Annotated in this window: 54 protein-coding genes, 1 pseudogene and 1 riboswitch (1 of these 56 only partly in view); of the genes and pseudogenes, 22 read left to right on the top strand and 33 right to left on the bottom strand. The window is 71.0% G+C overall.

What is annotated here, in order from left to right; translation table 11 throughout:
* Both ACZ7IB_RS01000 and ACZ7IB_RS00995 read left to right on the top strand, forming a co-directional pair.
* Positions 1-795, top strand: partial view of a DUF1254 domain-containing protein gene (locus ACZ7IB_RS01000; protein WP_470908109.1) — the 3' portion only. Its footprint begins 573 nt before the window's first position; the window shows 795 of its 1,368 coding nt (coding positions 574-1,368); the start codon falls outside the window, past its left edge; it ends in the stop codon at positions 793-795.
* A 132-nt stretch (positions 796-927) separates the two neighbouring features.
* Complete coding sequence (locus ACZ7IB_RS00995; protein ID WP_470908107.1) at positions 928-1,152, top strand: DUF2277 domain-containing protein; 225 nt, start codon at positions 928-930, stop codon at positions 1,150-1,152.
* On the opposite strand, the gene ACZ7IB_RS00990 is transcribed toward ACZ7IB_RS00995, so the two are convergent.
* From ACZ7IB_RS00990 to ACZ7IB_RS00975, 4 genes and pseudogenes are all read right to left on the bottom strand, one after another.
* Positions 1,139-1,819, bottom strand: coding sequence for a DedA family protein (locus tag ACZ7IB_RS00990; protein ID WP_470908105.1), 681 nt, complete (start codon positions 1,817-1,819; stop codon positions 1,139-1,141). The two genes, ACZ7IB_RS00995 and ACZ7IB_RS00990, sit on opposite strands and share 14 nt — an antisense overlap.
* 250 nt (positions 1,820-2,069) lie before the next feature.
* The gene (locus tag ACZ7IB_RS00985) at positions 2,070-2,528 is read right to left on the bottom strand and encodes a DoxX family protein (protein ID WP_470908104.1); all 459 of its coding nucleotides are present in this window, start codon (positions 2,526-2,528) and stop codon (positions 2,070-2,072) included.
* A gap of 90 nt (positions 2,529-2,618) precedes the next feature.
* Positions 2,619-3,509 (bottom strand): annotated as a pseudogene (locus ACZ7IB_RS00980) (alkaline phosphatase D family protein); the annotation flags it as partial.
* 110 nt (positions 3,510-3,619) lie between these two features.
* Entirely contained in the window at positions 3,620-4,264 is a 645-nt protein-coding gene (locus ACZ7IB_RS00975; RefSeq protein ID WP_470908102.1) for an HNH endonuclease family protein, read from the bottom strand.
* A gap of 267 nt (positions 4,265-4,531) precedes the next feature.
* Here ACZ7IB_RS00975 and ACZ7IB_RS00970 point away from each other — a divergent pair, with 267 nt between their 5' ends.
* Positions 4,532-5,266, top strand: a complete 735-nt coding sequence (locus tag ACZ7IB_RS00970; protein WP_470908100.1) for an ABC transporter permease — start codon at positions 4,532-4,534, stop codon at positions 5,264-5,266.
* Between the two features lie 48 nt (positions 5,267-5,314).
* Here ACZ7IB_RS00970 and ACZ7IB_RS00965 read toward each other — a convergent pair whose 3' ends face one another.
* From ACZ7IB_RS00965 to ACZ7IB_RS00945, 5 genes are all read right to left on the bottom strand, one after another.
* The gene (locus tag ACZ7IB_RS00965; RefSeq protein ID WP_383963638.1) at positions 5,315-5,983 is read right to left on the bottom strand and encodes an HAD-IA family hydrolase; all 669 of its coding nucleotides are present in this window, start codon (positions 5,981-5,983) and stop codon (positions 5,315-5,317) included.
* Positions 5,984-6,199: 216 nt separating this feature from the next.
* The gene (locus ACZ7IB_RS00960; RefSeq protein ID WP_470908097.1) at positions 6,200-6,397 is read right to left on the bottom strand and encodes a hypothetical protein; all 198 of its coding nucleotides are present in this window, start codon (positions 6,395-6,397) and stop codon (positions 6,200-6,202) included.
* 378 nt (positions 6,398-6,775) lie between these two features.
* Positions 6,776-6,928, bottom strand: a complete 153-nt coding sequence (locus ACZ7IB_RS00955; RefSeq protein WP_470908095.1) for a hypothetical protein — start codon at positions 6,926-6,928, stop codon at positions 6,776-6,778.
* On the bottom strand, positions 6,925-7,077 hold the full coding sequence (locus tag ACZ7IB_RS00950; protein ID WP_470908093.1) for a hypothetical protein: 153 nt from the start codon (positions 7,075-7,077) through the stop codon (positions 6,925-6,927). Before ACZ7IB_RS00950 ends, ACZ7IB_RS00955 begins: the two co-directional genes overlap by 4 nt.
* A 100-nt stretch (positions 7,078-7,177) precedes the next feature.
* Positions 7,178-8,353, bottom strand: a complete 1,176-nt coding sequence (locus ACZ7IB_RS00945) for a helix-turn-helix domain-containing protein (RefSeq protein ID WP_470908092.1) — start codon at positions 8,351-8,353, stop codon at positions 7,178-7,180.
* 426 nt (positions 8,354-8,779) lie between these two features.
* On the opposite strand from ACZ7IB_RS00945, the gene ACZ7IB_RS00940 reads away from it, so the two are divergent.
* On the top strand, positions 8,780-9,184 hold the full coding sequence (locus tag ACZ7IB_RS00940; protein ID WP_470908091.1) for a hypothetical protein: 405 nt from the start codon (positions 8,780-8,782) through the stop codon (positions 9,182-9,184).
* 126 nt (positions 9,185-9,310) lie between these two features.
* Here ACZ7IB_RS00940 and ACZ7IB_RS00935 read toward each other — a convergent pair whose 3' ends face one another.
* Complete coding sequence (locus ACZ7IB_RS00935; protein ID WP_470908739.1) at positions 9,311-9,562, bottom strand: hypothetical protein; 252 nt, start codon at positions 9,560-9,562, stop codon at positions 9,311-9,313.
* Positions 9,563-9,889: 327 nt separating this feature from the next.
* On the opposite strand from ACZ7IB_RS00935, the gene ACZ7IB_RS00930 reads away from it, so the two are divergent.
* On the top strand, positions 9,890-10,264 hold the full coding sequence (locus ACZ7IB_RS00930) for a hypothetical protein (protein WP_470908090.1): 375 nt from the start codon (positions 9,890-9,892) through the stop codon (positions 10,262-10,264).
* Between the two features lie 206 nt (positions 10,265-10,470).
* Here ACZ7IB_RS00930 and ACZ7IB_RS00925 read toward each other — a convergent pair whose 3' ends face one another.
* Positions 10,471-11,532: a peptidoglycan-binding domain-containing protein gene (locus ACZ7IB_RS00925; RefSeq protein ID WP_470908088.1), complete on the bottom strand. Its 1,062-nt coding sequence runs from the start codon at positions 11,530-11,532 to the stop codon at positions 10,471-10,473.
* Between the two features lie 207 nt (positions 11,533-11,739).
* Here ACZ7IB_RS00925 and ACZ7IB_RS00920 point away from each other — a divergent pair, with 207 nt between their 5' ends.
* Positions 11,740-13,791 carry an MFS transporter gene (locus ACZ7IB_RS00920; RefSeq protein ID WP_470908086.1) on the top strand — a complete coding sequence of 684 codons (2,052 nt, stop codon included), beginning with the start codon at positions 11,740-11,742 and terminating at the stop codon, positions 13,789-13,791.
* 49 nt (positions 13,792-13,840) lie between these two features.
* On the opposite strand, the gene ACZ7IB_RS00915 is transcribed toward ACZ7IB_RS00920, so the two are convergent.
* Positions 13,841-14,317, bottom strand: a complete 477-nt coding sequence (locus tag ACZ7IB_RS00915; protein WP_470908085.1) for a GNAT family N-acetyltransferase — start codon at positions 14,315-14,317, stop codon at positions 13,841-13,843.
* Positions 14,318-14,452: 135 nt separating this feature from the next.
* A complete protein-coding gene (locus ACZ7IB_RS00910) occupies positions 14,453-15,547 on the bottom strand; it encodes a DUF2330 domain-containing protein (protein ID WP_470908738.1) in 1,095 nt (364 codons plus the stop codon).
* A gap of 385 nt (positions 15,548-15,932) precedes the next feature.
* On the opposite strand from ACZ7IB_RS00910, the gene ACZ7IB_RS00905 reads away from it, so the two are divergent.
* The gene (locus ACZ7IB_RS00905) at positions 15,933-17,906 is read left to right on the top strand and encodes a bifunctional glycosyltransferase 87/phosphatase PAP2 family protein (protein ID WP_470908736.1); all 1,974 of its coding nucleotides are present in this window, start codon (positions 15,933-15,935) and stop codon (positions 17,904-17,906) included.
* A gap of 124 nt (positions 17,907-18,030) precedes the next feature.
* On the opposite strand, the gene ACZ7IB_RS00900 is transcribed toward ACZ7IB_RS00905, so the two are convergent.
* Both ACZ7IB_RS00900 and ACZ7IB_RS00895 read right to left on the bottom strand, forming a co-directional pair.
* Positions 18,031-19,113, bottom strand: coding sequence for an AEC family transporter (locus ACZ7IB_RS00900; RefSeq protein WP_470908083.1), 1,083 nt, complete (start codon positions 19,111-19,113; stop codon positions 18,031-18,033).
* A gap of 391 nt (positions 19,114-19,504) precedes the next feature.
* Positions 19,505-20,773 (bottom strand): cytochrome P450, encoded by a 1,269-nt coding sequence (locus ACZ7IB_RS00895; protein WP_470908081.1) that lies wholly within the window; start codon positions 20,771-20,773, stop codon positions 19,505-19,507.
* Positions 20,774-21,055: 282 nt separating this feature from the next.
* Between ACZ7IB_RS00895 and ACZ7IB_RS00890 the strand changes: the two genes are divergently transcribed.
* Positions 21,056-22,225, top strand: a complete 1,170-nt coding sequence (locus ACZ7IB_RS00890) for a steroid 3-ketoacyl-CoA thiolase (protein ID WP_114244313.1) — start codon at positions 21,056-21,058, stop codon at positions 22,223-22,225.
* A 308-nt stretch (positions 22,226-22,533) separates the two neighbouring features.
* On the top strand, positions 22,534-23,817 hold the full coding sequence (locus ACZ7IB_RS00885) for an alpha/beta fold hydrolase (protein ID WP_470908079.1): 1,284 nt from the start codon (positions 22,534-22,536) through the stop codon (positions 23,815-23,817).
* A 67-nt stretch (positions 23,818-23,884) separates the two neighbouring features.
* Here ACZ7IB_RS00885 and ACZ7IB_RS00880 read toward each other — a convergent pair whose 3' ends face one another.
* The 8 genes from ACZ7IB_RS00880 to ACZ7IB_RS00845 form a co-directional block, all read right to left on the bottom strand.
* A complete protein-coding gene (locus tag ACZ7IB_RS00880; protein WP_470908078.1) occupies positions 23,885-24,499 on the bottom strand; it encodes a hypothetical protein in 615 nt (204 codons plus the stop codon).
* A 259-nt stretch (positions 24,500-24,758) separates the two neighbouring features.
* Positions 24,759-25,199 (bottom strand): aggregation-promoting factor C-terminal-like domain-containing protein, encoded by a 441-nt coding sequence (locus ACZ7IB_RS00875; RefSeq protein ID WP_470908076.1) that lies wholly within the window; start codon positions 25,197-25,199, stop codon positions 24,759-24,761.
* 320 nt (positions 25,200-25,519) lie between these two features.
* The gene (locus ACZ7IB_RS00870; RefSeq protein WP_470908074.1) at positions 25,520-26,338 is read right to left on the bottom strand and encodes an ECF transporter S component; all 819 of its coding nucleotides are present in this window, start codon (positions 26,336-26,338) and stop codon (positions 25,520-25,522) included.
* The gene (locus tag ACZ7IB_RS00865) at positions 26,335-28,053 is read right to left on the bottom strand and encodes an ABC transporter ATP-binding protein (RefSeq protein ID WP_470908072.1); all 1,719 of its coding nucleotides are present in this window, start codon (positions 28,051-28,053) and stop codon (positions 26,335-26,337) included. Before ACZ7IB_RS00865 ends, ACZ7IB_RS00870 begins: the two co-directional genes overlap by 4 nt.
* Positions 28,050-29,204 (bottom strand): energy-coupling factor transporter transmembrane protein EcfT, encoded by a 1,155-nt coding sequence (locus tag ACZ7IB_RS00860; protein ID WP_470908070.1) that lies wholly within the window; start codon positions 29,202-29,204, stop codon positions 28,050-28,052. The genes ACZ7IB_RS00865 and ACZ7IB_RS00860 overlap by 4 nt, the downstream gene beginning before the upstream one ends.
* A complete protein-coding gene (locus ACZ7IB_RS00855) occupies positions 29,201-29,887 on the bottom strand; it encodes an SCO2322 family protein (RefSeq protein WP_470908069.1) in 687 nt (228 codons plus the stop codon). The genes ACZ7IB_RS00860 and ACZ7IB_RS00855 overlap by 4 nt, the downstream gene beginning before the upstream one ends.
* On the bottom strand, positions 29,884-31,158 hold the full coding sequence (locus ACZ7IB_RS00850; RefSeq protein ID WP_470908067.1) for a prenyltransferase/squalene oxidase repeat-containing protein: 1,275 nt from the start codon (positions 31,156-31,158) through the stop codon (positions 29,884-29,886). The genes ACZ7IB_RS00855 and ACZ7IB_RS00850 overlap by 4 nt, the downstream gene beginning before the upstream one ends.
* A gap of 130 nt (positions 31,159-31,288) precedes the next feature.
* Positions 31,289-31,362, bottom strand: a riboswitch (cobalamin riboswitch).
* 111 nt (positions 31,363-31,473) lie between these two features.
* A complete protein-coding gene (locus ACZ7IB_RS00845) occupies positions 31,474-32,553 on the bottom strand; it encodes an MBL fold metallo-hydrolase (RefSeq protein WP_470908066.1) in 1,080 nt (359 codons plus the stop codon).
* Positions 32,554-32,800: 247 nt separating this feature from the next.
* Here ACZ7IB_RS00845 and ACZ7IB_RS00840 point away from each other — a divergent pair, with 247 nt between their 5' ends.
* The 3 genes from ACZ7IB_RS00840 (at position 32,801) to ACZ7IB_RS00830 (ending at position 34,944) form a co-directional block, all read left to right on the top strand.
* The gene (locus ACZ7IB_RS00840) at positions 32,801-34,261 is read left to right on the top strand and encodes an aldehyde dehydrogenase (RefSeq protein WP_470908064.1); all 1,461 of its coding nucleotides are present in this window, start codon (positions 32,801-32,803) and stop codon (positions 34,259-34,261) included.
* Positions 34,261-34,494 carry a ferredoxin gene (locus ACZ7IB_RS00835; RefSeq protein ID WP_470908063.1) on the top strand — a complete coding sequence of 78 codons (234 nt, stop codon included), beginning with the start codon at positions 34,261-34,263 and terminating at the stop codon, positions 34,492-34,494. Before ACZ7IB_RS00840 ends, ACZ7IB_RS00835 begins: the two co-directional genes overlap by 1 nt.
* Before the next feature lie 96 nt (positions 34,495-34,590).
* Positions 34,591-34,944, top strand: coding sequence for an aldo/keto reductase (locus ACZ7IB_RS00830; RefSeq protein WP_470908062.1), 354 nt, complete (start codon positions 34,591-34,593; stop codon positions 34,942-34,944).
* Here the strand turns inward: ACZ7IB_RS00830 and ACZ7IB_RS00825 are convergent.
* On the bottom strand, positions 34,917-35,369 hold the full coding sequence (locus tag ACZ7IB_RS00825; RefSeq protein WP_470908060.1) for a WapI family immunity protein: 453 nt from the start codon (positions 35,367-35,369) through the stop codon (positions 34,917-34,919). The genes ACZ7IB_RS00830 and ACZ7IB_RS00825 overlap by 28 nt on opposite strands.
* Before the next feature lie 183 nt (positions 35,370-35,552).
* On the opposite strand from ACZ7IB_RS00825, the gene ACZ7IB_RS00820 reads away from it, so the two are divergent.
* The 3 genes from ACZ7IB_RS00820 (at position 35,553) to ACZ7IB_RS00810 (ending at position 40,231) form a co-directional block, all read left to right on the top strand.
* Positions 35,553-37,094, top strand: coding sequence for a PH domain-containing protein (locus ACZ7IB_RS00820; protein WP_470908058.1), 1,542 nt, complete (start codon positions 35,553-35,555; stop codon positions 37,092-37,094).
* Positions 37,095-37,381: 287 nt separating this feature from the next.
* On the top strand, positions 37,382-38,224 hold the full coding sequence (locus ACZ7IB_RS00815) for a 3-hydroxybutyrate dehydrogenase (RefSeq protein ID WP_470908056.1): 843 nt from the start codon (positions 37,382-37,384) through the stop codon (positions 38,222-38,224).
* A 30-nt stretch (positions 38,225-38,254) separates the two neighbouring features.
* Positions 38,255-40,231: a helix-turn-helix domain-containing protein gene (locus ACZ7IB_RS00810; RefSeq protein ID WP_470908054.1), complete on the top strand. Its 1,977-nt coding sequence runs from the start codon at positions 38,255-38,257 to the stop codon at positions 40,229-40,231.
* A gap of 42 nt (positions 40,232-40,273) precedes the next feature.
* On the opposite strand, the gene ACZ7IB_RS00805 is transcribed toward ACZ7IB_RS00810, so the two are convergent.
* The 8 genes from ACZ7IB_RS00805 to ACZ7IB_RS00770 form a co-directional block, all read right to left on the bottom strand.
* Positions 40,274-41,176 carry an alpha/beta hydrolase gene (locus ACZ7IB_RS00805; protein WP_470908052.1) on the bottom strand — a complete coding sequence of 301 codons (903 nt, stop codon included), beginning with the start codon at positions 41,174-41,176 and terminating at the stop codon, positions 40,274-40,276.
* The gene (locus tag ACZ7IB_RS00800; RefSeq protein ID WP_470908050.1) at positions 41,173-42,327 is read right to left on the bottom strand and encodes a branched-chain amino acid ABC transporter permease; all 1,155 of its coding nucleotides are present in this window, start codon (positions 42,325-42,327) and stop codon (positions 41,173-41,175) included. The genes ACZ7IB_RS00805 and ACZ7IB_RS00800 overlap by 4 nt, the downstream gene beginning before the upstream one ends.
* A complete protein-coding gene (locus tag ACZ7IB_RS00795; RefSeq protein ID WP_470908049.1) occupies positions 42,324-43,211 on the bottom strand; it encodes a branched-chain amino acid ABC transporter permease in 888 nt (295 codons plus the stop codon). The genes ACZ7IB_RS00800 and ACZ7IB_RS00795 overlap by 4 nt, the downstream gene beginning before the upstream one ends.
* Positions 43,211-43,957: an ABC transporter ATP-binding protein gene (locus ACZ7IB_RS00790; protein WP_470908048.1), complete on the bottom strand. Its 747-nt coding sequence runs from the start codon at positions 43,955-43,957 to the stop codon at positions 43,211-43,213. The genes ACZ7IB_RS00795 and ACZ7IB_RS00790 overlap by 1 nt, the downstream gene beginning before the upstream one ends.
* Positions 43,954-44,745: an ABC transporter ATP-binding protein gene (locus ACZ7IB_RS00785; protein WP_470908046.1), complete on the bottom strand. Its 792-nt coding sequence runs from the start codon at positions 44,743-44,745 to the stop codon at positions 43,954-43,956. The genes ACZ7IB_RS00790 and ACZ7IB_RS00785 overlap by 4 nt, the downstream gene beginning before the upstream one ends.
* Before the next feature lie 3 nt (positions 44,746-44,748).
* On the bottom strand, positions 44,749-45,990 hold the full coding sequence (locus ACZ7IB_RS00780) for a substrate-binding domain-containing protein (protein ID WP_470908045.1): 1,242 nt from the start codon (positions 45,988-45,990) through the stop codon (positions 44,749-44,751).
* A 203-nt stretch (positions 45,991-46,193) separates the two neighbouring features.
* On the bottom strand, positions 46,194-46,544 hold the full coding sequence (locus tag ACZ7IB_RS00775; RefSeq protein ID WP_470908043.1) for a DUF4190 domain-containing protein: 351 nt from the start codon (positions 46,542-46,544) through the stop codon (positions 46,194-46,196).
* A 120-nt stretch (positions 46,545-46,664) separates the two neighbouring features.
* The gene (locus ACZ7IB_RS00770) at positions 46,665-47,276 is read right to left on the bottom strand and encodes a TetR family transcriptional regulator (protein WP_470908041.1); all 612 of its coding nucleotides are present in this window, start codon (positions 47,274-47,276) and stop codon (positions 46,665-46,667) included.
* 230 nt (positions 47,277-47,506) lie between these two features.
* On the opposite strand from ACZ7IB_RS00770, the gene ACZ7IB_RS00765 reads away from it, so the two are divergent.
* The 7 genes from ACZ7IB_RS00765 (at position 47,507) to ACZ7IB_RS00735 (ending at position 54,158) form a co-directional block, all read left to right on the top strand.
* Entirely contained in the window at positions 47,507-48,838 is a 1,332-nt protein-coding gene (locus tag ACZ7IB_RS00765) for a glycosyltransferase family 4 protein (protein WP_470908040.1), read from the top strand.
* Between the two features lie 63 nt (positions 48,839-48,901).
* Positions 48,902-49,669 carry a class I SAM-dependent methyltransferase gene (locus ACZ7IB_RS00760; protein WP_470908038.1) on the top strand — a complete coding sequence of 256 codons (768 nt, stop codon included), beginning with the start codon at positions 48,902-48,904 and terminating at the stop codon, positions 49,667-49,669.
* Positions 49,666-50,739 carry a prenyltransferase/squalene oxidase repeat-containing protein gene (locus ACZ7IB_RS00755; protein ID WP_470908036.1) on the top strand — a complete coding sequence of 358 codons (1,074 nt, stop codon included), beginning with the start codon at positions 49,666-49,668 and terminating at the stop codon, positions 50,737-50,739. Before ACZ7IB_RS00760 ends, ACZ7IB_RS00755 begins: the two co-directional genes overlap by 4 nt.
* A 273-nt stretch (positions 50,740-51,012) precedes the next feature.
* Positions 51,013-51,567 carry a hypothetical protein gene (locus tag ACZ7IB_RS00750; protein ID WP_470908735.1) on the top strand — a complete coding sequence of 185 codons (555 nt, stop codon included), beginning with the start codon at positions 51,013-51,015 and terminating at the stop codon, positions 51,565-51,567.
* A 41-nt stretch (positions 51,568-51,608) separates the two neighbouring features.
* Complete coding sequence (locus ACZ7IB_RS00745; protein WP_470908034.1) at positions 51,609-52,385, top strand: maleylpyruvate isomerase family mycothiol-dependent enzyme; 777 nt, start codon at positions 51,609-51,611, stop codon at positions 52,383-52,385.
* Between the two features lie 116 nt (positions 52,386-52,501).
* Positions 52,502-53,581: a PHP domain-containing protein gene (locus ACZ7IB_RS00740; protein ID WP_470908032.1), complete on the top strand. Its 1,080-nt coding sequence runs from the start codon at positions 52,502-52,504 to the stop codon at positions 53,579-53,581.
* 4 nt (positions 53,582-53,585) lie between these two features.
* Positions 53,586-54,158, top strand: a complete 573-nt coding sequence (locus ACZ7IB_RS00735) for a VOC family protein (RefSeq protein ID WP_470908031.1) — start codon at positions 53,586-53,588, stop codon at positions 54,156-54,158.
* Here ACZ7IB_RS00735 and ACZ7IB_RS00730 read toward each other — a convergent pair.
* Complete coding sequence (locus tag ACZ7IB_RS00730) at positions 54,151-55,158, bottom strand: LLM class F420-dependent oxidoreductase (RefSeq protein ID WP_470908030.1); 1,008 nt, start codon at positions 55,156-55,158, stop codon at positions 54,151-54,153. The genes ACZ7IB_RS00735 and ACZ7IB_RS00730 overlap by 8 nt on opposite strands.
* Between the last annotated feature and the right edge of the window lie 158 nt (positions 55,159-55,316).

Below are 55,316 nucleotides of genomic sequence, written 5' to 3'. Positions count from 1 at the left end.
CTGCCCGCGCCCGACCCCGACGTACCGGAGCCGCTGAGGTTCTTCGAGCAGCTCAGGGTCTGGATGGCAGACTTTCCGCCGTCCGCGGCCGACCAGGCGTACCAGGACCGGTTCCAGCCGCTGGAGCTGCTGGAGGAGGGGCCCTCGCCGTACGTGTCCGCCGACCCGGCCCTCGTACACGCGCTGGCCGAGGGCCTCGCGCGGGGCAGGGCGCGGGTGGAGGAGGCGAGCCGGCCCGCGGCGGCGCGCGAGGGCTGGGAGATGGATCCGCATCTCTTCGACTACAACCTCGACTGGCACGGCGTCGGGGCCATCGACTCCCCGGAGTGGCGGATCACGGACCGCGAGGCCTCCTATCCGGCCAGAGCGGTGGCGGCACGGACCGCGCTGTGGGGTAGCCACGGGTACGAGGCGGTGTACGCCCACACCTTCCGCGACGCCGACGGCGAGCAGCTGAACGGTGCTCACTCCTATGTGCTGCGCTTCGAGCGGCAGCCGCCGGTCGAAGCGTTCTGGTCCGTGACCATGTACGGGCTGTCGGACCACCGCCTCGTCGAGAACCCGGCCGCGCGGTACTCGATCGGTGACCGTACGCCTGGTCTCGTATACGGCGAGGACGGTTCGCTCACGATCCGCATCCAGAGGGAGCGTCCGGCCGACCCGGATGCGGCGGCGAACTGGCTCCCCGCGCCCGACGGGGACTTCCGGCCCGTGCTCGGGCTCTATGTGCCGGGGCCGGAGATCCTCGACGGTACATACGAGATCCCCGCCGTCGAACGGAGCGGTGAGCGGTGAGGTGAGCGGGACCGGGAGTGGCGAAGCGATGCGTGGCTGATGCCGTCGGCAGATGCTCGCCCCTGCCCGCCCGTTGTCGCAGACGCTCGCCCCCGCCCGCCCGTTGTCAGTGGCTCGGGTCACACTGGACACATGTGCCGCAGTATCAAGACCCTTCGCCCGCCCGCCCTCCCCGAAGAGGCCACCGAGGAGGAGATCCGGGCCGCCGCCCTGCAGTTCGTACGCAAGGTGTCCGGCTTCCGGGCTCCGGCCGCGCACAATCAGGAGGTGTTCGACCGGGCCGTCGACGAGATCGCCCGGGCGACCGCCAGGCTCATGGACGGTCTGGAGATACGGGGCGCCGTCAGGACGTCGTAGTGGCCGTCGCGGTCGATGCCTGGGCGGCCGCTTCCGCTGCAGGGCGACGCATGACGTACGCGGCCAGGGCGCCAGCCACGAACAGGGCGAGGACCGAAACGGCTGTGCCCACCCAGGTCGCGCCGAGCCACTGGGCGCCGAAGTAGCCGAGACTCACGCTGTAACCGGCCCAGGCCACGCCCGCCAGCGCCGACCAGGGCAGGAATTCCTTCACCTTGCGATGTGCGGCGCCCGCACCCAGGGAGACGACCGAGCGGCCGGCCGGGGCGAAGCGGGCAATGACGACGAGGATGCCGCCGCCCCGGGCCAGGGCGGCGCCGAGGCGTTCCTGCGCGGAGGTGAGGCGGCGGGAGCGGGCGATGGCCCGGTCCAGGCGCTCGCCACCGCGCCAGGCCAGCCGGTACGCGACGAGGTCGCCGAGCACCGAGGCGGTGGCTGCGCACAGGATCAGGGCGAGGAGGGAGGGGGCCTCGGGCACCTGCTCGGCGGCGTGCGTCGCGGAGGCCGCGCCTGCGACGGTCGTCGAACCGGCGGTGGCTGCCGTGGCAGCGGCGATGACCAGGACTCCGCTGGGCAGCACGGGCAGAAAGACGTCCAGGAGCACTGAGACGGCGACCACGGCGTAGATCCATGGGCTGCCGGTCAGCGCACCCACACTCTCAAGCACCTACTACTCCCCGATCCGGAACAACGCCGCGACGTCGCAGGGGAGCGGCAGGAGCGGCAGGGCCAGCTGTACAGCGTACGCCTGACGCTCATCCGGTGATCTACAAATACGGACGATGTTGGAAAGCTCACGCACACCCAGAAATGGGAAGCCCATTCCGGGTGTACGTGAGGAACGGCCCGCGAGCGGAAGGGGCGGCCCCGTACGGATCGGGCCGTGACGGCCGTCAGCAGGGCCGCCACTGTGGCCGTCAGACCGTTACGGCCGGTACCTGCTCGCGTGCACGGTCCTGGCCGTCGCTCTCCGCGCCGCCCCGACTGAACAGCCGGTCCAGGGCCAGCGCGCCGGGGCCGGTGAAGACCAGCAGGAGGAACACCCAGCAGAAGACGGCCGAGGGCTCGCCGCCGTTCTGCAGCGGGAAGAGCGCCTCGGGCTGGTGGACCTTGAAGTACGCGTACGCCATGGAGCCGGAGGAGATCAGGGCGGCGATGCGGGTGCCCAGGCCGAGCGCCACCAGGCTGCCGCCGACGAGCTGGATGACCGCCGCGTACCAGCCGGGCCAGGTTCCGGCCGGTATGGAACCGCCGCCCGTCGCGCCGCCGAGGACGCCGAAGAGTGAGGCGGCGCCGTGGCAGGCGAAGAGCAGGCCTACAACGATCCGGAACAGGCCGAGGGCGTAGGGCTGAGCCTGGTTCAGACGTGTGTGCATGGAGGGAAGGGCTCCTTCGGTCTGGTGGGGACGTGAACCGATTGAGTGCCCAAGATTAGGGAAACCTCACCAATGCTTGCAAGTTCAACATTAAGTTGAGTGGCTGAAAGTCGTCCCATAGTTGTCGGTCAGGGGGCGGTCCAGCACCGTCTCCAGCTGCGCACCTTTCTTCGTTGCCTTGGCCTGAACCAATGTCGGCGCAGCTTTCCGGCCATGCAGGGTGAGTGTCATGAGCTGATTGCCGAACCGCGGTCCGCCGGTCTTGCGCCGGTGGACCGGAGGTGTGCCCGTCCGCCCGTGCCGCGCCGGCAGCCGGCCGGGCCGCCTCCCCGCCCGGCTCCAGCCGAAGCGGAAGCCGGCCCTGAGTGGGCCGGGGATCGAGTTGTGCACAGGGGAGCAGGTCAGCTGAGGGATGCGTGCCTCGGGGGCGCCGCCGGGCATCCCGGCCGACGCGGGCTCCGCGATGTACGCGTGGTGCACATCGCCCGACAGCACGCATACCGACGCCGGGGCGTCCGGCCCCCGACCCGCCTGCCGGATCAGCTCGGTCAGCTTCCGGAAGGAGTCGGGGAAGGCCGCCCAATGTTCCAGGTCGGAGCGTTGGCGAAGCTTCTCGCCGAAGCGCGCCCAGTGCCCCTCGGGCCCGCCGCGCTCGCCACGGCACAGCGCGGCGTTCCACTGCCCCGCGTCGTGGACAAGTGGCGGCAGGAGCCACGGCAGCGAAGTGCCGATCAGGAGACGGTCGTACGAACCGGGGTCGGCAAGGGCTTCCTCGCGCACTCAGCGCGCCTCGTCGGTGTCGAGCATCGACCGCCGCTGCTCGTCGAGCTCGCGGGCCGCGCGGGTGTCCACCATCGGCAGCCGTACTCGGCCGAAAACATGCCGGTAGCTCCAGCGCGTACGGGTCGGTTCGGCGTCCGCCCCGGCGGCGAAGCGGTGTACGGGTACGGAGCCGTGCGGCGTGCACGGCTCCGTACGGTACGGAACAACGGGGGAGGGCGGGCCGGTTCCGCTCAGCGGCCCCCGGCTCCTCGGTGAGCGGTCGGACATGGTTGTCCGGCGCGGTCTTCGCCGTGTCGATCGGCAGCCGGTCAGCAGCCGTTCAGAACGGACTGCAGGGCGCTCTTCTCGGCCGAGTCGACGCTCAGGTTGTAGTAGTGCTTCACATGCACCCAGGCGCGCACGTACGTGCACCGGTACGCGGTGCGCGAGGGCAGCCAACTGGCCGGGTCCTGGTCACCCTTGGACTGGTTGACATTGTCGGTGACCGCGATCAGCTGCGGGCGCGTCAGGTCGTTGGCGTACGCCTGTCGTTGGGCGGTCGTCCAGCTGCTGGCGCCCGATCGCCAGGCCTCGGCGAGCGGGACCATGTGGTCGATGTCCAGATCGGATGCGGCGGTCCAGGTGGCGCCGTCGTACTCCGAGTACCAACTTCCGCTGACGGCAGCGCAGCTGGAGTCCTGCGTCACATTCGTGCCGTCCCGCTCGAGGACGACCTCACGGGTGTTGCAGGTGCCCGACTGGGTGATCCAGTGCGGGAACTTGTCACGGCTGTAGCCGGTCGACGAGCCCTCCGCGGAGACTGTCAGCTCGCTCAGATAGGTACGGGCGGTCGATGCCGAGACCGGGGTGGGCATGACCGCCTGGGCGGTGGGGGCGGTGAGCAGTCCGGTGGTTGCGGTGAGGGCGGCGGATGCGGCGACGACAGCGATGCGACGCGCGTAGACACCTGACATGCGAACTCCCTTGATGTGGGGGGACCTTGGACGGGCGACCCGTGGGGCCCGGCCATCGTGGCGGCGCCAGGTTTCCGTGGGGTGGGCGCCAGGTAACAGAGTGGCGACATGGGCACGTCACATCAAGAGTTCTGACGAACAGGGCCGGGGCATGGGGGCGTACGTCCGCATCTGCGCGGGCGCATGTACTGACGCACCGGCAACTCGGCGGTGCAGTGGGCCGATTCGCGCAGGTACTCCGAGCCTGGCCGGTCGTAGGGTTACGGCGTGCTGCTACAGGTCAACATCACGCTCGGGGTCGTCCTGGCCCTGCTGCTCGCGGCAGCGGCCTCCGTCGCGGCCCTGGCCTCGCTCGGCCGGTCGCGCGAGATCCTGCTGGCCGGGCTGCGGGCCGCGGTCCAACTCGCCGCGGTTTCCCTGCTCATCGGCTGGGTGGTCCATTCGCTGCCGCCGTTGCTCGCGTTCGTGGCGCTGATGTACGCCGTGGCGGTACGGACCGCGGGCCGCCGGATCACCCGCAATCGCACCTGGTGGTGGGCGGCTCTGCCGATCGGGGCGGGGGTCGCGCCGGTGGTCGCCCTGCTGCTGCTCACCGGACTCGTCCCGGTCCGGGGCATCGCGCTGATCCCGGTGACCGGCATCCTCATCGGTGGTGCGCTGACCGCGACCGTGCTCGGCGGGCGGCGGGCGCTGGACGAGTTGACGACCCGGCGCGGGGAGGTGGAGGCGGGTATGGCACTCGGGCTGCTCGACCGCGACGCGAGGCTGGAGATCGCCCGGCCCGCGGCGGCGGACGCGCTGCTGCCGGGGCTCGATCAGACGCGGACGGTGGGGCTCGTCACATTGCCGGGCGCCTTTGTGGGCATGCTGCTGGGCGGCGCCTCGCCGGTCCAGGCGGGGGCCGTACAGCTGTTCGTGCTGGTCGCGCTCATGGCCGTGCAGGCGGTGGCCGTCGCGACCGTGCTCGAACTGGTGGCACGGGGACGGCTGCACCGGGACTGAGGATCGTCGGAGGCCGGCTGTCGCGGACCGAGGCCCGCCGGGGGCCGGCTATCGGGCGCTGATGTGCAGCCGGATCGAACCGTCGGCCGCCGCTTCCACCCGGAGCTGAGTCAGGTCCTCGACGTGCGCGTCGGGCGAGAGCGCCGCGGCCCGCGGGCCGACGCCCACGACACGCATGCCCGCCGCCCGGCCGGCCGCGATGCCCGCCTCCGAGTCCTCGAACACGACACAGTCCGCCGGGGCGAAGCCCAGCTCGGCCGCTCCCTTGAGGAAGCCCTCGGGGTCCGGCTTGCTCGCGCCGACGCTCTCGGCGGTGACGCGGGTGACCGGCATCCGAAGGCCGGACGCGGTCATCCGGGTCCGGGCCAGCGCCTCGTCGGCCGAGGTGACCAGGGCGTGCGGCAGCCCGGCGATCGCGTCCATGAAGGCGGGCGCGCCGGCGATCGGGACGACACCGTCGGTGTCGGCGGTCTCCTCGGCGAGCATCACCCGGTTGTCCGCGTAGTTCTGCTCCATCGGACGGTCGGGGAGGAGCACCGCCATGGTGGCGTACCCCTGCCGCCCGTGAACCACCTTGAGCGCGGCCTCCGGGTCGAGCCCCTCCCGCAGTGCCCAGCGCCGCCAGCAGCGCTCCACGACGGCGTCGGAGTTCACGAGGGTGCCGTCCATGTCCAGGAGCAATGCCTTAAAAACACCAATGGTCTCTGACCTGGGCAAGGGGGCCATCCTCTACGTGCGGCGTATTTGTTTCACCACGATACAAAGAGGAGTGCTGCTCTGGCCAATCCAGAGACGTGCCGGAGTCCCGGCCGCACTCGCGGCCTGGACTCCGGTTGTCTTCATCGCTGACGCGATCGGCGTACCGCTCGCCGACCTCGTACAGGAATGAGCCCCGGCCGGCCGACGGGGGGCGGGGCGGTCATGAGTGCGCAGCTACTCGCGGTTGTCGTCGCGTCCCGTGGGCAGCGTCGTGTGGCCCTCGCTCCAGTGATTCACCCAGCCGCACAGCGGGCACGAGTAGCGGCCGTCGATGCCGTGCACCTCGTGGCCGCAGCGTCGACAGTTCGTGCGGGTAATCTCCATGCCCGTCGCGGCGGCGGTCTCAGGCGCAGGTTTGGGATGCCGGGTCATGTCCGGAGGCTACCCCCGACGGTGCTGGGGCAGGCGCCACACCGGACGACCAGCCACACTGATTCATGCAGTACCACCGACCGTCAGGCCCTTGCTGGGCACCTGCGCCACAGTTGGAGCAGTTCATGTGATCCTCCCGTCGTGTAGCCGCTGTTCCACCCGCAGTTTTGCGAGCAGAACCAGCGGCCGAGGTTGTCTTCGTACGTGAAGGCGCCGCAGTTGGGGCAGTTCACTTCTGGCCCTTCTTGGTCGGCGTCGCCACGGGTGGCACCTCTCCTTGTTCGGGGTCCGGCTTCCAAATCAAGGTGACCCCGTGCTCTTCACGGTGAGCCTCGGTGTCGTCCTCGATGGGAAAGGCGTGGCCTTTCGGGCAGCGGGTCATCGGCGGGCCTCTTGCCGCCAGGCGCGACCGAGCCGCACGGATGTCGGGCACGAGACTCCGGCCCGGCAGGTGGCGCAGACGACGGTGTGGCCAATCCAGGTGCGGTACGCGGCATCCGGCGCGGTGGCCGGCTTCGTGGGGGCGGTCATGCGCGGTTCTTCTTGCACTGGTCGCACTCACAGTCCGGGTACGCGGCGGACTGGTCCACGGTCTTGAGCGGAGTGACCTCGGCTTCCGGGCGGATGACGCGCGTTCTGCCGTACCGGTCGACCTCGTACACCTTGATCGTCATTGCCATGTCGGCTCCAGGCCGGTGGCTGGTGATGACATGGTGGGGGCACAGCAAGGCCCCGACTATCACGGCATGTTGATAGTCGGGGCCAAAGGCTGACTGTCGGTCAGGTGCCCAGCCAAGAGCCGTAAGACAGGAACGAATCGGGTAGTTGCCGCTTCGCGGCTTCCAGCCCGTCATACGTCTCGCGAACAGTCTGGTGATACCTCGCCTGCTGCGGCGCCGCCTTCCGCGCCTTCAGGAGATTCGCAAACCCGTTGTCCAGGTCGCCATCCCACATCTGCGCGCGGGCCAGCTCGGCGTAATGGTGACTGCGTCGCGAGGCCGGCCACTTCTTCGGCAAGGCCAAGGCGCGGCCGACCTGCGCGGCCTCGCCGTACTCGTCCAGCACCGACACCCGGTGTACGTCCACGTTCGTGGGGCCGAAGCTCAGCCAGTGAACCTCGGACGCGTCGCCAGTCCGGGCAGCGATTCGGCCAGCCTCGTTCAGGTGGCCGGTGGCCTCGTCCTTGCCCTGCGCGTGGGCGGCCATGACGGCCGCACCGAGATGGAGTTGCCCGGTGAGTACGTCGCGTTCGCGGCTGGGCTCGGCCTGGTCCAAGGTGTCGAGCCCCATGCGGATGAGCCGGTTTCCCGTGCGGTACTGCCCGGCCCGTAGATAGGTGAGCGCCCGCATGTACCGGTACATGCCGCCCACCACCGCATCAGAGCCGCGCTGCGCCGCCCACTCCATGCGGGACAGAGTGATCGTCGCCAGGTCGGGAAAGCCCAGCTTCGACGCGACGTCATACGCGGTGCGGTATCCGCTCGCGAGGAGCAGCCATGCTTCCGTGCTGTCTGCGGTGTGCGCTGCTGTGGTGACTTCCTGGATCAGGCCCGGCAGCCGGCTCGCTGTCTGCTTGATCTCTCCCGCCCGGACCGCAACGAGGAGCGCCTCCGCGTCGTCGCGTAGTAGCTGCTCTGGGCGGGGTGTGATGTCGGGGTCCGCGCCGAGGTCGTAGACGTCCAAGGCCTCGCGGATGGGCTGGATCAGCACATCGAGATCATCGGCGCGTAGCTCGGTGACGTACGGCTGACCGGTGATCGTGGCGACCTCGACACGCATGGCGCGGGCAAGACTTGCGATGACGTGAGGGGACGCCGGGATAACGCCCTGCTCTGTCTTCGTGAGAGCGGAGTACGGCACCTGCGACAGCTCCGACAGGGCCCTTTGGGTGAGGTGGCGCTCAAGGCGCAGCCGCTTAATGCGTGCGCCGGTGCGGTCATGCGGAAGAGAGTGCATACTCGCTCCCAGTTCTGACAAGACACCAGAACGGTACCCCTGGCTGAGGTCGCTGGTACCTCCGAAGGCCCCATCGACCCCGTGCTGATGGGGCTTTCGCGTATGCCTAACGCACGAAAGTGCCCCCTGCCCGGCCCGTAGGCCAGCCAGGGGGCGTGGTTCATGAGCGCCGACGATCCGGCGGGAGACCGAAGACGGCAGGGCTCGGCGTGGAATCCGGGTTGCTCGGTGCATTGCGGTAACAGACAAGTGCGTCCGTGGCATCCAGCGCCTGGAGGCTTTGTCCGTGACGCCAGCGCCGTTGATCATGAGATCAACCTAAAGTGCATCAAAGGCCGGATGTGGTGCATTCAAAAATAAAGAGGCCTAATCGGTCGCTAATCTCATGCCGTTCCGCTTGGAACACTTCTTTACGAGGAGGCGTGGATGTACGCGAAGAACAAGATGCGAGCCGTCGGGATCACGGTCGCCGGTCTGTGTGTGACTGGGCTCGCAGTGGCCAGCGGGATGGCGATCGCTGTCCCTGCGGCGACTAGCTCCCAGGCTCCGCACGTCCAGGCCGGAGCCCTGGTCAATGCCGACGGGACGATCGCGCATTCCAAGGGTGTCGCGCAGGTGACGCGTACAGCTCCTCATGCGTACTGCGTCGAGATCAGCAACGAGGACGTGGACCTGGCCAGGGCCATCGTGGAAGCTACGCCCCGTGACATCGCCGGTTCCACCATCCGTGCCGTCGCGGGCGGTTGCGCCGGCGGTAAGGGCGTGCTGGTCGGCACGTACGACGCGGCCGGGAGCGGCAAGCCCAACGCGTTTTACCTCGCGGTGCTGTGAGCTGAGTACACCTGACCCCGCTGGAGTTTGAACACGACCCCTGCTCCGGCGCGGTGCCCACTGCCCGACTTGGGGCGTCGAACGCACGAAACCGCCCCCTCCCGCATGGTGCCGGAGGGGGCGCGGTTACTTCTGCGAGAGCTGCCACAGGGTCAGGGCGAGACCGATCACGCCGACCAGTGCGGCAAGGGATGGGAGCGGCCACCGGGCCCGCTCCAGAGCATCAAGGTGCCCGGTGTCGCGCTTCTGTCGTTCCGTCTCGCCTCGTTCGAGCGCGTCGAGCCGCTGCTCGACGTCGACGAGTCGCCGGTCGGTCTGGTCGCCGCGCTGCGCGAGCAGAGCCAGCGAGCCGTTGACGGTGGCGAACCCTGCGGCCATGGTCCCTCGGATTTCGGCAAGGGCGACCGCTACGGCGGCCGTTTCGGTGGGCTCGGTCACTCGCGGCCCCCGGCGTCAGTGAGGCCGAGCCCAATGCGACCGCATCCGTACCCGCATTCCAGAGCCAGGGTTCGCCGACCGGAGGGGACGGCGAACCCTGGCTTGGTTACATCCGAGTGAGCACATGGAAGGAAGAGGAGATCTCGCCGGAGCTTCAACGCTCCGCGATCGAGGCATGGGCGGCCCGGACCGGCCGCCAAGGACCGGGCCCGTGCGGCTCGCGAGCGGGCCCGGCTGCAAGGGGAGCTAGTAAAGCTCCAGGACGGATTGGCGAGGCTTCAGGCCGACCGCGCCGTAAACCCAGACGACTACCCGACCGGCGTCTACGAAGCCGCCCGCGACCGCATCAAGACCCAGCGCGAGACGGCCGAGCAGCTACTCGCCAAGTCCGCCGTCATCGAGGCGACGCCCGACGTATCCGACTACGAGCCGCTGATCGTCGGGCTACTGGACGAGTGGGAGACCATCACCCCCAGCGAACGAAGCGCCATTCTCCGGCAGCTGCTCCGCCGCGTTGCCGTCTACCGGGTAGAACGCGAGGGATACGCGCGCGCAACGAGCCGGATCGAGTTTCACCCGGTGTGGGAGCCGGACCCATGGGCCGATCAATCCGCATCGCCTGAAAGTGCTACAGAGGATTAGCTGAGAAGGAGGGCGCGGGCTGTGAGGACGGTGGCCGGCATGGGCGGGCTCCAGGGCGCGGGGGAGGCAATGACGCAGGAAAGAGAACAAGCAGCCTCGCCCGCCGGTCAGGGAGTGGCGGGCGGAGGCTACTTTGTTCCATCAAGATACAAAAACCCGTCCGGGAAAGCCAATTCCGTCCCGGGCGGGGTCGTCGGGCCGGGGGGTCAGGAGCCTCCCCGGCCCGTCGTCTCCGCCTCCAGGGCGCGGCGCGTGTTGGGGCCGTACACCCCGGACGGGTCGCCCTCAATGGACTTGTACGACTGGTAGACGCTCACGGCGTGCTCGACCTGGCCCGTGAAGTCGCCGTCGTCCCGCCCGTGGAACAGCCAGATCTCCTCCAGCCGGCGTTGCAGCTCGGCCACCGCGGGCCCCTGGTCGCCGAGGCGCAGCGTGGGACCGGCCGGTGAAGCGGGCGGTGCGGACGACGCCGGACGGCTCGCGTGCGGCGTGGGCGCGGAGGGCGAGGCGGTGGCCGGCCGTGAGGCGGCGGATGCGGAGGGGGACGGCGAGGTGCTCGCCGAGGGGGACCTGGAGGCGGACGCGGACGGTGACGTGGAAGCCGGTCCGGAGGGCGCGGGCGATGCGGAGGCCGATGCGGAGGCTGATGCCGTCTCCTCCGCCGAGGCGCTCGCCACCGTGCTCGGCAGGGGCTGTTCCCCGTCGGCTTCCCCGTTGCCGTTTGGGTCGAACAGCCCGCTCGCGAACGCCGCCGTGCCCACCACCGCGGCCACGGCCGCTCCTACGGCGAGTGCCACGAAGGGCCGTCGGCGGCGCGGCTGAACGGGATCGTCGGCGGCGATGGCCGGTGCGAGGGTCGTGGCGCCGGGGGCTTCGGCCGGCTCGCCGGCGTCCGGCAGCGGACCTGCCGTCGTCGGGTCGGGAAAGAGCGGCATCGTCGTGGCCGCGTCCCCCGCCGGTCTGTGGTGCTGCTCGTCGTCTGCGGCCGGTATCTCGTCGCCCCCCAGCGTCACGTACGGCCGGATCCGCAGCGGATCGAAGTCCTCCGCCGCCGCGATCTCCGCCAAGTCGGCCGCCGACCGCGCGGCCCGTTGCTGCTCGGCGGCCCGGTGCTGTTCGGCGGCCCGCTGTGCTGCCCGCTCCCCGCACGCGCAACCGGGACCGGCCCCGGGTCTTCCGCCCGGCCCCCAGTCCGGTCTTCCACCAGGTCCCTGTCTCTCGTCCGGTCTGCTGTCCATACCGCACTCCGGGCACATATGTCCGGTCATTGTGGGCCCCTCCCCTTGAACTGCCTGCGATTATGCAACCCGCTGCCGGGATGCCCAATGCCGTACCGAAATGCGTACCCGGGATGAATCCCGCCGCGACACCCGCCCAGGGCCCGTCTCCGCAGGTCCCGGCCCGGTGCCGCTCGGCAGGCCATAACCGTGCGGAACGGCCAGGATGGGGATGTAGCGGATCCGAGGAGATGTTCCATGGCCCAGCAACTGAGCCCCCCGGCCCCGGCCCCCGGCGAGGACCGCTCCACGCGGTCGGTCATGGTGGCCATCGGTGCGCTTCTTCTCGGCATGCTTCTGGCCGCGCTCGACCAGACCATCGTCTCCACCGCGCTGCCGACCATCGTCAGCGACCTCGGCGGCCTGGAACATCTCTCCTGGGTTGTCACGGCCTATCTGCTGGCGTCGACCGCCGCGACGCCCCTCTGGGGCAAGCTCGGCGACCAGTACGGGCGCAAGAAGCTCTTCCAGACCGCCATCGTCATCTTCCTCATCGGTTCGGCGTTCTGCGGCGTCGCCCAGAACATGCCGCAGCTCATCGGCTTCCGGGCCCTTCAGGGCCTCGGCGGCGGCGGCCTCATCGTGCTCTCGATGGCGATCGTCGGGGATATCGTCGCGCCGCGCGAACGAGGCAAGTACCAGGGCCTGTTCGGAGCGGTCTTCGGCGCGACGAGCGTCCTCGGGCCGCTCCTCGGCGGCTTCTTCACCCAGCACCTCAGCTGGCGCTGGGTCTTCTACATCAACCTGCCGATCGGCGTCGTCGCGCTCCTCGTGATCGCCGCCGTGCTGCGCATCCCGGTCCGCCGTGCGCAGCACACCATCGACTACCTCGGCACCTTCCTCATCGCCTCGGTCGCGACCTGTCTGGTCCTCGTCGCCTCGCTCGGCGGCACCACCTGGGCCTGGGGCTCGGCGCAGATCATCGGTCTCGCCGTCCTGAGCGTGCTGCTGCTGATCGCCTTCGTGTACGTGGAGCGCCGCGCTGCGGAGCCCGTTATTCCGCTGAAGCTGTTCCGGATCAGGACCTTCACCCTCGTCGCCGTCATCAGCTTCGTCGTGGGCTTCGCGATGTTCGGCGCGATGACCTATCTGCCGACCTTCCTGCAGGTGGTGCACAACATCACGCCGACGATGTCCGGTGTGCACATGCTTCCGATGGTGCTCGGTCTGCTCCTCACCTCGACCGTGTCCGGGCAGATCGTCAGCCGCACCGGCCGCTGGAAGGTCTTCCCGATCGCGGGCACCGGCATCACCGCGATCGGACTGCAGCTCCTGCACCGGCTCACGGAGACCAGCAGCACCCTGGAGATGAGCATCTACTTCTTCGTCTTCGGTGCCGGGCTCGGCCTGGTGATGCAGGTCCTGGTGCTGGTTGTGCAGAACGCCGTCACGTACGAGGATCTCGGCGTCGCCACGTCCGGAGCCACCTTCTTCCGCTCCATCGGCGCCTCGTTCGGTGTCGCCGTCTTCGGCACGATCTTCACGAACCGGCTCACCGGCAAACTGGGCGCGGCGCTCGCCGGCCGCTCCCTGCCCCCGGGGGTCAGTGCCGACGGGCTGGCCGCCGACCCGCGCGCCATCGGCCTGCTGCCGCCCGGGCTACGGCCCTCGGTGCTCCACGCGTACTCGGCCTCGATCACCGATGTGTTCGTGTACGCGGCACCCGTCGTCCTGGTCGCCTTCGTCTTTGCGTGGTTCCTCAAGGAGGACAAGCTGCGCGGCTCGGTGACCGCGCCGGAGCCCACCGAGACCCTGGCGTCGAACCCGGTCGAGCGGTCCTCGTACGACGAATGCGCCCGGGCCCTCTCGGTGCTCGCCACCCGAGCGGGGCGCCGCAAGGTCTACGAGGAGATCACCAAGAGGGCGGGGTACGACCTGCTGCCCGCGGCGAGCTGGATGCTGCTGCGCATAGCCCGGCACGGCACGGTCGAACCGGCCATGCTCGCCGAGGTCGCCCCGGTGCCGCTACGGGTGGTCACCGAGGCGGCGCGTCAGCTGGAGGAGCGCGGACTGGTCCGGCGCGAAGGCGTACAGCTGGTGCTCACCGAGGCCGGCGCAGAAGTGGTGGTGAAGCTCGCGGAGGCCCGTGAGGAATCGATGGCCGAGTTGCTGGGTGACTGGTGGGGGCCGGAACGGCCGACTGACCTGGTCAAACTCGTGGCGGAGCTGACCGCCGAGATGAACGGGTCGAGCAGGGAGCGGCCGCAGAGGCCCGAGCCGATGCGGGACCACGCGGCCCGCCCCGGGTGAGCCGCTTCGGCGGGTACCTCCTGGCGCCTCCTGCAAGCTCCTGCCCCCCTTACAGCTCCTTGGCGAACCAGTGCTCCGCGTACTGCCGCCGGTGGAACGCCGGAACCTCCCGATAGCCGTGCTTGGCGTACAGCCCCCGTGCCTCGACCAGGTCATTGCGGGTGTCGAGCCTGACCGTGCGTATGCCGAAGGCGCGCGCCGCGCTCTCGACGGCCGCCAGGAGCAGCCCGCCGCCGCCCGTACCGCGGTGTTCGGGGCGTACGAACACCCGGGTCAGCTCCGCGATGTCCGCGTCCACCACCAGCAGCCCGGCGCAGGCCGCCGGCTTTCCCTCGAACCGGCCGACGACGAACTGGCCGGTGGGCGCAGCGAGCCGGTCGGCGCCGTCGTCGGTGAGCCCCTCGTCGATCTCCTCGGCGGTCGCGGGCCGCCCCCAGTAGCGGCTGGCGACCTCGTCGTAATAGCCGCGACGCAGCAGCGCGGCGTCGGGGGAGTCGAAGGGTTCGGGGGCGACGGTCCAGGTCATGCCGGTCATTCTGACTTGATCACGACAGAGGAGCGAACGGATTTGGCGGCTCGGCAGGGAGGAACGAACGGATCGGTGGAGCCGGCGCTTCACTCCGCACGCAAGCGTTCGGATTACGGCAAGCAGCCCCGGCGCTCACCCCAGCGGCGGCGGAACCATGACCGGCGGCGGGGGTACCACCGGCCGGTGCCGTCGGACCCGCAGCATCAGCAGCACCACCGCAGCCGCCACCAGCACGGCCCCGAGCAGCGACAGCACCCAGACGGGGACACCACCCACGGTCAACAGCCTGTCCGTGTACACCATGGTCCGGTACGGGGTGTCGGCCTCGGCCGCGCGCAGTTCATGATCGCCGTCGATCCGCTCCGGATGCGGGAACGACTGCTCGATCGCGGTGACGAACACCGGCTTCCCGCCCGTCACCGCCTCCAGCGCCCCGGTGTCGTCCTGCACCGACCGGGGGTCGATCCGGCCCGCGTACGTCACCTGCGGCGCATTGCCGCCGATCGCGTCGCGCGGCTCCATCCGATGCGCCGCCAGGACGTACAGGCTCAGCTGCTGCGGCGTCGAGGCGAGCTTCGACAGCCGCATCGGGTAGACCAGCCGGTCGCTGGCGAAGCGCAGCCTCAGCGGATCGAGGTCGCCGCCGAGGGGACTGTTCTTGTCCCGGGGCGCGAGGCGGATCGCGACGTACTCCCACTTCTGGTCGACATAGGGCTTCAGCGCCGTCGCCAGCCGGTCAGGCAGCTCGAAGCCGTTGTCCTGCAGCCATTTCTGCAGCGCCTCGGGGTCGGTCGCGGCCAGCCGCGCCACATCGAACGGGCCGAGCCGTTCCCGGCCCACCACCTCGACCGGCGGCGCGGCGCTCGAAGGGGCCGCGGCTCCGTCCCCGCTGTTGCCCGAACCGGCGAACGGCCAGTCGTCGGAGCGCGGCCAGAAGTAGTGCCTGGTCGCCTGCACCGGCGCGGTGAGGGTGGCGAGCTCGGAGAAGAGCGACGGATCACCGAGCTCCACGGTCGCCCGGTGCGGCACCGGCATGATCCAGGCAGCCTCGGGGGCGTCCCCGCGGACCGTGAGCCGCATGACGATCTGCTCGGTACGGCCGTCCCAGTCCACCACCGACGTCTCCCGGTCGACCGAGACCTGGGTCGCCCTGCTCGGGACCATCGCCCCGCAGCCACATGCGTACGCCGGGCTGATCAGCGATCCCAGCTGCAGCGACACCAGCATCAGCAGCAGTGACAGCGCACGCACCACCCACGCGCGCCCCTCACCCCGCACACTCCGCATCCCCCCTGCGTACCGCATGTCCCGTCTTCCTCCCCCGCGATCGACGAATACGGGAGAGGACGTGGGAACCCACCGGTCCGGTTCCGGCGCCGAGGCCCGGCCTGACAGGTCCTTCGGTCGTTCTTTCGGAAAAAAGGATGATGACAGTCGGACGAAGAGGAGGTTGATTGTGTCTACCTCATAGCGAAATGCGAAGGTTTCACAGCACGCCCAGGTCGAGGGACGGGCACGGAAACAGCGGGAGGGTCGGCGCAGCGTGGCGAATGCGGAGCACAGTGTGCGCGGAAATGCGGCGACGGGGGCGAGGACCGGGGCTGCCCGGGCCCTGCTCTGGCTGGTTGCGGCCGCACTGGCCGTACGACAGATGGCGGTGGTGCTACGGCAGCCACCGGGCGAACGGCTCACCGATCTGGAGACCTGGATCGGTGAGAACGGTGTCCTGCATGTGACGGGCTCGCTGTACGACAGCGACCGGTTCACCGGCACTCCGTTCGCCGGGCTGGTGCTGAAGCCCCTGACCCGGACCGCCGAACAGAGCCTGGGCGTCGCCTGGACCTTCGGCTCGCTGCTGCTCGTCGCCGCCCTCGGCATCATCGCCGCCCGCGCGCTGCCGGGCCCGGTCACCCGCCGCACCTCACTGCTGGCCGCCCCCGTCGCGATCAGCCTGCTGATGCTCTCCCTGCCGGTCCGAAACGCACTCAACCTGGGGCAGACCAGCATCCTGCCGGTCCTGCTGGTGCTGCTGGCCTGTTTCGCGGTCCGCGGGGAACGCGCCTCGGGCCTCCTGATCGGGCTCGCGGCCGCGCTTCAGCCGACCGCGCTGCTCTTCGCGGTCCTGCTCTGGTTCACCGGCCGCCGGCAGGCGGCGGTGACCGGCGGCACCGCGTTCGCAGCCTGCACCGCGCTTGCCTGGGCCGCGATGCCGCACGACTCGTGGACCTACTGGGTGCACCATGTCGCGGGCGCCGGGCTCGGCGACAACGCGGACAGCCTGGCCAACCAGTCCCTGCACGGCGCGCTGCTCCGATTCGGCCTGCAGGGCCCGCTCGAGATCGCGCTGTTCGTGGTGCTGGCGGCCGCCGTCTGCTACCTCGGACTGCGCCGCGCCGTACGGTACGCGCGCGACGGGCAGCTGCTGCTCGCCGTCGCCGTGACCGGCTGCGCCGCCGTCGCCGTCTCACCCACCGCCTGGCAGCACCAGCTGCTGTGGGTGCTGCTCGCCGTCGTCGGCCGGGTCGGCAAGCGGGCCTCCGGCCGGCTGGTGTGGCCGGCGGTCGTGGTGCTCGTGCTCACACTGCCGGGGACGATGCTGCTGCCGAACATGGCGGTGGTCTTCCCCATACGCGACAACGTGCTGCTGATCGCGGCGCTCGGCGCGGCCTGCGCCGCACCGTTCCTGCCGCGCACCTCGCCGTACTGGCAACAGCCGATCCCCACGGACTACGCGGCCCCGGTCGCGGCCCGCTGGAGCCGCATCCCTCTGCTGCCGTTCTGGCGGCGGGTGCTCAGCCGGCCCAATCTGCTGCTGGAACTGCTCCTGATCAGGGTCGTGTACTCCGCCTACTCACATGTCAGGCTCGCGGCGACGGCCGGCCGTGCCGCCGCCGAACACCACGGCCGGCAGATCCACTCCCTCGAACAGTGGCTGCACATCGACATCGAGCACTGGGCCAACCACGCGGTCGTCCAAGTCGCCTGGCTGAGGGACTTCTTCGACTACTACTACTCGACGTTCCACTTCATCGTGCCGCTGGCGATCCTCGGTGTGCTGTACGTACGACGCCCCGCGGACTACCGCTGGGTCCGCAGCTCCATGGGCTTCGCCACGATCCTCGCCCTGGTCGGCTTCTGGCTCTACCCGCTGGCCCCGCCGCGGCTGATGCCGGGACTCGGTTTCATAGACACGGTCCATGGCGTGCAGGACTTCGCGAAGCCGGACTACGGAACGCTGACCTCGATGACCAATCAGTACGCGGCGATGCCCTCGCTGCACTTCGGCTGGTCGCTCTGGTGCGGTGTGGTCATCGTCATGCTGGCCCCGAAGATGTGGATGAAGGCGCTGGGGCTGCTGCACCCGCTGTTCACGGTCTCCGCGATCGTGGCCACGGCCAATCACTGGGTGCTGGACGCGGTGGGTGGCGCGGCCGTCGTCGCGCTCGGCTTCGGGCTGACCTACGTGCTGTCGGGGCCGCGGAGGCTGCAGCTGCCGGCCGTGCCTGCGGCGGCGAAGCCGCAGGACGGGATCGTGGTGCCGGTTCAGAGGTCGACCGACGATCCGGTGAGCAGCAAGCAGCACTAGTGGTACGGAGCCCGTGAGGGGCCGAAGGGGTGCCGGGACGAACACATCGTCCCGGCACCCCTTCGGCATGGATCGCCGCCTGACCAGCATCCGCCCATCGGTCCCGGACCGCCACTCGAACGGCTCAGGAGCCGGTCGTCCCGAGCGCCCAGGTGGCGACGGACAGCGTGGCCATGGACACCACCGTCGATGCCACCACGGAGTTGCGGGCCACACGGGTGTCCAGGCCGTACTGCTGGGCGTAGATGAAGGCGTTCTGAGCGGTCGGCAGCGCGGAACAGAGCACGACGGCCATCAACTGGTGGTCCGGCAGATGCAACAGCGGGCCGCCGACGACGAAGGCGATCAGGGGCTGGACCAACGTCTTGAGTGCGACCGTCACTACGACCTCCGCACGCTTCGTACGCACCGTGGACTCGGCAGGCTCCGTGTGCTCCGTCGGACCGCCGGTCGCCGGGCGGCTGTTCAGGGACAGGCCCAGCGTGATCAGGGCCGTCGGCACGGCGGCGGCGCCGAGCAGGTCGCAGGAGTGGGCGAGGGCGTGCGGCAGCCGCAGTCCGAGTGCGGAGACGACGACACCCAGCAACGAGGCCATGATGATGGGGTTGCGGACCGGCATGGTCAGCATCCGCCGGACCACGACGCCCTTCCCGGAGCCCGTCCCCGTGCCCGTGTCCAGCAGCGTCAGGATCACCGGGGAGACCAACAGCACCTGGAACAGGATGATCTGGGCGACGAACGACGCGTCGCCGAGCACCTGGACCGCCACCGGAATACCGAGATTCGCGGAGTTGACGTAGCCGGACGCCATGCTGCCGATCGCCCGGTCGGCCGTGCCGCGGCCGAAGAGCCGGCCGGCCGCCACGAAGCCGATGCCGCAGACCAGCGCCGTACCCGCCGCGAAGGCCACCATCGAGGAGTTGGCGAAGGCGGCCGGCCGTGCCCCGGAAACCATGGTGAACAGAGCGGCGGGCATCGCCACATGGAAGACGAACCGGCCGAGCACGGCTTCCGCCTGTTCGCCGAGGAGACCACTGCGACCGACCGCGTAACCGATGGCCGTGAGCATCCAGATGGGGGCGAAGGCGGAGAGCAGGGCGTGCATGCCCGCCATCATCCTCGCGCTGTTGTGCGCGTCCTGCGCGGGGGTTCGGGCGGGGGTGCGGGGTTCACAACTGCTGGTCCAGTACCTTGTTTTGGCGAACATGGGCACGATTGAGTGAACGGTGTTCCGGTCTGTGGGTGTGCCTGACTGGGTGTGCGTAACGGGTGTATCGCGATCTGGGACGCCGGGTGTGGTGTCAGCAGTCGGGGCCCCCGTATCACCGGAGTGATGGTTCGGGGCCTTCCTGTCGCCTCTGGCCACGCCCACATGGCCAGGTCGTAGGGATTCCGCCCACCTGGGACGGACCGCATACGTGATGTGCGTCGCCGACCAGGACGTGAAAGCGGAGGACCAGTGCGCCCAACACCGTTCGGGGCGTGCCGGTGAGACAGGACTCACTCCTGCTCACTGTCCAGGAACGGTTTGTCGGTACGGACGGCGGGGGCCGGGGCGTGAGTGGGAGGCCCCCGCCGTCCGAAGCTGCCGGAAGCGGTCAGCTCCCGGCGGCAGCGACGCCCGGGGCGGTGCTGACCTGAAGCTGCTTGATCCCGTTGAGCCACGCCGAGCGCAGCCGCCGCGGGTCGCCGACCAGCCGCAGGTCCGGCAGCACATCCGCGACCGCGTTGAAGATCAGGTTGATCTCCATCACGGCAAGGGACTTGCCGAGGCAGAAGTGCGGACCGCCGCCGCCGAAGCCGAGGTGGGGGTTGGGATCGCGGGAGATGTCGAAGGCCTCCGGGTTCTCGAAGACCTCGGGGTCGTTATTGGCCGAGGAGTAGAACAGCCCGACCCTGTCCCCCTTCTTGATCTGCTGCCCGCCCAGCTCGACGTCCTGAGTGGCCGTCCGCTGGAAGGAGACCACGGGGGTGGCCCAGCGGACGATCTCCTCGGCGGTCGTCTCCGGCCGCTCGCGCTTGTAGAGCTCCCACTCGTCGGGGTGGGTGAGGAAAGCGTGCATGCCGTGGCTGATGGCGTTGCGGGTGGTCTCGTTCCCGGCCACGGCGAGCAGGATCACGAAGAAGCCGAACTCGTCGGAGGAGAGGTTCCCTTCGCCCTCCGCGGCGACCAGTTGGGAGACGATGTCCTTGGCCGGGCACTCCTTGCGGGCGGTCGCCAGATTCATCGAGTACGAGACGATCTCCATGGCCGCCTCGGTGCCGACCTCCTCGGTGATCGCGTACTCGGGATCGTCGTACGCGGCCATCTTGTTGGACCAGTCGAAGATCCTGGACCGGTCCTCCTGCGGTACGCCTATGAGCTCCGCGATGGCCTGGAGCGGCAGTTCGACGGCGATGTTGGTGACGAAGTCGAACGAACCGTCGTCGCCCGCGGCGGCCAGAGCGGTCTCGACGATCTGGCGGGCGCGGTCGCGAAGGGCCTGCTCCAGGGAGCGTATCGCCCGGGGCGTGAACCCCCGCTGGACGATCTGCCGGACCCGGGTGTGCTCGGGCGGGTCCATGTTCAGCATGATCAGCTTCTGGACCTCGATCTGGTCGCGGCTGATCGACTCGTTGAACCGGATGACCGCGGTGTTGGTGTTCGAGGAGAACAACTCGGGATGGGTGGAGACGTACTTGACGTCCGCGTGCCGGGTGACGACCCAGTAGCCCTCGTCGTCGAAGCCGGAGATACCGGCCGGCTGGGTGCACCACCAGACCGGTGCGGTCTGCCGCATCTGTGCGAACTCCGGGTGCGGAATGCGGGCTTGGAGCAGATCGGGATCGGTGAAGTCGAACCCTTCGGGCAGATGGGGGCAGGGCATCGGCAACTCCAGGTCGGGCCGAGAGTCGCCCGAACGATGTCTGACGACCCATCAGAAGTTGCCCGAAAGGTAGTAACGAGTTCTACAACTGGCAAGAGGGGTGGCCCGATCTGTTGCGTGAAGAGTGGGTGAGGCAGGTATGAAGCGGGCGCAAGGTGCGTGCAAGACCCTTGCGTACCGGGGGTAAGCCCCACAAGACTGCCTAGAGAACTAGAACGCGTACTAGTTCCCCTCCGTGGGCGCCGGGACGCCCCTGCGGAAGTGCGAGGAGAGGACGAGCTCATGGCCGCGGAACCCGTCATCGTCGAAGCCGTACGCACCCCCATCGGCAAGCGCGGAGGCGCGCTCGCCAATCTGCACCCCGCCTATCTGCTGGGCGAGACCTACCGAGAACTCCTCGGCCGCACCGGCATCCACGCCGACTGCGTCGAGCAGATCGTCGGCGGTACGGTCACCCACGCGGGCGAACAGTCCATGAACCCGGCCCGCAACGCCTGGCTCGCCGTGGGCCTTCCGTACGAGACCGCCGCCACCACCGTGGACTGTCAGTGCGGCTCCTCGCAGCAGGCCTCCCACATGGTCGCCAACATGGTTGCGGCCGGAGTGATCGACATCGGCATCAGCTGCGGTGTCGAGGCCATGTCGCGGGTGCCGCTGGGCAGCGGCTCCAAGCACGGACCGGGCAAGCCCTGGCCCGACGAGTGGAATGTCGATCTGCCCAACCAGTTCGAGGCGGCCGAGCGCATCGCCCGCAATCGCGGACTCACCCGGGAGAACGTCGACTCGCTCGGGTTGATCTCGCAGGAGCGGGCCGCCGTCGCCTGGGCCGAGGAACGGTTCAAACGGGAGACGTATGCGGTCCAGGTGCCGACCACCGAGGAGGAGCAGGCGGCCGGGCAGGGCATGTGGCGTCTGGTCGACCGGGACGAGGGGCTGCGGGACACCACGATGGAGGGGCTCGGACGGCTCAAGCCGGTCATGCCCACCGCGATCCACACTGCGGGCAACTCCTCGCAGATATCCGACGGCGCCTGCGCGATCATGTGGGCGTCCAAGCGGATGGCGCGCGCGCTCAAGCTCAAGCCGCGCGCCAGGATCGTTGCGCAGGCACTGGTCGGCGCCGACCCGCACTTCCACCTCGACGGACCGATCGACGCGACCCGCGCGGTGCTCGGCAAGGCCGGGATGTCGCTCAAGGACATCGACATCGTCGAGATCAACGAGGCTTTCGCATCGGTGGTGCTGAGCTGGGCCCAGGTCTTCGAGCAGGACCTCGAAAAGGTCAACGTCAACGGCGGAGCCATCGCGCTGGGGCACCCGGTGGGCGCCACCGGGGCCCGGCTGATCACCACGGCCCTGCATGAACTGGAGCGTCGCGACAAGGAGTTCGCTCTGATCACGATGTGCGCGGGCGGAGCGCTGGCGACGGGCACGATCATCCAGCGGCTGTAAGACCGACCGGCAAATGGGGGGCGGCGTCGCGGGGCTGGGCACGCACACCTGCGGCGTTGTCGTCGGTCGACAACTTCCCCGAGCTCTCGGCTTCGCTCGAGCAGGGGAGACCCCATCGCGTTGCCTCCCTCCTCCGCCTTGCAGCTGCACGCGCCCAGCCCCGCTCCTTCTCCCACCCCCCATTTGCCGGTCGGTCTAACGCGGCACCGGGGAGGAAGCCCCCCCGGCCGGGGGTGTTGCCAGATGTACCTCCGGCCGGGGGTCCACGCCGCTACCGGCGCCGCGCGCGGCTGCATAGCGTCGTGGTCATGGACGACAACAGCCGTATGAACCACACAACGTGGAATACGCGACACCGCGCCGCCCGCCGCGGTCTGGCGACCGCCACCGTTTTGCTCCTCGCCGCACTCGGCACCGCACCGGCCGTGGCGCAACAGCCCACCGGTGCACCCGAGTCACCCCACTCGGCCGCGGCGCACGGCAGAGGGGCCCTCCTGGACATCACCCCCGTGGCCGACCTCGGTCGTGCCGATGTCGCCCGCTTCCTCGCCTCCGGAGGGATGGACACCGACACCGTCCGCCACGGCCTGCGCGCCTACCGCCTCACCTACCGCACCATCACCCCGCAGGGCGCGCCCACCATCGCCACCGGCCTCCTCGCCCTCCCCAAGGGCGGCCCGCACCGCCTGGACCTGGTCTCCGACACCCACGGCACGATGGCCCACCGCGACTACGCGCCCTCCGTCGGCGAGGACTTCGGCCGCTTCGCGCCCTACCTCCACGCCTCGGCCGGCCGTGCCGTCGCCGCCCCCGACTACCTGGGCCTCGGCAAGGGGCCGGGCCGTCACCCGTACATGGACACCAAGTCCTCCGTCACGGCCTCCGTGGACATGCTGCGGGCCACCCGAACCGCCGCACTGCGCCTGGACCGCCCGCTCACCGGCGATGTGTACGCCAGTGGCTTCTCCCAGGGCGGCCAGGTCGCGATGGCCCTGGGCAGGGCCCTCGACAACGGCGTCGACCGGCACTTCAGGCTCCGGGCCCTCGCTCCCGTCTCCGGGCCGTACGACATCGAGCACGCCGAGACACCCGGCCTGTTCGACGGCAGCGTCAACGACACCAGCGGCATTTTCTACATGACGTATTTCCTCACCGCGCAGAACAGGCTCCACCCGCTCTACAAGGACCCCGCCGAAGCGTTCCGGGAGCCGTACGCGGGAATCGTCGACGACCTCTTCGACACCAACCACACCGAGGAGCAGATCATCCCGGCGCTGCCCGCGACGCTCAAGGAGCTGCTCACCGACGACTACTACCGGCAGGTCCAGCACCCCACCGGCGCCCTGCTGGCCGCGGTGCGCGCCCAGGACGGCAACTGCGCCTGGAAGCCGGACGTTCCCGTGCGCCTCTACTCCTCGTCCGGCGACACCGATGTGCCGATCGCCAACGCCCGTAACTGCGCCGCCGATCTGGCCGCACACGGCGTCGAGGCCCCGGTGACCGACCAGGGTTCCGCCGGCCACAACGCCACGTACATGAAGTCGGGGCCGCAGGTCGTGCGCTGGTTCGACACGGTCGCCGCGCGGCACTGAACCGTGCACCCCACCGGCATGGACCCGGCGGGTCCATGCCGCCGGGGCGACGGACGGGTGCGCCCGCTCAGTACGGCACGTGGGTGGGGAAGGTGGTGGTGGGGCCGAACAGTGTGGCGTATCCGTCCTCGTGCTGGCGGCGGTGCCGCCCGGACCGGCTCACCTCGGCGACCGGGGTCGCGAGCGTGAGCAGTCCGTCGTTGGCGAGCTCCTGCACGCGCATCAGCAGCGCCCGTACGTCCAGACCGAGTTCGGCGGCGACCGTCTGCACGTCGAGGCCGGACTCCCAGCTCCACAGCAGCACGGAGTCCATGCTGGGCGACCAGACGACCGTGTTCTCCACCTCGACGGGCGACAAAGGAGGAGGGGCCGGGGCCGGGGCGGGCGGTGGCGTGTCCAGCGGCGGAACGATCACCTCTTCGCGCGGGTGAGGCACGGGGATCTCGGGTGCGGGTTCGGCCGGTGCTTCCCTCGTCGCTTGCGGGGGTTGGCTCAGGAGTTCCTGGGCGAGGGACCGGGCGTCACCGCGGCCCACCGTGCGTCGTGCTAATCGCACTTCGCGTTCGTTGAGGCCCATCATGTCTGCGATCGAGCCGTCGTCGCCGACTGTGACGGCGAAAGCCGCAAGCGTTCTGCTCCGCTCCGCCTGCGCCTCGTCCAGTAGCGCCTGCGCCAGACGCATGCGTTCGTCGCTGGCGCAGAATGCTTCCGCCAGTACGGCGTTCCGATCCCAGAAATCTCGAGGTTCCACGTACGTGACAACGCTCCGGCGGCTGACGGGAACGGACACCCAAGCAAAATGCGCCTAAATGGACCAACGGGTTATTAAGCTGGCCAACTTATATGAAGTAGGCCGTTTGCCAAGTGTTGACCCGCGTCAGGACGTGGCGAAGGCCCCGACCGGTGGTCGGGGCCTTCGTGTGAGCTCAGGGAGTGTCGGCTCAGTACCAGTGGTTGGCCTGCCAGAACGACCAGGCGCCGCACGGGCTGCCGTAGCGGGAGTTCATGTAGTCCATGCCCCACTTGATCTGGGTCTTGGCGTTGGTCTTCCAGTCGGAGCCGGCGGAGGCCATCTTCGAGCCGGGCAGGGCCTGGACGAGGCCGTAGGCGCCGGACGAGGCGTTGGTCGCGCTGGGGTTCCAGCCGCTCTCGTGATGGACGATGTTGCTGAAGCACTGGAACTGTGCGGCGTTGCCGATCATCGACTTCGCCGTGTCCTGCGCGCTTGCCGCGACGGCGGTCGGCGCGGTGGCCGGTGCGGCCATGGCCGGGGTGACGCCGAGGGCCAGGCCGGTGGTGCCGAGGAGTACGGCGGTGCCGGCGACGGCGGACTTGCGGCGGGCGGTGCGGGGCAGGGCGAGGATGTTACGGGCGAACAACACAGGAGTCCTGACGTCGGGTACGGGGGAGTCGCGGACCGATCCGGATCGTGCGGTGGTGCGGGTGGACCGGTCTCGTCCGACCGCGGTCCGTTTCGGTGGACCAGGCGGTGCTCGGCGACGTGCTCCAGTGTTAGCGGCGCCGTTCGGCCGTGGCAATGACCCCCGGTACGAGCCCGCTTCGCACCCGGAGGCGGAAGTCTCAAACCGGCTGAATCACCTCAAAGGCGTCGTAGCAGGTCGGGGGGTATATGGGGTGGTTCGTGCCGGGTGGGTGCGGCTACTACCCCGGGCCGTGGAGGGCCAAGGCTCTGTGGGAGGCCTCACTCGCCGGGGACGTCGAATGTGACCTGGGCCTCGAAGGCCGCGCGGCGGGTGGCCCGGCGCAGCGCCTTCAGCAGTGTCGCGCCGATGGTGAGGGTCAGCACCAGGGTGAGCACGGCCCGGCCCAGGTCCCAGCCGAGCGACGTGGCCGTGCAGTACGCGAGGAAGCGGACCAGGTTCTCCGGCAGCGGGTCACCCGGCTGGAAGGAGATCCCCGAGCCGAGTCCGGGCACGATCGTCCAGCCGTACAGGTTCATCACCGTGCCGTACGCGAACGACGCCACGAACCCGTACGCCGCGAGCATCAGGAGCTCGGCCCGCCCGCGCAGCCGGTCCGGGCCCGGCAGCAGGCCCGCGCCCATCGCGAACCAGCCCATCGACAGCATCTGGAACGGCATCCACGGCCCCACCCCACCGGTGAGCAGCGCGGACGCGAACATCGTCACCGAGCCGAGCACGAAGCCGAAGCCGGGCCCGAGCACCCGGCCGCTCAGTACCATCAGGAAGAACATCGGTTCCAGCCCCGCCGTGCCCGCCCCCAGCGGGCGCAGCGCGGCGCCGACCGCGGCCAGCACCCCCAGCATCGCCACCGCCTTCGCGTCGAGACCGGAGTCCGCGATCATCGCGACGACCACGCCGACCAGCAGCGGCAGCAGCGCGGCGAACAGCCACGGCGCGTCCTGGGAATGCGCCAGACCGGAGTCCGCACCGGCCAGCAGCGGCCAGCCGAACGCGACCACACCGATCGCGCTGATGAGGACGAGCGCGGCGATCGCACGCGGCCCGAGACGTACCGGCCGTGTCCGGCGCCCGCTCATGACGTGGCTCCCAGCGCGCCGCGCACCTGCGTCACGGTCAGCCACTCCTGCGGGGCGAGGATCTTCGCGGTCTGCGGGGCGAACGCCGGAGAGGAGACCACCACCTGCCGGGTCTCCCCGTCCGCGACGGTCTCCCCGTCGGCGAGTATCACCACCCGGTGCGCCAGTTCGGCGGCGAGTTCCACATCGTGCGTGGCCAGGACGATCGCATGCCCGTCGGCCGCGAGACCGCGCAGCACCCCGACCAACCGGGCCTTCGCCGCGTAGTCCAGCCCGCGGGTCGGCTCGTCCAGGAGCAGCAGCGGGGGCCTCGCGGTGAGCACGACGGCCAGGGCGAGCGCGAGGCGCTGCCCCTCGGAGAGATCGCGGGGGTGTGTGTCGTCCGGCACACCGGGCAGCAGCTCGGAGACCAGGGCCCGACAGCTGCCCGCTGCGGCGCCCGCGTCGGCGTCGGCCGCGGCGCACTCGGCGGCGACCGTGTCCGCGTACAGCAGATCGCGTGGTTCCTGCGGTACGAGGCCTACCCGGCGCACCATCTCGCGCGGCTGCGTACGGTGCGGGGTCCGGCCGCCGACGAGGACGGTGCCCGTGGTGGGCTCGACCATGCCGACGAGCGCGGCCAGCAGGGTGGACTTGCCCGCACCGTTACGGCCCATCAGGGCGACGGTCTCGCCGGCGGCGACGGTGAGCGTCACCCGGCGCAGCGCCTCGACGCGCCCACGCCGTACACCGAGACGCTCGACCCGGGCCGTGGCATCGGCGACGGGCTCGGAAGCGGCGGTGGTGGTCCGTGCGCCGCGGCCCAGCAGCCGGGCGAGGGCGCCGCGCCGCGCGGGGGCGGTGGGCAGCGGGGCCACGGTTGCGCCGGCCGGCGCGGGCGACGGGGCGGGCGGCCGTGCCTGCGCCAGCCGCTCGCGAAGGCCCGCCGCCCGGCGCCGGGCATCGCGGACCGAGAGCGGCAGCGGATCCCACCCCGCCAGCCGGCCCAGCGCGACGACCGGCGGGTGGACCGGGGAGACGGCCATGATGTCCGCGGGCGCGCCCATGACCGGTGCGGCGCCCGGCGACGGCAGCAGGACGACCTGGTCCGCGTACTGCACCACCCGCTCCAGCCGGTGCTCCGCCATCAGGACCGTCGTACCCAGGTCGTGCACCAGCCGCTGCAGCACGGCGAGGACCTCCTCGGCCGCCGCCGGGTCCAGCGCGGACGTCGGCTCGTCGAGGACCAGGACCCTCGGGTGCGGGGTGAGGACCGAGCCGATCGCGACCCGCTGCTGCTGCCCGCCGGAGAGCGTGGCGATCGGCCGGTCGCGCAGCCCGGCCAGGCCCAGCAGATCGAGGGTCTCCTCGACCCGCCGCCGCATCACATCGGGGGCGAGGCCCAGCGACTCCATCCCGTACGCCAGCTCGTCCTCGACCGTGTCGGTGACGAAGTGGGAGAGCGGGTCCTGGCCCACCGTGCCGACCAGATCGGCAAGTTCGCGTGGTTTGTGAGTACGCGTGTCGCGGCCGTCGACCATGACCCGGCCGCTCAGCGTGCCGCCGGTGAAGTGCGGTACGAGACCGGACACGGCGCCCAGCAGTGTCGACTTGCCGACCCCGGACGGACCGACAAGCAGTACCAACTCGCCCTCGGGAATGGTCAGATCGACCCCGGAGAGGGTGGGGCGCTCCGTCCCCTCGTACTGCACCGAGACGTGCTCGAACCGGATCACTGGCCCTCCTTGGAGTTCGGGGCGCCCACCGAGGGCGGCACGGGCGCCACCACCGCGGGCAGCAGCCCGATCAGCACCGCCGCCGCGGGCCACAGCGGAAGTACCGGTGCGACCAGCGGTACGACCCCGGGGCGCAGCGCCTCCCCATCGACACCGCCCGCCCAGATCATCGCCACGGCCACCGCGACCCCCGAACCCGCCACCAGCCAGGCCCGCACACCCCACCGGTCGGGCCGGTAGCGGGTACGGACCGAGCGGGCCCCGCCGAGCCGCAGCCCGGCCATCGCGGCGACGAGCCCGGCGATCAGCAGCGGCAGGCCGTACACCGCACCCTGCGCGGCCAGCAGACCGTACGTACCCGCGCACACCCCGAGCAGCCCGCCGAGCGTGAGGACGTTCGTGGTGTGCCGGACGGCGGGCGGGACCTGGGCGGTGCGCCCGTATCCGCGCGCGTCCATCGAGGCCGCCACCGCGACCGACCGCTCCAACGCGCCCTCCAGGACCGGCAGTCCGATCTGGAGGACCGCCTTGACGCCGCCGGTCGGACGGCCCCGCAGTCGCCGTGCGGTGCGCAGCCGCGCCACATCGGCGACCATGTTCGGCGCGAACGTCATCGCGACCACGACGGCGACCCCCGCCTCGTACAGCGCACCCGGCAGCGACTTCAGCAGCCGGGCCGGGTTGGCCAGCGAGTTCGCCGCACCGACGCAGATCAGCAGGGTGGCCAGCTTCGCCCCGTCGTACAACGCGAAGACCAGCTGCTCGGCGGTGACCCGGCCACCGATCCTGACGCCCTTCGCCCAGTCGGGCAGCGGCACCTCGGGGAGTGCGAACACCGGATGAGTACCGGGGATCGGCGAACCGAGAAAGACGGAGAAGAGCAGCCGCACACCGACGACGAACAGCCCGATCCTGATGAACGCCCCGTACGAACGGGCCCACGGCGCATCCGTACGGCGCGCCGCGACCACATAGCCCGCCACCCCCACCAACAGGCCGAGCAGCAGCGGATTGGTGGTCCGGGACGCGGCGGTGGCGAGGCCGAGCGCCCACAACCACCAGGCCCCGGCGGGCAGGGCGTTGCTCCGGGTCGCCCCGGGGGCGCGCACCGGGCAGCGCAGCCGGACCGGGCCGGTGGTCGAGGCGGTCATTCGCGGCGGCGGGCCTGCACGACTGCGGCTATGCCGAGGAGAAGAACGGCGCCGACCCCGACCAGCACCCCGGCGGACGGTCCGCCTCCGGAGCCGCCGGAGTCTCCCGAGCCGTCGGTTGCGGAATCGGCCGGGGACGCGGATGCGGACGCGGCAGGCGCCTGGTGACCGTTGCCCGAGACCTGTTCGCCGCAGCCCGAGTCCGGATATCCGGATATGGCACAGAGCAGCGCGTCGCTGCTGTAGCGCAGCGGTTTGGCCACCGAGGCGAGCGCCTCCGCGGTGCTCGCGTCCGGGGCGACCCGTGCGCACGCGGTGCGCAGCGCGGGCGGAGTCTCGCCGGCCGGGGCGTCCGCCGCCGTGCCCGGGTCGATGACCAGCGCGACCCGCTTGGTGCCGTCCTCGGCCGGGGTGTCCGCGCAGATCTTCGCGAAGCCGGGGGAGCGGCGAGGTTTCGCCGAGTCCTGGGAGTCCTCGCTCACCGAGAACCGGAAGCCCTGCACCGCGCCGTCGTCCGGCCGGACCAGGGACGGGCCCTGGGTGGCGTACGTCCAGCCGGTGCCGGAGCCCTCCCAGAACGACCAGTACCGGTACCCGGCCGCCTGGGCCGTCCCCGCGCCGAGCACGGCCAGGACGGCGCCCAGGACCACCAGGAGAGCGGCGGCCCTTCCCGCCCGCCTCACAGCTGCTGGTTCTTCCGGCGGCCGCTGATCAGGAAGCCGGCGCCCGCACCGACGACGAGGCCGATGCCGACGTACCACCACACGCCGCCGATCACGTCGTCCCCGCTGTGGACCTGGTCCTTCTCCGTGGCCACGTACCCGGTGTCGGCGGACGGGTCGGGCGTCGTGATGGCCGCGGGGGCGGGGCCGGTCGCGTTCAGCTTGTCGACCAGGTTGACACCGCCGAAGTCGCGGGCGTCGGCGCCGGTCGCGTGCGCGGCGAGGGCGAGCTGCGCGTAGGCGGCGGGACCGTTCTGCTCGGCCCAGGCCCCGGAGTTCTTCTTCAGCCAGGCCACGGCCTTGGCCGCCTTGTCCTGGTGGCCCGCGGCCGACAGCGCGACGACCGCGTCCGCGGTGTTGCCGAAGTCGGGCTGCGGGGTGGAGTCGGTGGCGCCGGGCATCGGCGCCAGGTCGAGATGACCGCTGGTCGCGAGGGTGTCCGCGAGGAAGTGGGCGCCGTTCTGCGCGGCCTGCTCGGGCGTGAGACCGGACCCCGGGTGGCAGCTGGGCGCCTTGACCGCGGCGTTGTCCCCGACCGCCATGGCCTTGCCCATCGTGCCGAGCACGGCGGCCGCGGTGGCGTCCGCGTTGGCGGCGAGCTTCCCGGCCTTGTCGGGCTGGTAGGCGAAGGCGCCGCCGTCCTTGCCGCCGCACGGGATCGCGAGCTTGAGCAGCGGGTCGTAGGGGGTCTTGCCGCCGGGGGTCGTGATGTCGCCGAGTCGCTGCCCCTGCCGGGCGAGGGCGCCGATCACCAAGGAGGTGGAGTTGGCGTCACTGGGCGCGCCGGCAGTGTAGCCCCAGCCGCCGTCCTCGTTCTGTACGGACTTCAGCCAGCGCACCGAGTTGTTCACGGTGTCCCGGTGCCCGCCCACCTCGACGAGCGCCTGGACGGCGGCCGCGGTGGCATTGGTGTCCAGCACGGTCTTCTCGGTGCACGGCTGGGAGACGTCGGGCCGGTACGAGGCGTAGGCGCCGTTGCCGCACTGCTGGGCGATCAGCCAGTCCACCGACTTCGTGGCGGGCGTGACGCCCTCGACCCGCTGGGCGAGGAAGGCCAGCGACTGCCGCCAGACACCGTCGTACGTGGGGTCCTTCGTCCCGTACAGCCCGGAAGGCAGTGCGACGGACGGCGAGGGCGACGGGGACGGCGCTGCGACCGCGACCGGGGCAGCGGCCGCACAGAGCACGGTGGCGGTGGCGGCGAGCGTTGCTGCGCTGCGGCGTACGGTCATGGCGGGCGGGGCCTCTCCTGCGGGGGGAACCGGGCACAGGCACGCTCACGCACCAGGCTCCGGCTCCGTATACCTCGACGGTGCCGACCACCGGGGTTCCGGTGGTGCGAGCCGGTCACGACCGCGGACAGGGCATTCCGACTCACCGTCTCCTGTGACGGTTCACGGCTGCGTGGTCAGTGCCGGATTTGCACCGGCTTCCCCCTGAACGGGCATGATGACGACTCGCACACTCTACCGGGCGGGTTCGGACGGCCTCCGAGCCGGGAGGAGCGCCGACGCCCGTCCTCCCTCCCGCCAGGGCGGGAGCCCACGTCACACTGCGATGTACGTCACCGGCTCGCTCCCCGTCACCGCCTCCGCACGCCCCAGCTTCACCAGCCGTCTCAGATGCGCCTCGGCCTCCGAGACGGCGATGTTCCGCGAGCCGTGCGGGATCTGTGCCCAGGGCCGGTTCCACTCCATCCGCTCGGCCAGTTGCCACGGCGTCAGCGGGGTGGCCAGCAGCTTGAGCAGCCCGGTCAGCCGCTCCTCGTGATGGTCCAGGAGTTCCTGTACGCGCCCCGCGGCATCCGTGAACGCGTACTGATGGGCGGGCAGCACTTCGGCGACCCCGAGCCTGCCGATGCGCTCCAGTGAGTCGAGGTAGTCCCCAATGGGGTCTCCCCTGCCCGAACGTAGCTGAACGCTTGGGGAAGGGCCGGTCGCGGTCGCGTCGTCCGGGTCCTCGTACAGCCCGATGTGCGGGCTGATGCCCGGCAGCAGATGATCCCCGGAGAAGAGCCGGCCACGGCCCGGCAGATTCCGCGGATGCTTCTCCTCCAGGTGCAGGCAGACATGGCCGGGCGTGTGCCCCGGCGTCCAGATGGCCCGCAGCTTGCGGCCGGCCAGACCGAGGAGTTCACCGGGAACGATCTCCCGGTCCGGCAGCGCGGCCCGCAGTCCGGGCAGGGTGTGCATCCGGCCCCTCTCGGCCGCGGCGGCCCGCAACGGCGCGAGATGTTCCTCGGGCGCACCGGCCGCAGTGAGTTTCGCCGAAACATACGACAGCCAGGTGCCCGGCCGGGACTCACGGGTGCGGCGCACGATCGCGGTGTCGGCCGCATGCATGGCGATCCAGGCCCCGGACACCTCGCGCACCTGCCCGGAGAGGCCGTGGTGGTCGGGGTGATGGTGGGTGATGGCCACACCGTGGATGTCACCGACACCCACACCGACCGCGTCGAGCCCGGTGGTGAGTGTGTCCCACGCCTCCGGATCGTCCCAGCCCGTGTCGATCAGGACCGGCCCGCGATCGGTGTCGATGACATGCACAAGGGTGTGGCCGAGCGGATTGTCCGGGATGGGGACCTTGATGCTGTGTACGCCCCCGCCGTGGTCGGTCACCTGTGTCATGGGCTCCCCATCTCTCTCCGCGGCCTGGTCGGTGCGCCGGACGTACGGCTGTGCGGTGCACCGCGCCCACTGTAACGAGAACTTGTTTCAGTAGTAGCCCCAGTCGACCATCTATTCGTTCAGGGTGCTCCTCGGTCGCGCGGCGGCCCGGGTGGGTGCTGTCGCAGCCGTGGACTCCTGGAACTGGAACTGGTATCAGTTCTGACACTGAGTCAGGTAACGTGCCGGGTCGCGGGAGGCAGCAGCCATGACCGAGCTTGTCGAACACGGAAAACTGTTCATCGGCGGGGAGTTGGTCGATCCGCTGGGCAGGGATGTCATCGAGGTCATCTCCCCGCACACCGAGCAGGTCATCGGCCGGGTGCCGCACGCCTGCGAGGGGGATGTGGACCGGGCTGTCGCCACCGCCCGGCGGGCTTTCGACGAGGGGCCCTGGCCGCGGGCGTCCCTCGACGAGCGGATCGAGGTGATCACCCGGATCAAGGACGCGTTCGCCGTGCGGTACGAGGAGATCGCCCGGGTGATCAGCTCGGAGAACGGCACCCCGTACACGTCCGGTGTCATGGTGCAGGCGCTTGCCGCGATGATGGTGTGGGACGCGGCGATCACCGTCGCCCGCAGCTTCCCGTACGAGGAGCGGCGGGACGGGGTGCTCGGGCCGCTGCTGGTGCGCCGGGAGCCGGTGGGAGTGGTCGCGGCCGTGGTGCCGTGGAACGTTCCGCAGTTCACCGCCGCCGCCAAGCTCGCGCCCGCGCTGCTGGCCGGCTGCTCCGCCGTGCTCAAGGTCTCGCCCGAATCCCCGCTGGACGCCTACATCCTGGCCGAGATCGCCGCCGAGGCCGGGCTGCCGGAGGGGGTGCTGTCGATCCTTCCAGCCGACCGTGAGGTCAGCGAGTACCTGGTCGGGCATCCGGGCGTCGACAAGGTGTCGTTCACCGGGTCCGTGGCCGCGGGGCGCCGGGTGATGGAGGTCGCCTCCCGCAACCTCACCCGGGTCACGCTGGAGCTGGGCGGGAAGTCCGCCGCCGTGATCCTCCCCGACGCCGATCTGGACGCGGCCGTCGCGGGCATCGTCCCCTTCGCCTGGATGATCAACGGCCAGGCGTGCGTGGCCCAGACCCGCATCCTCGTCCCGCGCTCGCGCTACGACGAGATGGCCGAGGCGTTCGCCGCCGCGGCGGGTGCGCTGAAGGTCGGCGACCCGCTCGACCCCGCCACCGAACTCGGCCCCCTCGTCGCCCAGCGCCAGCAGCGGCGCTCGCTCGACTACATCCGGATCGGCCAGGACGAGGGCGCCAAGATCCTTACCGGCGGCGGGCGTCCGGCCTCCCAGGAACGGGGCTGGTACGTCGAGCCGACCCTCTTCGGCGACGTCGACAACTCCATGCGCATCGCCCGCGAGGAGATCTTCGGCCCCGTCATCTGCCTCCTGCCGTACGGCGACGAGGCCGAGGCCGTACGGATCGCCAACGACTCCGACTACGGGCTCAGCGGCAGCGTCTGGACCGCCGACACCGAACGCGGCGTCGACATCGCCCGCCGGGTCAGGACGGGCACGTACAGCGTGAACACCTTCAGCCTCGACATGCTCGGCCCGTTCGGCGGCTACAAGAACTCCGGTCTGGGGCGGGAGTTCGGCCCCGAGGGATACGCCGAGTTCTTCGAGCACAAGATGATCCATCTGCCGGCCGGATACGAGGGGGAGTGATGGGGGACCGCTGGGCCGTGGAGGTCGACCGCGGGGTCTGCATCGGCTCCGGGATGTGCGTGAACCATGCCCCGGGAGGATTCGCGCTGGATTCCGCCCGGCAGTCCCACCCGGCAGCCCCGGAGACCGACGCCAACGAGAAGGTCCTCGCCGCGGCCGAGGGATGCCCGGTCGAGGCGATCACGATCACGCTGATCGGATCGGGGGAGGTCGTCTTCCCGCCGGAGGAGTAGCGGGAGGAGCAGGCGGGAGGGTGGTCCTCGATCTGATCCAGAACAGCCCCGGCATCACGGCGGACCGGCAGGCGCCGTTCCGCATCATCAGGCCACGTGAACTACGCGAAGCCGCCCAGGTTCTCGGGCAGCGGCTTCTCCAGGCCGGCACCCAGCCGTTGGAGGAGAGCCGCGGCGGCTGACCCCTGCGCGCGATCCGGCGCCGAGGAACGCGAGGTCAGCGCGCAGCAAGTGTGCCCGGCCCGGGAGTTGGCCAAGTCCCCGGTCGTCGTCCCGATCCCGGGGTCGTCCCGGCCGGCCACCATTCGTGATTCGGCGGCAGCAGCGGACCTGACGCTCACCGAAGCGGAGTTCGCCGAACTCGACGCGAGGGACGTCCCAAGAAGGGCGCCGAACCCCGACGCAATGGCTGAGGTGACCGGTCAGCGGGGTGGGAACGGGGCCAGGTGACGGTCCCATTCGTCCGCTGCCCGGCGCAGTCCTTCAGCGGTGGCCCTGATATCGATCACACACTCATCAGAGCTCCTGTCGCCCGCCCGCCATACAGGCGCTGCCTCGTAGCAGAGGTGTACTCGGAGCGCCCCGACACCATGGCGCCCCGCGGCATGGCTGAAGGACAGAACGGGCTCGAGGAAGGAGAGATCCGGCAGTGTGCCCGTCAGCGTTTCTCCGCCCATGGCCCGCAGCCACGGCGAGATCTGGCGTGCCTCTTCGGTCAGCAGGCATGGGTCGGTGAAGGACCAACTGGCCTCGGGCGTGGTCACCTCGCCTTCGACGACCAGCCAGTTGTCGTCGTACCGGTCGCCGATGACCGCCGGGAACCGGTAGCGCAGCGGGCGTAATTCGATGCGATGTTCCTGATCCGTGAGCAGCACCGCCCAAGGGTGCCACGCACCGTCTTGCACACCAACGTGAATAAGTGCAGAACAAGCCGAATGCCAGGCGCCATGTATTGCGGGTAGGGCTTCACCTCGTACGAGGTCGGCAGCGTTGCGGGCCAGGAAGTTGCCGGACACCGCACAAGCAGGTGCAGCCCGGCCGATGGCAGGATTCCGCGCATGACCGATGCCCGGGAAGTGACCTGCCGTCCCCTCAGGAAGCGCACCCTGTGGTCCTTCGTCGGGCTCGGTGCGGCGGGGGCGATCCTGGCCGCGGTGCGCACGGCGTACTGGGGCCCGGACGTGTGGCTGGGAGTGGGCCTGCTTCTCGTACTGGTGGGCATCGCTTCGCTCCGCGCGGTCACCGCCCGGCTGAGCGCCGACGCGTACGGCTTGCACTCCAGGACACTGCTGCGCCGCCGGAGTGTGCCGTGGCGTGACGTCGCCGACCTGCGTGTACGCCTGAAGTACGCGAACGATTCCAGGGTTCAGGAGACCCGTCGCGTCAGCCTGGTGCTGTACGACGGACACAAGAGGCTCCTGCCACTGCCGAAGAGCCGGTCCTGCGACGACCCGGACTTCGACGCGAAACTGGACGCGCTCCGCGCGCTGCACCGCCGTTACGGAGCCCCGGATTCGAGCCACCTCCCCGTGATCTCGTACCGCACCGCCGGGCGCGGCTGGGCCGGGTCACTGGGCGTGTGCGCGTTGCTGCTCGCGTGCGCGGGCGTGGCCGCATGGTTTGTGCCGAGCGCCGCGTCGGCGGTGCAGGCGTGGAAGTCGGCCACCCCGTGCACCACCGAGACGTCCGCCACGGAGCTCGGGGGAGACTGCCTGACCACCCTGCCGGCCGTGATCGCGCGGACCGAGGCCAACCGGCCCAAGCAGCGCAGCTGGCTGTACTTCGCCGACAGCCGGCCGCTGGAGCGACTCGAGGTCCCGCTAGAGGCCGCCCAGGGGTTCCAGCCGGGCGACAGCGTCGAACTGACCTTCTGGCGCGGCAAGGTGGAGGTGGTCGCCGGAGAGCGCTACGTGTGGCGCGAGCACATACCCGCCGCCGGGGAACTGGCCGTCGTCGCGGCCGCGTGCGCCCTCGCCGCGGGCTACCCCGGCGCCCAGGTGCTGCTGCGCCTGCGCGGGCGCCGGCTGCCCGACGACGAGGTCCTCCCGTCGGCCCTTCCGTTCGCGGGCGCGCTCGTCGGTACCGCCCTGTGGCTGCTGCCGCTCTGCTACCTCCACCCCACGACGCTGCTCGCCTCTCCCGCAGCGATCACGTGGGTGGCCGCGGGCTCGTCGGCCACGCTGGGCCTTTTCATCCGGGCCTGGCACGCCACCCGCGTCCGTACGCCCGGAGAGGCAGGAGCGATCGAAGAGTCCGCCGAGGAGGAAGTGTTCCTGGCCGCCCGCTTCCTGGAGCACACCGACTACAACCCGAACGGCTTCGGCACCCACGTCGTCCTCGGAGGCGGCCCGCCCGCGGTGACGCCCCACCCGGGCCCGGGCCGGTTCGCGGCGAAACGGATACCGGTGGAGCGGCTCACCGTCAAGGACGTGCGGCGTGCCCGGGGCGACGACGGCGACACCGTCCCCAGAAGCTGGCACATCGCCGAACTCGACGACGCGGGCGTGCCGGTCCGCCTCGCGGCCGCCCCGGCCGACCTGACCCGCATCATCCGCGAGCTGGGCTCTGCGAAGACCCCCGCGAACACCGCGAACCATTGACTCGGAGCGTGCTCCGGCACGCGGAATCCCGGTCAACGCCCGTACAGATACGGGCTGCTGGGAAAGGACCCGCATGTGCTACCGCGCCATCGGCACCGACCCCACCTGCCGGGAGGTGAGCCGCGGTGGACCTGGAGCCGGCCGCGGAGCAGCGGGCGGCGCTGGATGCGGCCCGCTGACGGCCCGGGACCGGACCCGCACCATGTACGCCGCCACCATGCCGACGTGCGACGGTGTGTGCACCGACCCCGTGTGACGTGGGCTTCGGTCTCCTTACGGTGACGACCATGGAGACTCCTCAGAGCCCGGACCACGGGCCCGCCCCACAGGCCACCCCGCCCACCGTCCCGCCGCCCGCCGCAGGCCCCCCGCCGTCGCCCGCAGACCGGCTCCTCGCCGGGCGCACCGCCCTGGTGACCGGTGCCGCGAGCGGTATCGGGCGGGCCTGCGCACAGACCCTGGCCGCCGCGGGCGCCCATGTCCATGTGGTGGACAAGGCCGCAGACGCCGCGAAGAGCCTGGCGGAGGCGATCGGCGGGACGGCGTGGGTGGTCGATCTCTCCGTCCCCGACGCGGTGGACACGCTGCCTGCCGACGTGGACGTCGTGGTCAACAACGCAGGGCTCCAGCACGTCGCCCCGGTGCACGAATTCCCCCCGGACCGCTTCGCGCTGATCCAGCGCGTCATGGTGGAGGCCCCGTTCCGCATCTTGCGCCGGACCCTGCCGGGCATGTACGAACGCGGCTGGGGGCGCGTGGTCAACATCTCGTCCGTGCACGGCCTGCGGGCCAGCCCCTACAAATCGGCCTATGTGATGGCAAAGCACGCACTGGAGGGACTCAGTAAGGTGGTCGCGCTCGAAGCGGCGGAGCACGGGGTGACGAGCAACTGCGTCAGCCCCGGGTACGTACGCACCCCCCTGGTCGAGAACCAGATCGCGGACCAGGCCCGTACGCACGGCATCTCCGAGGAGGAGGTGGTGGGCCGGGTCATGCTGGAACGCAGCGCGATCAAGCGCCTGATCGAACCCGACGACGTCGCCGAAGCCGTGCTGTGGCTCTGCGGACCGCGTACCGGGCACATCACCGGCACCTCGCTCTCCATGGACGGCGGCTGGACCGCCAACTGATCACCCAACCCCTACGAACGATGGCCGCCCATGTCTGAACCGTCCGCCTCCGCCGCGCCCCATCTGCGGCGCCTCCTGGACCTGCTGGCCGACGACGCCCCCGCCGAGGCGCTGGGCGCCGTCTCCTCGCAGGCGCGGGCCGCCGGTGTACCCGCGGGCGATCTGGCGGAGGTGGAGCGGGCCACCGCCGCCGCCCTGCGGATCAGGGGTGCCCTGCGGCAGCACCGGCGCCGCGAGCTCCAGCTCACCGCGCTCTTCGACACCGCGGGCGACCTGGCCGCATCCCGCGACCTGGACGACGTGCTGAAGGCGATCGTCCGCCGCGCCAGGATGCTGCTCGGCACGGACACCGCATATCTCACGCTCCCCGACGAGGAGGCGGGGGACACCTATATGCGGGTCACCGACGGGTCGGTGTCGGTGCTCTTCCAACAACTGCGGCTGGAGCTCGGCCATGGGCTCGGCGGTCTGGTGGCGCAGACCGCGAGCCCGTACGCGACCCCCGACTACCGCACCGACGACCGCTTCCACCACACCCGCAACATCAACGCCGGGGTGCTGGACGAGGGGCTCGTAGCCATCCTGGGCGTGCCCCTGCTTCTCGGCTCCAGCCGCGGCGGTACGGGAAAGGTCATCGGCGTCCTCTTCGCGGCCGACCGTGCACCCCGCGTCTTCAGCCCCGACGAGGTCGCCCTGCTGTGCTCGCTCGCCGCACATGCCGCGATCGCCATCGACACCGCCCGCGCGCTCGCGGACACCCGGTCCGCACTGGACGAACTGGCCGAGACCAACGCCGAGCTGGCCGAGGCCAATGCGGCCGTACGGGCCCACTCGGCGGCGATGCGGCGCGCCGAGGAGTCCCACGACCGGCTGACCGATCTGGTCCTGCGCGGCCGCGACGTCAAGGATGTCGCCGCGGCGGTCGCGGGGCTGCTGAACTCCCCGCTCACCATCCACGACCCGGGCGGGCGGCCCCTGGCGGCGGTCCGGCCCGACGGGGCGGACTTCGCCGCCGACAGCATGGACGCCGGATGGCTGGCCGAGACCGCCGAGGAGTCCCGTACGGGTGCCCGCGCCGTGCACCGCGACGGCCGGTGGATCTGCGCGGTCCTCGCCGGACGGGAACTCCTGGCCGGTCTGGTCCTGCACCGGCGTGAACAGCTCGACGACTCCGACCGGCGGCTGTTCGAGCGGGCCTCGGTGGTCACCGGACTTCTTCTGCTGCTGCGGCGCACGGTCGCCGAGACCGAGAACCGGGTCCGCGGAGAGCTGATCACCGACCTGCTGACCGACGCGGACCGTGACCCGGCCGGACTCGCCGAACGCGGCCGACGCCTCGGCATCGACCTCGACCGCCCACATCTGCTGCTGGTGGCCGAGGGCGGAGCCCGGGAAAGGCTGGCCCCTGCCGCGATGCGCTATCTGTTCGGCGGGGACATCCACGGGGTGAGCGCCGAACACGCGGGGAACGTGGTGCTGTTGATAGAGGCCGGCGACCCCGGCCCGGCTGCCGGTGACGCGGCACGCGCGGCGGCGGCCCAGCTCGGCCAACTGATCCAGGCTCCCGTCACCGTCGCCGCCACCGGGCCGGCCCACGGTGCCCGGGAGCTGGCCTCCGCATACGGGGAGGCCGCCCGCTGCCTGCGCGCCATGCGGGTCCTGGGGCGTGCGGGGGAAGGCGCGTGCGTCGACGAACTCGGCTTCCTGGGCGTGGTGTTGGGCAACGCCCAGGACGTCGACGGCTTCGTCACGGCGACACTGGGTCCACTGCTGGAGTACGACGCGCAGCGCGGCACGCATCTCGTGCGTACCCTCGGTGCCTATTTCGGGTCCGGGGGCAGTCTCATCCGCGCCAAGGACGAACTGCACGTGCACGTCAACACGGTGGTGCAGCGGCTGGACCGGGTGCAGGTGCTGCTGGGGCGGGACTGGAACGAGCCCGGGCGGGCGTTGGAGCTGCAACTTGCCTTGCGGTTGCATTTGTTGGCGGGCGGCCGGGAGCGGTAGAGGCCGTCCGGCCGCCCGGGGTGCGTTGCGGTGTCTGTGTCCTCAGGCGCCGGACGGGCCGGGGGTACCGGACATGGTCAGCAAGTGGTGTGCGATTTCTCCGGCGCCCGCTTCTCCCGTCAGCAGCGTGTAGTGGTTGACGTCCCGTACCGGCACCGGTGTGACCTCCGTGCCCCCGAGGTCGGCCGCTGCCAGGCGTGTCTCGTCGTACAGGCCCTGCTCCTCGTTCATCAGGCCCCGCTGCGCCCACAGCAGAGTCGCCGGAGCCGGCAGCTTCCGTACCGCCGTCAGCACCTCCTCGTCGAAGAGGCCGATGCCGTCGGTGCGTACCGCCTCGATCCGGCAGGTGGAGTGCATGGCGGGTTCGTCCCCGGTCAGGTCGCGCTGGATGTACGCATCCACCTCGGCCGACCACGCACCCGCGAACGCCGGGTGCGCCTGCCAGAAGGAGCGGTAGGCGGCCCGGTCGGGGAAGGTCATCGACAACCGGTCCATGGCCGGGCCGATCACGGCGGTCATCAGCTCGTCCGGGGAGAGATGCGTGGGGGCGGGGAAGCCGATGCCGCCGTCGACCAGCAGCAGCGGTCCGAACCGTTCCGGGTGCCGTACGGCGGCCAGCGCCGCCACGAACGCGCCCATCGAATGACCGGCCAGCACCACCCGGTCCAGACCCAGGGCCTCGGCCAGGGCGGCGATGTCATCGGTGTGCGTGGCGATCCCGTACGGCCCCGGCAGGGCCGAGCTCCCGGCCCGGCCACGCAGATCCGGGGCGATCAGGGTGATGCGGCCGTCCAGCAGCCTTGCCACCGGGCCCCAGGACAGCGCGTTGGCCGTGATGCCGTGCAGGGCGATGACGACCGGTGCGCCCGGCTCGCGGGCCGGCCATCTCAGTACCGCCAACTCGCCCCCGGTCACGGGGACCTGTATCTCTTCGTACGGAATCACGGGCGTCCGTTCTCCTTCCGGGCCTTCCCGGCCGGGAGTGTTTGGGTGGCGGCGGGACCGCGTCGTGCCGCGGCCAGCCGGGACGGCAGCCGGGCCAGGCCGCCCGGCAGCAGGTGTACCACGGCCACGAACAGCACACCGAGCAGGAACAGCGGCTGGGAGAGCGGCACCCGCAGCACCGCGGGCAGATCGGCGACCGCGCCCGACCCGGCCAGATCGCCGAGCCGGTGATCGGCCCAGGTGTAGAGGATGCCGCCGGCCATCGGGCCCCAGCGGGTGCCCGATCCGCCCAGCACCACCATCACCAGCAGCGAGAGGGTGAAGTCCGAGGTGGTTGTCTGCGGTGTCGAGCCGCCGGTGAGCAGCAGGTGCACCAGACCGCCCAGCGCGGCCAGCGCGCCCGCCAGGACGAAGGCCGTCAGCTTGAAGCCGTACGGCTTCAACCCCAGTACCTCCACCCGGCGTTCGTTCTCCTTGATGCCCTCCCACACCCGTCCGGTGGGGGACCGGACCGCCCAGTGGACGACGGCGAGGGTGAGGACCAGATAGGCGAGCGCCACCCAGTAGAGGTTCGCGGTGTGCTCGATGCCCACGAGCCCGGACGGCAGCAGATCCGCGGGGGCGGCCCGGCCCTCCTCGCCGCCGGTGAGACCACCGGGGTTGCGGGAGACCAGGATCGAGCCCGCCTGGGCGAAGGCCAGCGTCACCATGGAGAAGCCGATGCCGGTGACCCGCAGGCTCACCGATCCCAGGACCAGCGCGAGCGCGATCCCGAAGCAGAGGCCGAGCAGCGCGGACACGGCGAACGGGAGGCCCGTCTCCAGCAGGAACATGTTGGTGGCGTAGCTGCCCGCGGCGAAGTAGAGCGCATGTCCGAAGGAGAGCAGCCCGGTGCGGCCGAGCAGCAGGTCGTATCCGGTTGCCAGCGCGCCGAACAGAAGGCAGGTGGCGAGTAGTTGGAGACTGCCGGGGCTGCCGAGCGGGCCGTCCAGGAGTCCGGGCAGCGGCAGCGCGCTGTACGGCGCGATGGCGAGGATCAGCAGTGCGGCGGCGGGCCACCAGCGGCGCAGCAGCCGGGCGGTGTTCCCGGGGCCGGGCGCGACCGTGTGTTTTTCGCCGGTGCGGTCGTGTGTCTCGGTGACGGTGCTCACGCGAGCCTCCCGGTCAGTCCGCGCGGCCGCAGAAGCAGCAGCGCGGCGAGCAGGGCGACGACGGCCAGGTCGCCGAGGCCCGCTGCGGTGTAGTAGTTGGCGAACTGCTGGACCAGGCCGATGACGGCGGATGCCACTGCGGCGCCGGTCACCGAGCCCATGCCCCCGGTGACCACCACGACGAACGCGAAGATCAGCAGCGAGGTGCCCTGGCGGGGGTCGACCGAGCCGAAGTACAGGCCGCCGAGCGCCCCGCCGAGCGCGGCGGCGCAGCCGCCGATCGCGAAGACGAGTGTGAACGCCTTCCGCACATCGATACCCAGGGCGGTGACCATCGCCCGGTCCTCGACTCCGGCCCGTACGACCAGACCGTGCCGGGTACGGCCGAGGAAGAGCCGCAGTGCGACAAGGACCACGACCGCCGCCGCGACCAGTACCAGCCGGTTGACCGGGACCTGGGCGCCGAGCAGCCCGAAGGTGCCGGACAGCGCCTTCGGCCCCGGGAAGGTCCGGGCGTCCGAGCCCCAGATGCCCGACAGCAGCGCCGGGACGGCGAGCCCCACCCCGACCGTGGCGAGCACCTGCTCGCGCGGCCGGGTGTAGAGCGGGCGGACGACGGCGAGTTCCAGCAGCACGGCGGCCGCGGTGCCCACCGCCGTACCGAACAGGACCGCGAGGACGAAGCCCGCACCGCCCGGGCCGGCGCCGGGCAGATTGCCTGACGCCGCCCACCAGGTGCCGTACGCGCCGATGGAGAGCAGCGCCCCGTGCGCGAAGTTGAGCACGTCCATCAGGCCGAAGATCAGTGAGAGTCCCGATGCGATCAGGAAGTAGAGCGCCCCCAGACCGAGTCCGGTCATGGTGAGCAGAACGACGGTGGACATCAGGAATCCGCCTCCACGGAAGGTGCTTCGATGGCCGGGCCGTGTCCCACGCCCAGCAGGCGACGTGCCGCTTCCGCGTCGCCCAGCAGTTCGGTGGCCGGTCCCTGATGGGCGGTCCGGCCGTCGGCGAGCACCGCACAGTGCTCGGCCAGGCGCCGCACGACGGCGAGGTTCTGCTCCACGAGCAGCACCGGCACCGCCTCGGCGGCCCGCTCCAGCACCTGGGCGACCTCGGTGACCACCTTCGGCGCCAGGCCCTTGGTGGGTTCGTCGGCGATGATCAGCCGGTTTCCGTTGAGCAGCGTGCGGCCGATGGCCACCATCTGCTGCTGTCCGCCGGACAATGTTCCCGCCAACTGCCGTCTCCGGCGCTTCAGTTCGGGGAAGAGCTCATGGACGAGCGGGTACGCGGGCTCGCCCGCGCCGCGCCGCTCGGCCAGGCGCAGATTCTCCGCGACGGTCAGCCCGGCGAAGATGCCCCGGTCCTCGGGGGCGTAACCGATGCCCAGCCGCACCACGGTGTGGGTGGGCATCGACACGGTCTCCTCGCCGTCCAGCCGCACGCTGCCGGTGCGCGGGACGAGGCCGAGGATGCCGCGTACGGTCGTGGTCTTCCCGGCGCCGTTGCGGCCGAGGAGCGCGGTCACCCCGTGCCGGGCGACGTCCAGGTCCACGCCGTGCAGGATGTGCCGACCGCCGATCAGGACCCGCAGGTCCCGTACGGCGAGCAGGTTCCCGGATCTCACAACCCCTCCCCGAGATAGGCCTGTTGAACGATCGGGTCGGCGGTCACCGTCTGCGGGGTGTCCAGCGCCAGCAGCCTTCCGTGGTGCATCACGGCGAGCCGGTCGGCCAGGCCCAGCAGGACGTCCATGTGGTGCTCGACCATCAGGACGGTGCGGCCCTCGTCCCGCTGCAGGGTGCGGATCAGTTCGGTCAGCGCGGGGACCTCCTCCGCGCTCACCCCGGCCATCGGCTCGTCGAGCAGCATCAGCCGCGGCTCGCCCACCAGCAGCACCGCCAGCTCCAGCTTCCGCTTCTCGCCGTGCGACAGCTCGGACGCCATCACCTGTGCCCGGTGGCCGAGGCCGGTGCGTTCCAGTACGCCGTTCACCTCGGCGGTGTACGGGGAGGCGCGCCGCCACAGCCGGTACGAGCCGCCCCGGGCCGCCTGGGCGGCCAGCCGGACGTGGTCGGCCACGCTCATCCCGGGCCAGAGGCTGGACGTCTGGAACGTGCGGCCGATGCCGCGCCTCGCCCGTGCGTGCGCGGGGCTGGCCGTCATGTCCGTGCCGTCCAGCGCGATGGTGCCGGACGTGGCCGTGGTCAGCCCGCTGATCAGGTTGAACAGGGAGGTCTTGCCCGCCCCGTTGGGGCCGATGAAGGCGAGGAACTCGCCCTCGTGGACGCTCAGCGTGACGTCCTCGACGATCGTCGCCCCGCCGACGCCCCAGCCGAGTCCGGTCAGTTGGAGCACCGGGGCGGTGCTCCGCGCCCCGGCCGTGCGCTGTGCGGTGATGTCCCCTGCGGTCACCGGTCAGCCCGCCGAGGGCTTCGCGGGCGGCGCCACCTCGTCCATCGGCGCGGTGGTCACCAGCTCCGGCCGGGCACCGGCGCCCTTCCCCTTGAGCTTCGCGACGAACATCGGCTGCACCAGGGCGTGGTCCTGGGCCCGGACCTGCTCCTTGCCCTTCACCCCGTCGAAGCTCCAGCCCTCCAGGGCCTTCACCATGGCGGCGGTGTCGGTGGCGCCGCCCTTCTCGATCGCGCGCACGACCATCTGCGCGGCGGTGAAGCCGTCGGGGGTGAACAGGTCCGGGGTGCCGCCGGCCTTGGTGACCGAGTCGAGCATGGACTTCTCCACGGCGTTGCCGCCGCCCGCGCCGGGGAAGTAGTGCGCCAGGAACGACACCTTGGAACCGGCGTCGCCGAAGACCGGGTACGAGGCCGTTCCGGCGAGACCCGTGACGACCTTGCCCGCTCCCAGCACGCCCTGCTGGTCCAGTGCGGTCCACAACGCCGGTGCGGTGGAGCCGGCCCAGGCGACGAAGACCAGATCGGGCCCGCCCGCCTTGACCTGCCGGGCGAACGGGGTCAGGTCAGTGGCGCTGGGCGGAGCCAGTACGGAGCCGACCTTCGCGCCCCTGGCACCGAGGACGGCCTTCACGGCGGCGACATTGGCCTGGCCGAACGTGGAGTCCTGGGCCAGCACCGTGACCTTCTTGCCCTTGGCCTCGCCGAGCATCGTCCCGGCGGTGAGGATGTCCTGGTAGGACTGCCGGCCCGAGCGGAAGGTGTAGTCGTTGATGCCGGTCACGGCGTCGGTGGCGGCGGGGCCGCTGATGTACAGCACCTTGTTCTGGGCGGCGAGCGGCGCCATCTGGAGCGCGACCCCGGAATCGGTGGTGCCGGCCAGCACCTTGTAGCCCTTGCCGATGAGGTTCTTGGCGGCGGAGACCGCCTTGCCCGGGTCGCCCGCGTCGTCCTGCTCGGTGACCTCGATGCGGTGCCCGGCCACCTCGCGGGTGCCCTTCGTGGCGTGGTCCAGGCCCGCCATGAATCCGTCGCGGTACTGCTTGCCGTAGTCCGCGAGGAGCCCGGTCCGGGAGTACACGAGACCCACCTTGACGGTTCGGTCCTTCGAGTCCCCGCCGGAGTCGCTCTCGCCCGCCTTCCCGGCGGCGGTGCATCCGGCCAGCACGAGACCGGCGGCGGTCAGCGCGACGGCGGCGGAGAGGGATCTGCGGTGACGGGCGGTGCCTGTGGCTCTGCGACGCATGGTGACCGGCTCCTCGGCGTGTTCATGTGATGTCGCCGAACCGTATGAACACCACGCCGCCGTCGACATGGTGCAGGACACCCCACCTGACGCGGTGCGCATGTGGGGGCCGCACATGGGGCCGGAACGCGAAAGCCGCGCCGGGGAACCGGATCGTACGGTTCCCCGGCGCGGCCGGTGCGCGGGTCTCGGGCGGTGGCCCGTCACATCGCGCTGATGCCCTGGATCGTGGCCACGGTGATGCCGAGCACGGCGAACGCGATGCCGACGCTGCCCATCACGATGCCGGCGACCGCCTGGCCGCGGCCGCCGCCCTCGCCCCGGTCCGCCATGCGGCGGGCCGAGATGCCGAGGCACAGCGCGATGATCGGCAGGATGATCGGGATCAGCACCAGCCCGAGGATGCCGAGCACCATCGAGGCCGTCGCCTTGCCGCTGGGCAGTGGGGCGCCACCGGGGTACCCGTAGCCGACCGGGGGCTGTATGCCGTAACCCGGCCCGCCCGGGGCCTGCGTCCCCATCGCGCCGCCCGTACTGCCTGACTGGTCAGCCATGTCTTCCTCTCCATCGGTGCTGGTCATGACCATGATAGGGAGAGGGTTGTGGTCCTTTCGGACGGAGCGGTGAGGGGTGTGTGACGAAAGATCCTCCGGGGCGCGACCTGCCGGGGCCCGTCAGGACGCGTCCCGGGGTGCCGTCACGTCGATCAGCCGGCACACCGTCTCGATGTCTATCTTCACCTGGGCGATCGACGCCCGCCCCGACAGCCAGGTGATCAGCGCCGAGTGCCAGGTGTGCTCGATGACCCGGACCGCGGACAGTTGCTCCGGCGTCGGGTGCTCCAGGCCCATCGCGTCCAGGATGATCGCCGTCGTGATCCGCGAGACGGTGTCCACCTCCGGGCTGACGCTGCGGTCCGCGAAGGTCAGGGCCCGCACCATCGCATCCGCCAGATGCGGTTCGCGCTGCAGTGCGCGGAACGCCCGCATCAGGGTGCCGGCGACCCGCTGCGCCGCGTCGTCCCCGGCCGGGGGGCGCTTGTGCAGCGTCGTGTGCATGTGCTGGAGCTGGTCCTGCATGGTGGCGACCAACAGATGGATCTTGGACGGGAAGTAGCGGTACAGCGTGCCCAGGGCGACCTCGGCGGCCTCCGCGACCTCGCGCATCTGCACCGCCTCGAATCCGCCCCTGCTGGCGAGCTGGGCGCTGGCGTGCAGGATGCGGCGGCGGCGGGCCTCCTGCCGCTCCGTCAGGGGCGGCGATGCCGGCTTGGCTTCCGCTGTCATGTGTCCCCATCCATGGCTTCTGTCCACAACCGGAGGGAGGCGCTCGGTCTCCCGGCGGCGCACAGCATGCCAGGGTGGCCGGTCGTGGCGCGAATCACCTGATCCGGCCGTTGCGCCGACGCTACCTGCCGGTAGATTCGTAGCTCATTGAACGATCCAGTCTGAAACTTGTTCTAGATTAGCGTGAGCGGTTACGCTCCGGCGAACACGCAGTGAGAAGGGGGCCGAGTGTGACCGCTGAGGCCATAGAGACGGGCCCCCGCACGGGCAGCGACACGCCGGGCGCCGCCGGCGACCGTCCGTTGCGCATCGCACTCCTCACCTACAAGGGCAACCCGTTCTGCGGCGGCCAGGGCGTCTACGTACGCCACCTCGGCCGCGAGCTCGCCCGCCTCGGCCACAGCGTCGAAGTGATCGGTGCCCAGCCCTATCCGGTGCTCGACGAGGGCGTCCCGCTCACCGAGCTGCCGAGCCTGGACCTCTACCGCCAGCCCGACCCCTTCCGCACCCCGAAGCGCGGCGAGTACCGGGACTGGATAGACGCCGCCGAGGTCGCCACCATGTGGACCGGCGGCTTCCCGGAACCCCTCACCTTCAGCCTGCGCGCCCGACGCCATCTCGCCGCCCGCCGCGGCGAGTTCGACGTCATCCACGACAACCAGACCCTCGGATACGGGCTGTTGGCGGACCTCGGCGCCCCGCTCGTCACCACGATCCACCACCCCATAACGGTCGACCGGCAGTTGGACCTGGACGCCGCCGAGACCCGTCGTCGGCGCGCCTCTGTCCGCCGCTGGTACGCCTTCACCCGCATGCAGAAGCGGGTCGCGCGCCGGCTGCCCTCGGTGCTCACCGTCTCCGGCTCCTCCAAGCAGGAGATCGTCGACCATCTCGGGGTGCGGGGGGACCGTATCCACGTCGTGCACATCGGCGCGGACACCGACCTGTGGTCGCCCGACCCGTCGGTCGCCGAGGTGCCCGGCCGGATCGTCACCACCTCCAGCGCCGACGTCCCGCTGAAGGGCCTCGTCCACCTTGTCGAGGCGCTCGCCGGGCTCCGTACCGAGAACCCGCAGGCGCACCTCGTGGTCGTCGGCAAGCGGGCCGAGGACGGGCCGGTCGCGCAGGCCATCGAGCGGCACGGACTCCAGGACGCCGTCGAGTTCGTCAAGGGCATCAGCGACGCCGAACTCGTCGACCTGGTACGCAGCGCCCAGATCGCCTGCGTCCCCTCCCTGTACGAAGGCTTTTCGCTGCCCGCTGCCGAGGCCATGGCCACCGGCACGCCCCTCGTCGCCACCACCGGCGGTGCGATCCCCGAGGTCGCGGGCCCGGACGGCGAGACCTGCCTGGCCGTCCCACCCGCCGACGCCGGCGCGCTGGCCGAGGCGCTCGCCCGGCTGCTCGGCGACCCGGAACTGCGGTCCCGGCTCGGCGCCGCGGGCCGCGCCAGGGTGCTCTCCCGGTTCACCTGGAAGCAGGCCGCCATCGGCACCGCCGCCCTCTACCGCGAGGCGATCGCCGCCCGCGCCGCTACCGCGCGCCCCGGCGGCCGTCGTTGACACCGCCGCCCGTCCTCGTCGTCCCCGCCCACTGATCCCCCTCGACCGCGAAAGCAGGCATTCGTGCTGACCGTGGACTTCACCCGCTTCCCGCTCGCCGCAGGTGACCGAGTGCTCGACCTGGGCTGCGGCGCCGGACGCCACGCCTTCGAGTGCTACCGGCGCGGCGCCCAGGTCGTGGCACTCGACCGGAACGGCGAGGAGATCCGCGAGGTCGCGAAGTGGTTCGCCGCGATGAAGGAGGCCGGGGAGGCCCCCGAGGGCGCCACCGCCACCGCGATGGAGGGTGACGCGCTCAATCTGCCGTTCCCCGACGAGTCCTTCGACGTCGTGATCATCTCCGAGGTGATGGAGCACATCCCCGACGACAAGGGCGTGCTCGCCGAGATGGTCCGGGTCCTCAAGCCCGGCGGCCGGATCGCGATAACCGTGCCGCGCTACGGCCCCGAGAAGGTCTGCTGGACGCTCTCCGACGCGTACCACGAGGTCGAGGGCGGCCACATCCGCATCTACCGGGCCGACGAACTCCTCGGCAAGATCCGCGGTGCCGGCCTCAAGCCGTACGGCACCCACCACGCCCACGCCCTGCACTCGCCGTACTGGTGGCTGAAGTGCGCGTTCGGGGTGGGCCGCGACGGCAAGGACGCAGCGCTGCCGGTCCGCGCGTACCACAAGCTGCTGGTCTGGGACATCATGAAGAAGCCGGCCGTCACCCGGGTCGCCGAGCAGCTGCTCAACCCGGTCGTCGGCAAGAGTTTCGTGGCGTACGCGACCAAGCCGCACCTGCCCGTGGTCGCCGCTGCCGAGGACCTCTCCAGGGCCGAGGCGTGACCACTCCCGAGCAGACCGAACACCTCGTACTGCCCGGAGTCCTCACCGCCGAGCAGGCCGCCGAGACCGTCGCAGCCCTCCTCGCCGCGCAGTGCGAGGACGGTGCGCTGCCCTGGTTCCGCGGCCACCACCTCGACCCGTGGGACCACACCGAGGCCGCCATGGCCCTCGACGCGGCCGGCGAGCACGCCGCCGCGGAACGCGCGTACGACTGGCTGGCCCGGCACCAGAACGAGGACGGCTCCTGGTACGCCGCGTACCACGACGGAGACCCGGAGCAGCCGACCGACCGCGGTCTGGAGACCAACTTCTGCGCGTACGTGGCCGTCGGTGTCTGGCATCACTACCTCGCCACCGGCGATGACGCGTTCGTCGACCGGATGTGGCCGACGGTCTACGCCGCCGTCGAATTCGTCCTCCGGCTCCAGCAGCCCGGCGGCCAGATCGGCTGGAAGCGCGAAGCCGACGGAACGCCCGTCGAGGACGCGCTGCTGACCGGCTGCTCCTCCATCCACCAGGCGCTGCGCTGCGCACTCGCCATCGCCGAACGGCGCGAAGAGCCGCAGCCCGACTGGGAGCTGGCGACCGGTGCGCTGGCCCACGCGATCCGCAACCACCCGGAACGCTTCCTGGACAAGAGCCGCTACTCGATGGACTGGTACTACCCGGTCCTCGGCGGCGCGCTCACCGGAGCGGCCGCCAAGGAGCGGATGGAGGAGAGCTGGGACCGCTTCGTGGTCCCCGGCCTCGGGGTGCGCTGTGTGCTGCCCAATCCGTGGGTGACCGGTGGCGAGAGCTGTGAACTCGCCCTGGCGCTCTGGGTGATGGGCGAGTCCGACCGGGCGCTGGAGATCCTCCAGTCCATCCAGCATCTGCGCGCCGACGACGGCATGTACTGGACGGGGTACGTCTTCGAGGGCAAGCGGGCGTTCTGGCCGGAGGAACTCACCACCTGGACCGCCGGTTCGCTGCTGCTGGCGGTGGCCGCGCTCGGCGGCGACGAGGCGACCACCGCGGTATTCAGCGGCGAACGGCTGCCGCGCGGGCTGGAACCGGACTGCTGCGGCTAGCCGGCTTGTGCCGGATGCGGCCGGCCACCGCGTGACCCACGAAGAGGTGGACGACGGCGGCCAGCCCGTATCCGGAGATCACCCGCGCCCACGCCTCGTCGAAGGTGAAGTTCCGGGTTGCCGTTTTCCGGCGGGAGAAACCCGGACGGCGGCTCCGAGTGGCACGCTGCCCGGGGCCGGGCGAGCCTTGCGGAGAGTGCCCAGAGGCATCACTCACCGTAAAGACCGCCGTGATGCGCCCGGCCAGGGAGGCCCGCTGTGTCCAGTTCTGCCGTGACCCGTCCCGTACCGCTCCGCCGTCTGCTCGTCTCGCTGGTGCTGTCCTGCGCCGTACTGGTGGGCGCAACCGCGTGCGGCGGCGGCAACGAGGGCAAGACCGCGAGCAGCTCCGCGTCCCCGAGCGGCACGTCCTCGGCCGAGGCGCAGAAGTTCGCCAAGACGCGCTTCGTCGCCAATGCGGGGCTCGCGGCCGGTGCGACGTACCAGTGGATCGTGAAGCCGTACCGTGCGGGCAAGTTCAAGAAGGGCGCGGACGGACGGACGTTCGCTCTGGTCAAGGCCGGGCTCGCGGGCGGCTTCGCCTACAGCCGGCTGAAGGCCGCGGTGGTCAACGCCAAGGGCGACCCGCTGCTGTCGAAGGCGGTCGCGCCGCTGACGGCGGGCATCGAATCGCTCAAGGGGCTCGGCAGCAAGCTCCGCAAGGGCGAGGCGGGCGCGGGCGACATCAGCGCCTTCGAGAGCGTGATCAGCGGCGTCAAGGACGCGGGCAGGAGCGCGGGCGCCGAGGTGAAGGACAAGGTGCCCACCACCTCGCAACTCGGCGGATAATCGACGGGATTCCGGCCCTTGATCGAACTAGGGTGCGTGTCATGAGCGCACTCCCGCACGACCTCTACTGTGACGAAATCATCGGCCGCACCGACGCGTTGAGGGCGGCGATCAAGGACGCCGACCTCAACGCGACCGTCCCCACCTGCCCCGACTGGACCCTGCGCGACCTCGCCGTCCATGTCGGCGGAGCGCACCGCTGGGTGGGTGAGATCGTACGCGCCCGGGCCACCGAAGTGGTCCCGCACGAACGTGTGCCGGAGTTCAGGCCCGAGGGCGACGACCCCGCCGTGCTCGACGCCTGGCTGGCGGACGGGGCGGCGAAGACCGTCGAGCTCCTGCGTGAGGCCGGCCCGGACGTGCAGGCGTGGTCCTGGGGCTGGGAGCGCAGCACCGGCTTCTGGGCGCGTCGCATGGCGCACGAGACGATCGTCCACCAGGCCGACGCGGCACTCACCGCGAAGACCGGCTACGAGGTGGCCCCCGAGCTGGCCGCCGACACCATCGAGGAGTGGCTGGAGATCGTCGCCTTCGTGCGGGCCGCGGGTCACAAGGAGGCCGTCGAACTCGCCGGCGCCGGGCGCTCGATCCATCTGCACGCCACGGACGTGCCCGGTGCCGAGTGGCTGATCGAGCTCGGTGAGGACGGCTTCAGCTGGCGGCGCGGGCATGAGAAGGCGGACGTGGCGCTGCGGGGCCCGCTGACCGACGTCATGCTGGTCTTCAATCGGCGCCTGCCGGCGGACAGCGACCGGGTCGAGGTGCTGGGCGACGCGAAGCTGCTGGACTCCTGGCTGGAGCGCGCCACGTTCGGCTGAGCCCCCACCGGCCGCCGGGCGGGCGCCGGTCTCCCGTCCGCTGTGCGGGCGCGGTGGTGCTGAGCCAAGCTGGAGGGGAGAGCCCGTTGTGTCCGGCGGCCCCTGTGGAGGTGCCGATGGAGCCCGTCAGCGCCCTGAAAAGGATCGCCTTCCTGCTGGAACGCGGCAGGGCCGACACCTACCGCGTGCAGGCATTCCGTACGGCCGCCGACGCGGTGGCGGCGATGACGGACGGCGAGGCCGCACAGCGGGTGGCGGACGGCTCGCTGGAGTCGGTCAGGGGCATCGGGCCGAAGACCGCGCAGGTGATCCGCGAGGCGGTGGCCGGGGAAGTGCCCGGCTACCTGGAGCGGCTGGAGGAAGAGGCCGCTGCCGCCCCGCCCCCAGAGGGCGGCCGGAGCCTCCTCGCCCTGCTGCGCGGCGACTGCCATCTGCACTCCGACTGGTCGGACGGCGGCAGCCCGATCGAGGAGATGGGCCGCACGGCGGCGGAGCTGGGCCATGAGTGGGCGGTCCTCACCGACCACTCGCCCCGGCTGACCGTGGCGAACGGGCTCTCTCCGGAGCGGCTGCGCCGGCAGCTGGATGTGATCGCCGGGCTCAACGCGGGCTGGGCGCCGTTCCGGCTGCTCACCGGCATCGAGTGCGACATCCTCCCCGACGGCTCCCTCGACCAGGAGGAGGAGCTGCTGGAACAGCTCGACGTCGTGGTGGTCTCCGTACACTCCGAACTGCGGATGGACGCTGCCCCGATGACCAGACGCCTGCTCGCGGCCGTCCGCCATCCGCGGGCGAACGTCCTCGGGCACTGCACCGGGCGGCTGATCACCGGCCGGGGCCGCCCGGAGTCCCGCTTCGACGCGGACGAGGTATTCGCCGCGTGCGCACAGGAGGGAACGGCGGTGGAGATCAACAGCCGGCCCGAGCGGCTCGACCCGCCCCGCCGGCTGCTGCGCCGCGCCGTCGCCGCGGGCGCCCTGTTCTCCGTCGACACCGACGCACACGCGCCCGGACAGCTGGACTGGCAGATCCACGGCTGCGCCCGCGCCGAGGAGTGCCGCGTCCCGGCGGAACGCGTCATCACCACGTGGTCGGCCGACGAACTGCTGGCCTGGTCGCGCGGGGGCACGACCCCGGAGCGGGCCCGCTCCGGGGCGGACGGGGCGGTCTGCGCAGCCCCGGGACAGGAGCGGTGAACCCATGACGGCCACAAGCGTGCGAGGCATCGACCACATCGGGGTCACGGTCCCCGACCTGGAGACTGCCACCCTCTTCCTCGTCAGGGCGTTCGGCGCCGAGGTGCTGTACGACACCCTGCGCCGCCAGGACCGCCCGCAGGGCGGGCCGGACGTCGAACGGCGGCTCGGAGTCCCGGCGGGCACACAGCAGTTGGCGATCCGGATGCTGGCCCTTCCCGGCGACGGCCCGGGCATCGAGCTGTTCGAGTTCCAGGGCCCCCGCCGGGAACCACCGGTGCTGCCCTGCGACTTCGGCTGGCAGCATGTGGCGCTCTACGCCGACGATCTGGACGCGGCCGTGCGGGACTCCGTGGCCGCGGGAGCCTCGCTGCTCGCCCAGGCGCAGCCGCTGCCGGGCCCCGAAGCGGGGGAGCGCAACCGGTACGCGTATCTGCGCACCCCATGGGGCAGCACGCTGGTACTCCTGACGTACCCCGACCCCCAGCCCTGGGAGCGCACCGCGCCACGACGGCGGGTGCGGCCCGCGCCGGTCGGCACCGGGGCCTGGCCGACGGACCCGGCTCGGCCTAGTTGAGCTCGGCGAGCACCCGCAGGGTGTGCGGGTCCGGTGCTGTCACCAGCAGATCGGTCACCGGCCCCTTGCGCCACAACTCCAGCCGCTCCGCGATCCGTTGACGGGGCCCGACGAGCGAGATCTCATCGGCGAACGCGTCCGGCACGGCCAGCACCGCCTCCTCCTTGCGCCCTTCGAGGAACAGTTGCTGGATCCGCCGCGCCTCCTCCTCGAATCCCATCCGCGCCATCAGATCGGCATGGAAGTTACGGGCCGCGTGCCCCATCCCCCCGATGTAGAAGCCGAGCATCGCCTTCACCGGCAGCAGCCCCTCCGCGAGATCGTCACAGACGTGCGCGCGGGCCATCGGCGCGACCATGAAGCCGTCGGGGAGATCGGCCAGTGACGCCTCGTACACATCGGTGCGCAGCGGTGACCAGTACAGCGGCAGCCAGCCGTCGGCGATCCTCGTCGTCTGGGCGATGTTCTTCGGCCCCTCCGCCCCGAGCAGTACGGGCAGCCGGGACCGCAGGGGATGGGTGATCGCCTTCAGCGGTTTGCCCAGACCGGTGGCGTCCGGACCGTTGTACGGGTGGGAGTGGAAGCGTCCGTCCAGCTCAACGGGGGCCTCGCGGCTGAGTACTTGGCGGATGACGTCGACATACTCGCGGGTCGCGGTCAGGGGGCTCTTCGGGAATGGCCGCCCGTACCAGCCCTCCACCACCTGCGGCCCGGACAGCCCCAGGCCGAGCATCATCCGGCCGCCGGAGAGATGGTCGAGGGTCAGGGCGTGCATGGCGGTCGCCGTCGGGGTGCGCGCCGCCATCTGTGCGATACCGGTGCCCAGCCGGATGCGGGAGGTGTGCGCGGCGATCCAGGTCAGCGGGGTGAACGCGTCGGAGCCCCAGGCCTCTGCCGTCCACACCGAGCCGTACCCCAGCTCCTCCGCCTCCCGGGCGAGCTCCAGATGGGCGGGGTTCGGGCCGCGGCCCCAGTAACCGAGCGCGAGTCCGAGCCGCATTCCGCTGCCTCCCACCGTTTCTGATGCAACGTCAGATCATTGACGCACGGACGGAGAGTACGACAGCGGGGGGGGGGGCGGGGGGGGGGGGGGGGGGGGGGGGGGGGGGGGGGGGGGGGGGGGGGGGGGGGGGGGGGGGGGGGGGGGTTCTTGAGGGG

The organism is Streptomyces sp. NPDC037301 (assembly GCF_055602785.1).
This window is presented reverse-complemented; position numbering and strand designations above follow the sequence as displayed.

Bases quoted from the DNA above. Each gene is read 5' to 3' on its own strand.
- ACZ7IB_RS00995 (WP_470908107.1), top strand. From the start codon at position 928: ATGTGCCGCAGTATCAAGACCCTTCGCCCGCCCGCCCTCCCCGAAGAG.
- ACZ7IB_RS00985 (WP_470908104.1), bottom strand. From the start codon at position 2,528: ATGCACACACGTCTGAACCAGGCTCAGCCCTACGCCCTCGGCCTGTTC.
- ACZ7IB_RS00975 (WP_470908102.1), bottom strand. From the start codon at position 4,264: ATGTCAGGTGTCTACGCGCGTCGCATCGCTGTCGTCGCCGCATCCGCC.
- ACZ7IB_RS00960 (WP_470908097.1), bottom strand. From the start codon at position 6,397: ATGACCCGGCATCCCAAACCTGCGCCTGAGACCGCCGCCGCGACGGGC.
- ACZ7IB_RS00955 (WP_470908095.1), bottom strand. From the start codon at position 6,928: ATGACCGCCCCCACGAAGCCGGCCACCGCGCCGGATGCCGCGTACCGC.
- ACZ7IB_RS00950 (WP_470908093.1), bottom strand. From the start codon at position 7,077: ATGGCAATGACGATCAAGGTGTACGAGGTCGACCGGTACGGCAGAACG.
- ACZ7IB_RS00945 (WP_470908092.1), bottom strand. From the start codon at position 8,353: ATGCACTCTCTTCCGCATGACCGCACCGGCGCACGCATTAAGCGGCTG.
- ACZ7IB_RS00940 (WP_470908091.1), top strand. From the start codon at position 8,780: ATGTACGCGAAGAACAAGATGCGAGCCGTCGGGATCACGGTCGCCGGT.
- ACZ7IB_RS00935 (WP_470908739.1), bottom strand. From the start codon at position 9,562: ATGGCCGCAGGGTTCGCCACCGTCAACGGCTCGCTGGCTCTGCTCGCG.
- ACZ7IB_RS00925 (WP_470908088.1), bottom strand. From the start codon at position 11,532: ATGACCGGACATATGTGCCCGGAGTGCGGTATGGACAGCAGACCGGAC.
- ACZ7IB_RS00920 (WP_470908086.1), top strand. From the start codon at position 11,740: ATGGCCCAGCAACTGAGCCCCCCGGCCCCGGCCCCCGGCGAGGACCGC.
- ACZ7IB_RS00915 (WP_470908085.1), bottom strand. From the start codon at position 14,317: ATGACCTGGACCGTCGCCCCCGAACCCTTCGACTCCCCCGACGCCGCG.
- ACZ7IB_RS00910 (WP_470908738.1), bottom strand. From the start codon at position 15,547: ATGCTGGTGTCGCTGCAGCTGGGATCGCTGATCAGCCCGGCGTACGCA.
- ACZ7IB_RS00900 (WP_470908083.1), bottom strand. From the start codon at position 19,113: ATGTTCGCCAAAACAAGGTACTGGACCAGCAGTTGTGAACCCCGCACC.
- ACZ7IB_RS00895 (WP_470908081.1), bottom strand. From the start codon at position 20,773: ATGCCCTGCCCCCATCTGCCCGAAGGGTTCGACTTCACCGATCCCGAT.
- ACZ7IB_RS00890 (WP_114244313.1), top strand. From the start codon at position 21,056: ATGGCCGCGGAACCCGTCATCGTCGAAGCCGTACGCACCCCCATCGGC.
- ACZ7IB_RS00885 (WP_470908079.1), top strand. From the start codon at position 22,534: ATGGACGACAACAGCCGTATGAACCACACAACGTGGAATACGCGACAC.
- ACZ7IB_RS00880 (WP_470908078.1), bottom strand. From the start codon at position 24,499: ATGCGTCTGGCGCAGGCGCTACTGGACGAGGCGCAGGCGGAGCGGAGC.
- ACZ7IB_RS00870 (WP_470908074.1), bottom strand. From the start codon at position 26,338: ATGAGCGGGCGCCGGACACGGCCGGTACGTCTCGGGCCGCGTGCGATC.
- ACZ7IB_RS00860 (WP_470908070.1), bottom strand. From the start codon at position 29,204: ATGACCGCCTCGACCACCGGCCCGGTCCGGCTGCGCTGCCCGGTGCGC.
- ACZ7IB_RS00850 (WP_470908067.1), bottom strand. From the start codon at position 31,158: ATGACCGTACGCCGCAGCGCAGCAACGCTCGCCGCCACCGCCACCGTG.
- ACZ7IB_RS00845 (WP_470908066.1), bottom strand. From the start codon at position 32,553: ATGACACAGGTGACCGACCACGGCGGGGGCGTACACAGCATCAAGGTC.
- ACZ7IB_RS00840 (WP_470908064.1), top strand. From the start codon at position 32,801: ATGACCGAGCTTGTCGAACACGGAAAACTGTTCATCGGCGGGGAGTTG.
- ACZ7IB_RS00835 (WP_470908063.1), top strand. From the start codon at position 34,261: ATGGGGGACCGCTGGGCCGTGGAGGTCGACCGCGGGGTCTGCATCGGC.
- ACZ7IB_RS00820 (WP_470908058.1), top strand. From the start codon at position 35,553: ATGACCGATGCCCGGGAAGTGACCTGCCGTCCCCTCAGGAAGCGCACC.
- ACZ7IB_RS00815 (WP_470908056.1), top strand. From the start codon at position 37,382: ATGGAGACTCCTCAGAGCCCGGACCACGGGCCCGCCCCACAGGCCACC.
- ACZ7IB_RS00810 (WP_470908054.1), top strand. From the start codon at position 38,255: ATGTCTGAACCGTCCGCCTCCGCCGCGCCCCATCTGCGGCGCCTCCTG.
- ACZ7IB_RS00795 (WP_470908049.1), bottom strand. From the start codon at position 43,211: ATGTCCACCGTCGTTCTGCTCACCATGACCGGACTCGGTCTGGGGGCG.
- ACZ7IB_RS00780 (WP_470908045.1), bottom strand. From the start codon at position 45,990: ATGCGTCGCAGAGCCACAGGCACCGCCCGTCACCGCAGATCCCTCTCC.
- ACZ7IB_RS00775 (WP_470908043.1), bottom strand. From the start codon at position 46,544: ATGGCTGACCAGTCAGGCAGTACGGGCGGCGCGATGGGGACGCAGGCC.
- ACZ7IB_RS00770 (WP_470908041.1), bottom strand. From the start codon at position 47,276: ATGACAGCGGAAGCCAAGCCGGCATCGCCGCCCCTGACGGAGCGGCAG.
- ACZ7IB_RS00745 (WP_470908034.1), top strand. From the start codon at position 51,609: ATGAGCGCACTCCCGCACGACCTCTACTGTGACGAAATCATCGGCCGC.
- ACZ7IB_RS00740 (WP_470908032.1), top strand. From the start codon at position 52,502: ATGGAGCCCGTCAGCGCCCTGAAAAGGATCGCCTTCCTGCTGGAACGC.
- ACZ7IB_RS00735 (WP_470908031.1), top strand. From the start codon at position 53,586: ATGACGGCCACAAGCGTGCGAGGCATCGACCACATCGGGGTCACGGTC.
- ACZ7IB_RS00730 (WP_470908030.1), bottom strand. From the start codon at position 55,158: ATGCGGCTCGGACTCGCGCTCGGTTACTGGGGCCGCGGCCCGAACCCC.